The following is a 41641-nucleotide window of genomic DNA, read 5'->3' as shown; positions in this document are numbered from 1 at the left end:
CCCCTATGGAGGCCGCTGCATCCCCACGGACACCACCTTCGGCGTCCCCGGCCGGCCCCAGTCCGCGTCCAATCAAACGGCCATCCTGACGGGAGACCCGGCCCCCGCGCTGCTGGGCCGCCACGTCCTCGGCTACCCCAACGCGCCGCTGCGGGGGTTGATGGCGGACCGCTCCATCATCCGGCGGCTGGGCGCGGCGGGCCGCACCGCCACCTTCGCCAACGCCTATCCCGCCCCCTATCTGGACGCGCTGGAGGTCCCCCGCCGGCCCAGCACCTCCCCGCCGGAGCTCGTCCTGTCCCCGGAGTCGCGCCGCAAGGTGAAGCCCTCCGCCTCCAAGCTGGCCTTCGCCGCGGGGGGCATCCCCCTGCGGACGCTCGATGACGCCCGCGCCGGGGACGGGCTCACCCACGACATCACCGGCGCCAGCGCCCGTGCCTACGGACTGCCCGCGCCGGAGCGCACGCCCGAGGAAGCCGCCGCCGTGTTCTGGGACATTGCGTCAGCCGCGGACTTCACCTTCTTCGAGCACTACCTGGCGGACGAGGCCGGCCACGCCCAGGACTGGACGGCCGCCCTGGCCGCGCTGGACGCGTTCGACGCCTTCACCCGCGCGTTGGTAGCCACGCGCCCCGCCGACGCCCGGGTGCTGGTCTGCAGCGACCACGGCAACGTGGAAGACCTCTCCACGCGGGGACACACGCTTCACCCCGTGCCCGTGCTCTACTTCGGCCCACCCGTGCCCGAGGTGGAGTCCTTCTCCACCGTGGCCGATGTCGGACGCGCGGTGGTTCGCTGGTTGGGTGCGGAGTGAGTCAGGAGTCACCAGCAACAAAGGGCCGTCGCGGCAGTCCCGGCTGGGCAGCGGCGCTGCTCGGCCTGAGTCTGCTCACCGGCTGCTCCGCCTCCCAGAGCGCCCGCGTGCTCGTCGGCAAGGGCACCGGCGCCGGCATCGACGTCGAATACCAACCGCGCGACACCGAAGCGGCCGTGCAGGTGAAGCTCGCCGTCGAACGCGCCATTCCCCGTCTCCAGCGCTGGGGCACCTTCGACGACCCCGTCACCATCGTCGTGCACCCCAACCACGCGGCGCTGGAGCGCGCCGCCAACCGCCCGGGGTATGACTTCCTCCGCGCCTGGGCGCGCTACGAGCAAATCGAGCTGCAGAGCCCTCGAACCTGGACGGCCCGAGGCGCCAGCCAGGGCCAGGTGGACGAACTGCTGCTGCACGAGCTCACCCACAGCCTCATGTACCAGGTGGCCTCGGACCGGCTCGGCTGGACACGCAAGCGGATTCCCCTCTGGTTCCGTGAAGGCATGGCCTCCTACACCGCCGAACAGGGCTACCGCGTCTCCAGCCTGGACGACCTGGAGCACTACTGGCGCCAGCACCCCAACGCCGACCCCTTGTCGCAAGCCGACGCGCTCTACCAGTCCGAGAGCGGCGTCGTGTATGGCGCCGCCCACCACGCCTTCACCTTCCTGGCGCGCCGCTATGGTGAGGACACCATCCGGAACGTACTGCGCGGCATGAGCCAGGGCCCGGACTTCGACAGCGCCTTCCAGCGTGCCGTGGGTGTCACCCAGGAGAGCTTCCTCCAGGACTTCCGCCGGTACGTGCGCCTGCGCGGCTTCAAGGGCGCCAGGCAGCTCCACCCGGCGCGCCCCCGGCCTGCGAGCCCCATGCCTGTCGCGCCCTCACCTGCCCCTCAGTAAGGCGCGACTGGGGCACGGAGGCGCGCGGCTACGGCTTCGCCGCCGGGGACTCCAGCGCCGCCGGGCTGGTGAGAATCGGCGGGCGGTCCTTCCCCTCCATGGTGCGCTGGAGCTCCAGCTCCTGCAGCAGCATGGCCGGCGCCACGGTGGACACCGGGACGTTGCCACTCTCCGCGCCGCAGAAGCCGTTGAAGACGCCGGGCTTCTGCCCCGAGGCGAGGATGCGGTTCACCGCCGACAGCGGCGTGCCCACGATTTCCACGCCGCGCACCAGCGTCTCTTTCCCCGTCTTCACATCCACCCGGTACACCATGCGCGGCACGCCCTTGAAGGCCTGGTAGCCGTAGCCAGACGTGTTGGTGTTGCCCCCCGTGATGTCGCGGATGATGAGGCCAAACGGCTTGCCCTGACGCTTCGCCTCGGCAATCAGACGCTTCTTCAGCTCCGCGTCGCTCACGCCGTTCGTGCTCTCCACCATCAGGTTCGCCATGCGCGCCACCGGCTTCAGGTTGCCCTGGCTGCGGCCGTGGCCGTTCGACTGGAGGAAGCCTTCCACTGGCCGGCGCCCCTGGAGGTAGTTGCGCAGCACGCCCTTCTCCACCAGCGTCACCCGTTGGCCGCGCACGCCCTCCTCGTCGAAGAGGTAGTAGCCGTTGAGCGGCTCGTTCTGGAGCACGCGCCGCGTCGGGTCGTCGTGGATGGAGATGAACGACGGCAGCACCTGCTTGCCCACCTGGCCCTTGAACGTCTTGCCCTCGTTGTCACCTTCCTGCCGGTCTCCCTCCAGCCGGTGCCCCACCGCTTCGTGGAAGAGCACCCCGGCCGCTTCCGGCGCGAGGATGGCGGGCCCCGTGTACGGGTCGATGGCGGGCGCCGCGCGCAGGGCCAGCAGCTCCTGGATGACGTCATCCGCCGCCTTGTTCAGGCGCGCCACGTCCGGCAGCCCCGCTTCGGTGGGCACATAGAAGTTGCGCGAGTTGTCCAGCAGCTGCCCGTCCGGCGCCCGGGTGACGGCGGAGACATGCAGGCCGTACAGCGTCTCCTCGGTGATGATGCGGCTGCCTTCCGAGGACACGAACAGCCGCGTCACCTTGTCCTTGGTGACGCGCACCTCCGAGTCGAACAGCTCCGGGTGCGCGTTGAAGCGCGCCGACACGTCGCGGGCCACCTTCACCCAGCGCTCGCGGTCGAACGGAGCCTCCACCGGCGGCTCCACGTGCTTCACCGGCTTCTCGCGCGTGAAGGACGGCGGACGCTTCGGGTCCTCCACCGCGTAGACGTTCTCGCCCTTCTTCTTCAGGTACTGGAACAGCGCGGACTTGTACTTCTCATCGGTGATGAGCCACAGCGAGGTGCGCAGCGCCAACGGCGAGTCGTCCAGCGGCCCTTCCTTGCGCGACACGTAGCTGGTGCCCTTGGTCGAAAAGCTGAACTCCAGCCCCTCCGCCACCGAGCTGTCGAAGTCGTAATCACCGACGCGCACGTCCACGTACAGCTTCCGCTCACGGTAGCCGTCGTCCATGAACAGCGCCCCATAGCGCGCGGAAATCGCGTGCTGCTCGTAGTCCTTGAGCTGGTAGCTCATGAAATACGGGGGTTCGTGGTTCTGCATCTTCAGCTGCTGGTGGTTGCGCGCCAGCTCAGCGGACATCGCCTCGAGCAGCTTCACGCGCGCATCCGGCACGGGCGCCGCCGCCGTCAGCAGCGCCGAGAGTGCCAGCAGGGGAAACACGGTTCGAAGGAGGGATTGCACGGCCCCGACACTAGCCCATCCCTTCCACGATACGAGCAGCTCCACGCTCACGGATGCCGCGAAGGCGGAATCCGTGAACGAGGGGCCCCCCGCACGGAGGGTCGGTTTCCGGGCGGGCGGCGAATGACTGTCAGGCCTTCGTCACTTTCTCACGACCCTTGCTGACACCCTTGGTGGCGTTGCGCGTGTCGACGACGACCTTCGCGCGGTCCACCAACATGGCGTAGTCGATGTCCGAGTGGTCCGTGAGGATGAGGACCGCGTCGTACTGGCCCAGCGTCTCCGGCTTCAGCGGCACGGACTTCATCTCCATGTTGAAGCCGTGGCCCTTGTGCAGCTCGGGGACGTACGGGTCGTGGTACGACAGCTCCGCGCCCTTCTCCGCCAGCAGCGTCATGACGCGCAGCGACGGACTCTCACGCATGTCGTCGATGTCCTTCTTGTACGCCGCCCCCAGGCAGAGGACCTTCGCGCCGTTGAGCGTCTGCTTGTTCTTGTTCAGCGCCTCCATCGTGCGCTGCACCACGTAGTACGGCATCTGCCAGTTCACCTCGCCGGCCAGCTCGATGAACTTGGTGTGGAACTCGTACTCGCGCGCCTTCCACGTCAGGTAGAACGGGTCGATGGGGATGCAGTGCCCACCGAGGCCCGGGCCCGGGTAGAAGGGCATGAAGCCGAAGGGCTTGGTGCTCGCGGCCTGGATGGCCTCCCACACGTCCACGCCCATGCGGTCGCAGAGCATCTTCATCTCGTTGACCATGGCGATGTTGACGCAGCGGAAGATGTTCTCCAGCAGCTTGGTCAGCTCCGCCACGCGGGTGGAGGACACCGGCACCACTTCCTTCAGCGCGCTGCCGTAGAGGGCCGCGGCCATCTCGGAGCACTCGGGCGAGTAGCCACCGACAATCTTCGGAATCGTCTTGGTGTTGAAGCTCTTGTTGCCCGGGTCCTCGCGCTCGGGGCTGAAGGCCAGGTAGAAGTCCTTGCCTGCCTTGAGGCCGTTCTTCTCCAGCAGCGGCTTGAGCACCTCCTCCGTCGTCCCCGGGTACGTGGTGGACTCCAGGATGAAGAGCTGTCCAGGACGCACGTGCGGCGCGAGCGCCTCACCCGTCTGGATGATGTAGCTCATGTCCGGCTCACGCGACGCGGTGAGCGGCGTGGGCACGCAGATGATGACGCAGTCCATGTCCTTCGCCTTGGCGAAGTCCGTGGTGGCCTTCAGCTTGCCCGACTTGCTCAGCTCCGCCAGCGGAGCGCCGGGGATGTGCTTGATGTAGCTCTCCCCCTTCTCGATTTTGTCGATCTTCCGCTTGTCGACGTCGAGCCCCATGACGGGGAAGCCCGCCTCCGCGAACGCCATCCCCAGCGGAAGACCGACATAGCCAAGCCCGACCACACCCACCCTCGCGTCCCGCTTCTTGATGCGATCCAGAAGCGGGCTGCTCACCATCACCCTCATCGTCCTCACCTCTCCTGATGCGACGTGCCGTTAAGACGGTCACGCCCCGACCCGACACTCAGCGGAAAACGACCACCCACCTCAACCACGCCGGAGGCGTCACCTGCCCCCGGAACTCCACCGCCAGCGACGGCACCACCCGCCCGTACCCTGGCGAATACTTCGACGGCACCAACCGCGCCGTCAGTCCCTTCTCCAGCACCACCCAGGCGAGCGGGGCCCCTTCCGGCCCCAGCTCCACCACGAGCGGCTCGAACGACACCGGCTCCTCCATCACACGACCCGCGCGTGACAGGACCTGCACCTGAGGCGACACCACTCGCGCCTGTTCATCTGGCAGATGGAATCTGCCCACCACGTCATGCCGGCCCGTGCCCACGAAGCGGTCACGTCCGGCCAGAGCGCGCTCGCCCCGGTCCAGCCGGAACGTGCGCTCGATTCCCACCGGCGCGGGCAGCCGGCGGTAGCCGTCATGCCGCACCAACAGCCTGTCCACTGACTTCCCCGGCAGGAAGGCCACCACCCGCGCCCGAGCCTCCTCCGGCAGCGCGAACAACCGCGCCTCATCCAGGGGCGCCTGCTCCGCGCCATCCACCTGCACCGTGTTGTGCGCGGCCGTTCCGCGGAACCAGTTCCGCAACGCGGGCTCTCGCGTATAGGTGCCGGTGCCCGGATCCACGATGGCGGGACGCCCGTCGACGTGGAGTTCGAAAGAAAGTTTGTCGTTGTGGCTGTGCCCCCCGACACCGCCTTGTCCCTGCTTGCCGGCGCTGACAGTGATGACGACACCCGCGCCGCGCAAGATGTGAAAACCACCCTCCGGAAAGCTCACCGACACGGGCTCTGGCGCGGGCGCGAGCGCGGCGAAACGCGCCTGCCCGGCGCGCCCCAGCAGCCACGCGGCCTCGTCCACGAACTCGCCGCCGCCCAGGCCCGCATCGCCGAAGAGCGCCGCGCCCAGGCCCACCAGATAGCCGTGCGCGTTGTCCTCGCGATCGCGCAGCGGGAAGACGCGGCCGGAATCATTGTCGCCAATCTGTGGCGCCAGGCCCCGCTCGGAACACCACGCGCGCACGGCGTGGAACATGCGACGCAGCCGGGACTCGTACTTGGGCCCCAGTGGCACACCCGCGCCGCGCGCGGCGAGGTACGCCAGCGTGAACAGCTCCACCGACAGGCGATGATAGGGAATGGAGCCCTCGAAGGACGTGCCCTCGAGGTGCACCTGCTTCTCCATCTGTTCGCGCAGCCCCCCCACCGCCAGCGACACCTGCTGCGACGCGCCGGGCAGCTCCGGGAAGAGCAGGCCCACCACCAACAGACCCACGTAGTTGGAGACCAGGTGGTTGTTGGGCACCGCGCCGCGGTCCTCCAGGTGGGCCTCCACCCAGGCGGTGTGCTCGGCCAGCGCGCTCAGCACCGGCACCAGGAAGTCCGGCCGGGTCACCGCGGGCGCGGTGGAGAACATGGCCAGCGCCTGCGCCAGGTTCGCGGCGCGCAGCGCCACCTCCATGGGGCACGTCCAGTGCACGCCCTGCCCCACGGGGTTCGCCTGGAGGAAGTCCAACACCTGCGCCACGAAGGCATCCGCCAGCCGCGCGCGCACGTCAGCGGCCGTCTCCACCCAGTAGCCCTGGCCCAGCGCCACGACGCTGTCGAGCCGCCCCATCACCCACGGGTACTTCGGGTCGCTCCCCGCCACGGCGAGCGACAGGCGCTCCACGGGCTCCACCGGATAGCGGTGACCACTCACCGGATCCAGGGACCAGTCCACGGGACGGCCCTCGCCGAAAACCACCGGGGTGCCGAAGACGTCCCACTCCTGGCGAAGCGCGGCCTGCGCACGGGCCCGCGCGCGCTCCAGGCCGCCGGGCACCGAGGCGAGCGCCTCCAGCACCGACGCGCGCTGAGAGACTTCACACCAGATGCGTGAGCTGCGCTGGCCCAGCGCCAGCTCCACCAGCTCCACGCCATCCGTCGCGCCGTAGCACTCGAGGAGCTGCACCTCGTCCGCGCGCTCGCGCCGACGATAGAGCGCCTGCCGCGCCACACCTTGGACACGCCGCACAGCGCTGCGCGCCAGTCCGCCTGGTGCAAGTCGAGCGATCGCCGCGTAGTAATCGAGAGTCCCCATTCGCCCCTTCCGCCACCCGTGACGGATGCCGTTAGCAAGTGCCTGGCCAGGAGCTGTTTCTTAGGAGTTGAGCGGGGTTGCGCGGCGCCTCCGTACCCCCTGACGGTAAAAAGTGGGGGGCTCACACGCCCTGAAGGGAAAAGGATTTCCGATTCGCGGGCGTCCGGCGCCCTCCCTGGGCAGTGTTGCGGCGCGTGCGTGGCGTGCCCATACCTTCCCGCGTGCTGGCAGGTGCTTGGACGGGGTGGCGCATCGGCAGCGAGTCCGATGCAGGGGTGGAACAGGCGCTCGTGGAGGTTGCCGAGCGTGCCTTCCGCTGTGGTGCTCGTGCGGGATTGGAGTCCCTGGTACGCGAGGCCCAGCGGATGACGGGGGCTTCCGGAGCGGCTTTCTATGACGGACGCGTCTGTGTCGCGGCGACAGGAGTCGTCACGGCCACGCGCGCCCTGGGAAGGATGCGGCGTCGGCCGGCCCTGGTGGTGTGGCCCGAACGGCCCACCAGCCAGGATGCGCGGGTGCTCGCGCAAATGTCGGCGTTCGGCGCCGTGCTGCTCGCGGCGCATGCCCGGGAGTCGGACGCGGCGGCGCGGCACGTGCAACTGCTGAAGACGCAGCGGCGATTGGAACGGCGGGTGGTGAACCAGGAGCACCGGCGCTCCCGGGCGTCACACGACCTCAGGACACCATTGATGGTCATCAAGGGATACGTGGACATGATGCTGAAGGGAACGGCGGGCGGGCTGACAGCCCCCATCCAGCGCTACCTGGAGCGGCTGCGCCGCTCGGCGGACGACCAGAGCGCCATCATCGAGCGCCGGCTGGCGAAGGTGCAGGACGAGGGCGTGGAGGACCTGCGCCCCCTGCTGCGCACGGCCTTCATCCCCGCCGCGCGCGGCCAGCGCGCCGTGGACACGACGATGACGCTCCCGGACCGGCCCGTGGCCATTCCGGGCTCCCGCGATGACGTGGAGCTGCTGGTGCGCGCGCTGGCCCGCGCGGTGGCGGCGTCGGGCGCGCCTACGGCGGTGCGCGTGGAAGCAGTGGGGGACGCGGGCGTGTGGCAGCTGCGCGTCAACATCCGCGGCGGCAAGGCGCTGCCGGAGAAGACTGTCACGCTGCTGCGGCACCTGACGCAGCGGCTGCGCGGTGGCCTCTCGTTGCCGGAGGAGACCGGCAACGGCTGGGTGGTCCACCTGCCGGTGGATGACACCGTGCCCGTGGCGCCTCGCGACGCGTGAGGCGCGGCGCCGTCAGGACACGGGCAGCAGTTGGCGCACCAGCTCCAGCAGGCGGCCTCGCTCCACCTCGCGCTTGACGAGGTACCCGTCCGCGCCCGCCTCCAGACCGGCGGCGCGGTCCTCGGGACTGTCGAGCGACGTCACCAGGATGATGGGCGTGCGGTGCAGCTGCGGGTGCGACTTGATTCGCCGCGCCAACCCCACGCCGTCCAGCCGGGGCATCTGCCAGTCGCTGACCACCAGTTGGCAGGGCGTGCGCTCCAGGATGCCCCACGCCTCTTCACCGTCCGCCGCTGTCACCACCGGGTAGCCGGCAATCTCCAGCAGCGACTTCATGGCGAAGCGCGTGGTGAGCGCGTCGTCACACACGAGGATGCGAGGCCGCGCCGTCTCGCGAGCCACCGAGCGCGTCTCTGGCCGCGCCGCGCGCACCAGTTCCGCGGCGTTGAGCACCGGCACCACGCGGCCGTCGTCCAGCACCGCCGCGCCCGCCAGGTGCCGCACGCCCTTGAGGTGGCGTCCCAGCGAGCGGACGACAATCTCCTGCTGCCCCACCACCTCGTCGATGGCGAACAACACCTTGTCCTCGCCCACCGTCAGCAGCGCGGCGGCCTGCACGTTCCCGGAGTCCAGCGCCAGCGGCAGCCGGGGAAGGCCAATGGCCTCCGCCAGCGGCAGGAACGTGAGCTGCTCCCCATCCAGCCGCGCCACCACGCGGCCCGCCACGGTGCCCACGTCGTCCGGGTTCAGCCGGAGGATGCGATTCACGCTGTCGGAGGGAATGGCGGACACCGTGGTGCCCGTGCGCACGAGCAACCCCAGCGCCGCAGCCAGCGTCAGCGGCAGGTCCACGGTGAAGCGCGTGCCCCGGCCCGCCGTGAAGGCCACGTCCACCGAGCCCTGGAGCCGTTGCGCCGTCGCCTGCACCACATCCAGGCCCACGCCCCGCCCGGACGTCGCGGACACCTGCTCCCGCGTGGAGAAGCCTGGCTGGAAGATGAGCCTCGCCGCCTGCGCGTCCGACAGCTTCTCCGCCTCATCGGCCGGCAGCAGCCCCCGCCGCACCGCCGTGGCGCGCACCCGGCTGGGCGACAAGCCGGAGCCGTCATCCTCCACCACCACCGCGATGCGCGAGCCCCGAGGCTCCACCCGTACCGTCAGGCGCCCCGCTTCGGGCTTGCCCGCGGCCCGCCGCTCCTCGGTGGACTCCAGGCCGTGGTCGATGGCGTTGCGCACCAGGTGCAGCAGCGGGTCCTTCAGCGCGTCGAGGATGCGCCGGTCCAACCGGACCTCGCCACCCGACAGCTCCAGCGTCACCTGCTTGTCCAGCCGCGCGGACGTCTCGCGCACGGTGCGCCGCAGCGGCTCCAGCACCTGCGAGGCCGGCACCATGCGCAGGTCGCGCAAATCATCGCGCGCCACCTGGGCCACCAGCGTGAGCTGCTCACCGTCGCGGTGCGACTCCTTCGTCAGCTCCAGGAGCTGCTTCTGCAGTCCGCGCATCTGCGTCACGCCCGCGCGGAGCGGCTCCAGCGCGGGACCGCCGCCCGCCATCGCGAGCTGCGACGACGCGCGCTCCAGGTGCATCAGCACCTCGCGCATGCCGTCCATCAACACGCGGTGCGCCGCGCCACGCCGCGTCTGCTGCGCGCGTCCGGCCAGGAGCAGCTCCACCTGGAGCGCGATGGACTCCAGCGTCTTCACCGACACGCGCACCGTCTGGTCCGCCGGTCCGCGGGACTCCGTCGTGGCCGCAGCCCCCGCGGGCCCCTGCGCCGCCGCGCCATCCAAGGGCGCGGGAGACGGCGACGCGCGCAGCGAATGGACGGCGCGAGCCACCGCCCCTGCTCCACCCTCGGCCTCCAACGCCGTCCGCAGGTCCACCAGCGTGCCAGCCACGTCCGATGCGGCCAGCCCCGCGGAGTCACCGCCCGGCTCCATGCGCGTGAAGCCCAGCGCCGCGGCTTCCGCCAGCGTGGCCACCTTCTGCGCCCCGGCGGACTCGGCGGACGTCTTCAACGTGCGGGCCCGCTCCACCGCCGTGCGCACCACCGCCGCCCGGTCCGGCACATCCGGCGAGCACAGCGCGCTCAACCCCGCTTCGAGGAGGTCCAGCACCTCCAGCCCCTGCGCGGCCGCGCCCGAGGCCGCCGTCTGGGGGACGGCCTCCGCGGACTCGTGGCCCAGGGCGGCCAGCAGCGAGGACAGTCCTTCCACCACGGGCGACTGTCCGGCGTCGCCACGGGCCATGGCGCCTTCGATGGCGGAGAGGCCGCGCAGCATGGCCTCCACCGTGTCGCGGGGCAGCCGCTCCTCCTGATTGAAGGTGGCCAGCCCGTCCTCGATGGCGTGCACCACCTGCTCGATGTCGTCCAGGCCCAGGCTGGCCGCGGAGCCCTTGAGGCTGTGGACCAGCCGCTTGAGCGACGGGAGCAGGTCCGGCTCGCGCCCCTGCGCCGGGCCCTCCAGCCCCAACACCTTCGACCCGATGGCTTGAATCTGCTCGCGCGTCTCCGCGGAGAACACCGGCCAGATGCTGCGCAAGAGCTGAGGATCCATGGCGCGTGCCTACTCCCCTTCGGGCCGCGTGGCGGACGGGCCCCCGAGCTGCTCCAGGTCCAACACCGTCAGCCGGTCCGGCGTGAGGAACAAGAAGGGCCCGGGCGGAGGCTGGGACAGCTCCGCCTTCGGCAATTCCTTGCGTCCTTCGACGGACTCCGCCGCCAGCCCGAACCCCTCTTCACTGTCATCCGCCTCGACCACCACCACCTTGCTGAGGTCCGACATGCCGCCCCCCTCCAGCCCCAGGAGCTGGCGCAGGTCCAACACCGGCACCACGCGCGAGCGGCTCACCAGCGCCCCCAGCACGTGCCGGGGAGCACCGGGCAGCGAGGCGATGCCGCGCGCTTCAATCACGTGGTCCACGTGCTCGATTCGCACCGCATAGCGTTCGCCGCCCACCTGGAAGGCCAGCACGGAGAGCACCTCCTGGCGCTCCTCGTGGCGGGATTCGGCCAGGGCCCGGGCACGGGCGCTGAGCACCTCGCGACGCTTCTCAGGGCTCACCCCCTGCTTGCCGTCCAGCAGCGAGTGCGCCTCGGTGAGCTGGCGTCGCAGCCCGGTGTAATCAATCTTGGCGTCCTCCTTCGACATGCGCTCAGTACCGGGTCGCGGGGAGCTTCAGGATGTCGCGCACCTTCGAACGAAGGTCGTCCACGGACACCGGCTTGTTGAGGAAGGCGCTGGCGCCCACCAGCTTGCCCTTCTGCCGGCTCGCGTCGTCCTTCAGCGACGTGAGCATCATGAAAGGGGTGTCGTGAAGTTGCCGGTCCGCACGGATCGCCGCGCACAGCGCGAAGCCGTCCATCTCCGGCATCTGCACATCGGAGATGATGAGGTCCGGCTTGAGCTCCCGCGCCTTGGTCAGTCCAATCGCGCCATTCGGAGCGTCGAAGAACTCCAACCCCCACCCCATCAGGTACACCTGAAGAAGGTTGGTGATGGTCTTCGTGTCTTCGACGATGAGCACCTTTGCGTTCATAACTGGTACCTACCCACCAGGTCCGAGAACCGTTTCGAGAGATTGGTCAGATTGCCTGACACCTGTTCGATGCGCCGGGTGCTCTCCACCGAGTCTCCCATGGCGGATGTCAGCTCACCCATGGCCGTGGAAATCTGCTCCACGCCAATGGTCTGCTGACGCGTGTTGCCGGCAATCTGCCGTGCCGCGCCCGACGACTCGCGGATGACCTCCGACAGGCCCAGGATGGTCGTCCCCGCTTCGCGAGCCAGCTCCATGGCCGCCTGCGCCCGGCGGCTGCCTTCCTCCGTGGCGCTGACGGCCTGCCTCGTCCCCTTCTGCACTTCGTTGAGCAGGCCGCGCACCTGCTCCGCGGCGATGCGGGACTGCTCCGCCAGCGTGCGCATCTCCGTGGCCACCACCGCGAAGCCCCGGCCATGCTCCCCGGCCTTGGCCGCTTCAATGGAGGCATTGAGCGCCAGCAGGTTGGACTGCTCGGCCACGTCCTTCACCGTGCCGATGATGTCGCCAATCTGCATCGTGCGCTCACTGAGGTCGGTGATGGACAGGGCAATGGCCTTCACCTGCTCGCCCAGCTTCTCCATGCCGGCAACGCTCTCACTGACGACCTGCTGCCCCTCCGCGCTGAGGGTTTCGGACTTCTGCGTCTGGGAGATGACCGAGTCCGCGTAGGCCGTGGCCTGCTTGGACGTCTGGGCAATCTCCGCCACCGTGGTGCTCGTCTCATTGATGGCGGAGGCCTGCTGGTGGGCCATGGCCGACTGCTGCGTGGAGGTGGCCAGCACACCCGCCGCCTCGCGCTCCATCTCCGCCGCCGCGCCGCGCAGGTCCTGCAGCAGGTGGGAGAGCGCGTCCGTCATCACCGCGAAGCTGCGTGCCACGTCGCCAATCTCATCCGAGCCCTGGAGGTCCACCTGCTGGCGCAGGTCCCCCGCCGCGATACCCGCCGCCGCGCGCGCCAGCCGCTCCAGCGGTACCACGAGCATCCCGGACACCAGCCATGCCGCCACCATGCAGGCCACCAGCACGAGCAGGCTGATGATGGCCGTGAAGCGCGTGGCCTCCCGCAGCGTCTGGCTCAGCCCCTCCTCGTGGAGCGCCAGCTGGAGGGTGCCCAGGTGCGCGGTGGAGCCGGCCGCGAGCACGGGCGTCGTCGTCTCCACCAGGCCCGTTCCCTTCACGGACCTGCGGCGGAGCACCGAGGCATCGCCTTCGACGGAGGCCGGAGCCTGCGCCTCGCCGACGTAGCGCTCCGCGGCGGCCTCGCCCAGGAGGACGCCGTCCGCATCATGGACACGGACATAGGCGACCTCGGGCCCCAGGCTCAGCGCGCCCTGCACCAACTCCTGCAGTCGCTCCGGGTCGCGCTTCGTGCTCAGCATGGGCGCCAGCGTCTTCGCCAGCTCCACGCTCACCGAGTTGGCGCGGCGGGACAGGTCGTTGCGAAGCGCGTCGCCCATCTGCATCCACGTCGTGGTGATGAGGATGACGGCCACCAGCCCCCCCGTCGCCCCGGTGAGCGCGAGGATTTTCATCCGCAGACTGAGCCTGGTCCCCGGCGCGCGGCCCGGCGGTGTCAGGTGCGTCCCTTTGACGTCCACGTTGCCTCCCACCTCGTGCGGAGCGCGCGCCTCTCAGCGCACTCCAAGCCAGCCAGCCTGCTCGACTGGCGCCAGGGCCTGCCTCAGGCCGCCGGCCGTCATCGTCTCCACCCCACGCAGCGGGTGTTCATCATCCAGTCCATCCAGCGCGCGCAGGGCGTTCTGCCGCGCACGCTCCGCGTCCTCGGGCCGATCCATGCGCCCATAGAGGGCCACCAGCGTGGCGTGCCCCAGCGCCAACCGGGGCTCCAGGTACAGCGCCTTGCGAACCGCTTCCACGGCCCCATTCAGGTCGCCACGAACCTCGGCCACCATGGAGAGCAGCAGGTACGCCTCGGGAACGAGCGCCTTCGCGGCCTCGCGCGCCAGCGCCTCCGCCTCCTCGAAGTGTCCCGCGCGCGCCGCGATGATGGCGCGCTCCAGGGCAGGAACCTCTTCGGCGGCGAGCGCATCCACGGCCACGGACCGCGGCACGGCCGGAGTGGCGGCGTCCGGCGTTGGCGCGGCCCACGCGGGGCGCGACGTCCCGGGCTCGCTCAGCGCTGGAGGCGCCTCCGCCCCGCGCGACGCCCCCGTCGCGGCGAAATCCCCTGCGGCGGACGAAGCTGAACGGAAAGACGCTCCCGCAGGACCCGACGCCGCGCGGCCGGACACCGAACCGACACGGGAGTCCTCCGGGGACGTGCCGGATGTCAGAGGCCCTTCGCTTGTCGGTGGCTTTGTGCCCCAAGCCGGCGCGCGCGCGCGGCGCGCCCTTGAATCGTCCAGCGCCTGAGGCCACCCGGCTGGAGGCACCGGCGAGGCCACCTGATTGCGGCCCATCCCCAGGCGAGGAAGCGGCGTCGCCGCGCGAGGCGCGCCCGGCGCGGGGACCCGAAGCGCCACGCTGCCCTCGGCGTCCACCGTCTCCAGCCCCAGGCCGTTGGTCAGCGGCACCTCCGCCGGAGAGACGAAGAGCAGCCCACCGGGGGCCAGCGCGGAGATGAAGCGCTTCAGCACCTCCCGCGCGAGCTCCGTCGGGAAGTAGATGAGCACGTTTCGGCAGAAGATGGCGCCCAGGCCCATGAAGGGCGGCGGATCCACGGCCAGGTTGTGACGCCGGAACTCCACGGCGTGCCGGACCTGGGGGATGACGGCGTAGTCGTCGCCGTTGGCGACCAGGAAGCGCTTCTCCTGCTCCGGCTCGATGCGGCGCAGGGACCACGGGCCGTACACGCCCTCCCGCGCGCGTTGGAGCGCCCGGCCCGACACGTCCGTCGCCAGTACGCGGAAGCGACCTTCGGGCAAGCCCTCCGCAATCAAGGCCATGGCGATGCTGTAGGGCTCCTCGCCGCTGGCGCAGCCCGCGCTCCACACCTGGAAGCACGGGGCCGGGTGCGCCTGTGCCAGACGCGCCAGGGTGCGCAGGTGCTCCGGGTGACGGAAGAAGTACGTCTCGCCAATGACGGCGTGCTCGATGAAGCACTCCACCGCCGCGGCCTCGCGCACCAGCAGCCTGCGCAGGAAGGCGTCGGGCTCCAGGGCTCGCGAACGCGCGGCCCGGCTCAGCGCCGTCTCCAGCGAGCGGCGCAGGCTGCGCGCCAACGTCACCCCACAGGCCGACTGGAGGACGTCCTCGACCCGGGCCAGCGTCGCGTCGTCGAGCACGCCCTCGCTCACGGCGCCTCCGGCCCCACGAGCACCGCGGCCGTCCGAAGCAACGGGCGCACGCCTTCGGGCGTCCGGCACAGCCCCGCCATCAGCCCGCTGGCATCCCACGGCAGCGGCGACGTCCCATCCGGCGTCCCGTCCACCAGCACCGGGGACTCCACCAGGTCGCGCACGCGGTCCACCAGCACGGCCACCGTCCGCGCACCGCCGCCGCAGACGACCAGGTGCGCATCCAGGGAGGCCTCCCGCTTCACCCCCAGGAGCGCCGCCAGGTCCACGACGACAGCCGGGCTGCCCCGGTAGACGAAGGTCCCCGCCACGTGCGCGGGCGCACCGGGCAGCGGCTCCAGCTCCACCAGCCGCACCACCTCCTGCACCGTCTCCGCGTCCATCAGCGCGCTGGTCCCCGCCGCGTCCACCGCCAGGTACATCCCTGGAAGTCGCAGCTCGCCCGCCAGCGACGCCAGCTCCTGGCGCAGCTGGGCCTGCTCCTCCTCGAGCTGGCTCAGCCGCTCCTCGACAGAGAGACGGCGCGACTGCGCGACCACGGAATTGTCTGGTGTGTCTGCCATCAGGGGAACTCCCGCCTGTCACTGAAGCGCGGGATTGGAGCACGCTAGTCTGTCCGACAAAGAAGCGTCAATGCGGGCTAACCGGCATTCACTCTCACACGATCGGCGAGTGATGGCGGCAACGGAAGGCATCAGACGTGCTGGATCGGACAGCCCGCTGGTGCGTAGCGCTCGGCAGGTATGGTTTGATGAAGTGCGGCGACACTTCTGGAGAACCGATGTTGCTTGCAGTCTGGGGCTACGAATGATCAAGGGCGACTCGCCGAATCCCGAGGCACCCACTGGAACGGGCACGGATCCTCTCATCGGGCGGAATCTGAACGGCCGCTTCAGCATCCTGGAACCGTTGGGCATCGGGGGCATGGGCAAGGTCTACCGGGCCCTGCAGGCGCCGCTCGAGCGCGTGGTGGCGCTCAAGGTACTCAACCCCAGCTTCCCCAGCAGCCGGGACCCTGGCTTCCAGAAGCGCTTCCTGCGCGAGGCGTCGCTGACGTCCAAGCTGCGCCATCCCAACACCGTCACCGTCATCGACTACGGGCAGACGGACGACGGCATCTTCTACATCGCCATGGAGTACCTGGACGGCCGGACGCTGGCCCAGGTGCTGGGGCAGGTCGGCCCGCTGGCGTGGTCTCGCGCCATCGCCATCACCCAGCAGATCTGCCGCTCGCTGCGCGAGGCGCACAGCCAGGGCATCATCCACCGCGACCTGAAGCCGGCCAACATCATGCTCCTCAACGAGCAGGATCAGGACCTGGTCAAGGTGCTGGACTTCGGCCTGGTGAAGTCGGTGGCGGCGCCCCAGGAGGGGCAGCTCTCTCCTGAAATCACCCAGAACGGCACGTTCCTGGGCTCGCCGCAGTACATGGCGCCCGAGCAGGCGCGCAACGCCACCGACGCACGCAGCGACGTGTACTCGCTGGGCATCGTGCTCTTCCAGATGCTGATGGGGCGTCCGCCGTTCATCGCGCGCGACCACATCGAGCTCATCTTCGCCCACTACAAGGAAGCCCCACCCACCTTCCAGCAGGTACGGCCGGACCTCCACATCCCGCCGGAAATCGAGGCGGTGGTCCGCCGCTGCCTGGAGAAGGACCCGGCGCGGCGCTACCAGACGATGGACGAGTTGCTGGAGGGCCTGCGCGAAGCGAGCATGGCCGCGGGCGGCAACAGCGGCATCTTCAAGCGGCCCGGCGGCGCGACGACGACGGGCCCCTACCCGTCCCCCGCGCTGTTCTCCAACGTGGGCAACAACACCGAATCCGGCGACACGCTGGCGGTGGACATCAGCGTGGAGGTGCCCCGGGACGTCAAGCGCGCCCGGCAGCGCACGCTGCTCACGGGTGGCGTGGGGGGCCTCGTGTTGGCGGGCCTCATCGCGGGCGGCGCGGTGTTCTTCATGTCGAACAAGGATGCGGCACCACCGGCCTCTGCGCCCCAGGCAGAGGCCCCGGCGCCTGTCGCCGCCGCACCCGCCGCGGAGCCGGCCGCCGAACCCGCTGCCGCCGTGAACACGGGCAAGGTCCGCTTCAAGCTGATGAGCCAGCCCTCCGGCGCCCGCGTCTTCTACCGGGGCAAGGAGCGAGGCGTCACGCCGTTCACCCTGGAGATTCCGTCGGGACAGGATGGCTCCGTCACGGTGGAGCTGACCTTCGCGATGGAGGGCTACCAGATGGAGACCGTCGTCACGGGCGGTACCGGCGAGGTGGTGCTGTCGCAGAAGCTGCAGAAGCGCCGGGGCGGCGCGGGCGGCAGCCGGCACGTCGAGGTGGCCTCCGTGAGCGCGGATGAGACGGCGGAGGAAGTCGAGCCGGTGGCCACGCCGGGCGGCATGTCCGCGCCGGTGATGCTCGCCCCCACGGCCTCGCCCGCCACGGAGCTCCCTGTCGCGGCGGCCGTCGGTGGCGCCACGGCCGCGGCAGCCGACGCGGCTCCGGCCAAGGGCTCGGCGACCGGGCTCGCGCTGCCGGTCCTCCCCACCGCGGCGGTGGCCTCCGCGCGGGGCGACGTGCTCCCCTACAACGAGGACATGCCTCGCCCGGAGATGGTGGACCAGGGCAAGGACATCATCTACACGCGCGAAGCGATGGCCGCGAAGTCGAGCGGCGTGATGATTGTCCGCTGCACCATCACCCAGAAGGGCCGCGTGGAGAAGTGCCGGACCATCAAGTCCGTGGCCCACATGGAGCGCGCGGTGCTCGATGCCCTCACGTCCCGGACCTACAAGCCCATCGTCTACAAGGGCTACCCGGTGAACGTGGACTACACCTTCAGCATGCGCCTGGTGGCACCGCGCCGCTGAGGATGCATCCCTGACCGCCCCCGCCGGCCCCAGCGCGCATCAGGGTCCGGTGGAGGGCACCACGGGAGGCGCGGGAGGAACGGCCGGCACATCCCCGCCGGGCGGCACGCCCCAGTCCACCACCGGCCAGCCCCGCTTCCGGGCGTGGCGCCGCAGCCGGTGGTCCGGGTGGACGGCCACGGGCCGCCCCACCACCTCCATCACCGACAGGTCCGAATACGAATCGGTGTAGAAGGCGCATGCCGACAGTGCCACGCCCGCCTCGCGCACATAGGCCTCGGCACAGACGCGCTTGCCCTCGCCGAAGCAGATGGTGCCCAGGGCGCGTCCGGTGTGGAGGCCCGCGCCATCGACCTCGAAGCGGTTGCACAGCACCGCGTCCAGTCCCAGCTCCCGCGCCACCAGCTCCGACAGGTAGCCCGTGGACGACGTCAGCAGGACGAGCCGCTCCCCGGCACGCCGGTGCGCGTCCAGCACGGCCCAGGCCCCGGGCCGATAGAGCGGCCGCACCTGCTCCGCGTAGAACACGGCCGTGCGCTCCTGGAGCGGCTGCGCGGGCGTACCGGCGAGCTGGGCAATCGCGCGTGCGACGGCGTCCTGCATGGACACGAAGCCCAGGTGGTAACGCGCAATCCAGAGGCTGGCGCGCAGCGCCTGGAAGCGGGAGATGTGCCCCAGCTCGAGCTCGCGGCGAATCCACAGCGAGCCCGAGTTGGCGGCGATGAGCGTCTTGTCGAGGTCAAAGAATGCGACGGCCACGCCAGGACCTCTAATCCCGCCGGAGGGTCGCCGCAGCGCGGACCGCACGCCGCCGCACACGCGCCAGGACGAGCGCGGCGAGCCCCAGCCCCAGCGCCACCGGTCCCGGCGCCGCCGCGCAGCCGCTTCCCCGGCCGTCCGCCTTCAAGGCAAACCCCGCGCCCTCCCGCACGAAGCATTGAGTGGGCGGCAGGTGACGCGGGTAGATGTCACAGAACCCGGCGGCCGACCCCGAGTCGATGACGCGCTTGCGCGTTTCCCCCGGCGGCGCGGTGGCCTCCATGGTGGTGCCCGGGACGAAGACATGGTCCAGCCCCACCACGTGGCCAATCTCGTGCGTCATGGTGTTCTGGATGTCCGTGGCCACGCAGTCCACCGAGGGCTCGCCTTCACACACCGGTGAGTCCACCGTGGTGAAGAGGAAGCCGTAGCCCTGTGCCGGCTGGGACGCGTTCAGCTCGATGTCCGAGTCCAACACCCGCCCGTCCCGATAGGAGAACGTGGACGTGGTGAGGCCAATGGTCCCAGGCGGATGCTCCCAGCACTGGTAGACGTTGCCGCACGTCTCTTCGGTCCAGCACGCATCATCCGCCGGAGCAACCTCGTGGCACGACGTCTCCCGGAACGTGATGATGTTGTAGTTGTCCCGGGGACGCGTCTCGTCGTAGCCCACGGCGATGGGCGCTCGCCAGTCCTCGCCCCGGGTGAACCGGTAGTCGCTGCACCCGTCGGAGATGTTCCGCCACGAGTCGAAGGACGCCTCGATGGCCGCCACCTCGGAGTCTCCAGGCGTGCGCGCGCTGCCCGCCGCATCCAGGTGGTAGACATACTCACGCACCGGCCACACCAGGCACAGCGGGTGCCTGGGCACCACGGTGCGGCGGTAGGACGGCTCCTCCTCCATCTGCGCTTGAGCGGAGGTGGCCAGGCACGCGGCCGCGAGCGCCAGCGCCTTCCTCACTGGACCGCCTCCTCGCGACGGCGGCGGCGCGCCAGCCACAGCGACCAGACGGCCACCAGCGACAGCGCCCCACCCGGCCCCGCCGCGGAGCAGCCTCCAGCCTTGGGCCCCAGTTCGATGGACGTCACCGGGTGGAGACACGACTGGCTGGCCTGCCCCTGGGGGTAGGCGTCACAGACGAAGCCGCGCGAGCCCGAGTCCACCACGCGCTTGGACACCTCTCCCGGCGGCGCGCTGGGATTCATGGTGGAGCCGGTGGCGCGCGTGTGGTCCAGACCGATGAGGTGGCCGACCTCGTGCGTGGCGGTGTTCTGCACGTCGGTGGCCACGCACTGGGTCGTCACCGGCGGGAAGCACGTGCCGCCGTTCGCCGTCGTGAAGGAGAAGCGCGCCGCGTTGAAGGAGATGTCCGAGTCGTAGATGATGCCCGAGCGCTCGTCGTACGTGGTGAGAGTGATGGCGATGGTGTTGTCGTCGTCATCCCAGCAGTCATGCGTGTTGGCACACGTGTCGTCGGCCCAGCACGCATCGCTCGTTGGCACCACGGAGTTGCAGTCCCGGGTCCGGAACAGCACCAGGTTGGTATTGGTTCCCTGGCGCCGGTAGCCCACTTGGCGTTCATCCACGCGCGGGCCTTCCACCAACGTGAGGTTGCCGCACTCGGCGAAGATGTTCTGCCAGCTCTGGAAGGAGGCGCGAATCGCGTCGAACTCGGAGTCGCCCGCGGTGTCCGGGTTGCCGTAGGTGCTCTGGTTCCAGACGACGCGATTGGACGTCCAGTAGAGGCACTGCGTGCCCGTGTCACCCGCATCGACACGGCTGCGGACGTAGGGGTCCACCTGGCCCAGGCTCAGGGCCAGCATCAGGGGCGCGAGCGGCATCACGGCGTCTGCTCCCCAAGGGCTTCACGGATGGCGGCCTTCAGCTCCGCAAGCGTCATGGACTGGAGCGCGGACGCGGCCGGCTTTCGGGTGACGGGGTCCAACAGCTGCGACTCGGTGGGCTCCGGGACGGCCAGCGCCGTCTTTCCCTCACGCTTCACCTGGAACTTGCCCTGCGCCATGTCGGAGACGCGGAAGGCACGGGGGCCGCGCTTCTGCAGGAAGACCACCACCTCCTCGCCCGGCGTGAAGGACGCCAGGCCGTGCACCACCTGGCCAATGTCCCCCATGCGGCCCCCGGGCTGGGTGACGAGCACCGTGCTCCCAGGCTGGCCCTTGAGCGACTCCGTCACCTGGATTTCGACGTCGGTGAGGATGCGCATCTTGTCGCCGCTCCAGCGGCTCTCCACGCGCCGGACGACACCGTGGACCACGGTGTCCGCGCCTACCGCGAGCCCGGACAGGTACACGCGGAGCTGGGTGGTGGCGGTCGCGGGCACGCCCACCAGGAGGACAGCCAGGAGCAACGTGCGAACTACCTGACGAATCGACATACGAGTTCTCCCTGGCCATCCAACTTACTCCAGGAATGCCCCTCCGCGTTGACCCTCCATCCTCGCCCTGCTAATCCGCGCGCCCGTATGCCTCCTGCCCTTCGCGTCCGCTTCGCTCCCTCGCCTACCGGTTACCTTCACATTGGCGGTGCCCGTACGGCGCTGATGAATTTTCTCCAGGCGCGGCGCCAGGGCGGCACCTTCGTCCTTCGCATGGAGGACACGGACCAGGGCCGCTCCACCCCGGAGTCGGTGCAGGCCATCCTGGACGGACTGAACTGGCTGGGCATCGACTGGGATGAGGGCCCCGGTAAGGAAGGCCCCTACGCCCCCTACTTCCAGATGCAGCGGCTGGACACCTACCGCAAGCACGCCGACCAGCTCATCGCCGAGGGCAAGGCCTACCGGTGCTACTGCACGAAGGAGGAGCTCGACGCGCAGCGGCAGGTGGCGGAGAAGGCGGGCGGCGCGTTCAAGTACCCGGGCACCTGCCGCGAGCGGACCGAGCCCCCCGCCGGCCGCAACGCCGCGGACGCCGTCATCCGCTTCAAGATGCCCGCGGGCGACGGTTCCGTGTCCTTCACCGACAAGGCGCTGGGCACCATCACCAAGACGCACAGCGACCTGGATGACTGGGTCATGATGCGGGCGGACGGCATCCCCGTGTACAACTTCGGGTGTGTCATTGATGACCACCTGATGGACATCACCCTGGTCGCGCGCGGCCAGGAGCACGTCAACTCCACCTTCCCGCAGCTCATGCTGTACCAGGCGCTGGGGTGGACGCCGCCCGACTTCGCCCACCTGCCGCTCATCCTGGGCCCGGACCGCGAGAAGCTGTCCAAGCGCAAGCACCCGGAAGCGGACGTGATGGTGCACAAGCGCAACGGCGTCATGCCGGAGGCGCTGCTCAACTTCATCATCCGCCTGGGCTGGAGCCACGGCAACGACGAGGTCATCAGCCGCGAGCAGATGCTCGAGTGGTTCGACTTCAGCGACGTGGGCACCACCTCCGGCGTGTGGAACCCGGAGAAGCTGCTGTGGCTCAACCAGCAGTGGATGAAGCAGCTGCCGGTGGAGACCGTGGTGGAGCGGCTGCTCCCCTTCCTGGAGGCGAAGGGCATCCAGGCAAAGGGCGACCCGCGGCTGGAGACGCTGGTGCGCACGCTGCGCGAGCGCTCCAACACCCTGGAAGACATCGCCACCACCGCGGCCAACGTCTACTTCCGCTCCGGCATCACCCTGGACGAGAAGGCCGCCACCAAGCACCTCTCCGGAGAGTCCCTCAACCTGCTGCGCAAGGTGCGCGAGACGCTCGCCGCGCTGCCGGAGTGGTCGGTGGAGGCGCTGGACGGCGTGGTGAAGCAGGTGAGCGAGGCCTCCAGCGTCGGCATGGGCAAGGTGGCGCAGCCCATCCGCGTGGCACTCACCGGCAACACCACCAGCCCGGGCATCGGCGAGACGCTGGTGCTGGTAGGCCGCGACGAATCCCTGCTGCGCATCGACGCGGCGCTGACGCGCGGTTGAGCCATCAGGCGCAGGTAGCGGTGGACGTCAGCAGCGCAGGCCCCTATCTTTCGGACCCATGATGCGTGCCCTTGACAGCCTGAAACGTGGTTTCTATAAGGCGCGCCCGCTCGGAGCGGCGCTGGTGGCGCTCTGGGCGGTTTCAGCGGGCGCCGAAGTCGTCAATGGCGCTCAGTTGCCGGATGGGTCCAAGCGGGTCGGTGAGAATCGCTACCGGTCGCCCAGGGATTTCGATGGCACGCTGGAGTACTACCGCGCGGTCTACTCGACGAGCGGTTACCCTCGCCGGCAGATCGTGAACCAGCCGGGCGTCAAGGCGGTTCACATCAGCAACCCCTCGGGGAAGAACTTCGCGGGGCTGAACATTTACGAGGCGAACGACGAAGTTCGCATCTACATCGTCCCGACCCAGCAGGCAGCCAGGCCCGCCAAGAAGCCGGAGACGACGAAGAGCAGGAAGAAGTAAACGTCGCACCGAAGTTGTTGCAGTCCCGAAGTGGTATTGGTAGAGAAGCGCCGCGGTCGAGCAGGTCCTTGGGGAATCGTCTAACGGCAGGACAGCAGACTCTGACTCTGCTTATCTAGGTTCGAATCCTAGTTCCCCAGCTCGTAGTCCCGCAGTTGCAGTGCTCGTTGGTCCGAAGCAACCTGAGCAGGACGAAACAAAAGGGTTGACGAGGGCAGACGAAAAAAGGTAGAAATCGCGGGCAGTTAGCAGCGGTTGAAGCAAGTATCGGCCCTGTCGTCTAGCGGTTAGGACGGAGCCCTCTCACGGCTCAAACTCGGGTTCGAATCCCGGCAGGGTCACACTGAGACGCCCACCTTCTGAAAAGAAGGTGGGCGTTTCGCTTTGCGGGCCAGTTGCTGGCGGCGCGAGATGGCGCTCCGCGGGGCCCGGCGCCTCTTTCGAGGCGCGGCCCGCGCGTTCCTGCTCACGATTCTGCGGGGTACTTCAGGGCAACGGCGCGGCGATGCTCTGCCGGAAGGCGGCGAGCGCCGCGGCGAGCCGATCTTGCGCCCGCTGCACGCCCCGGCGCAGCAGCAACATGCGCACCTTCTCCGGCAGCGCGACAGCGCCCTGGCTGGTGCCGAAGCCCACCAGGTCCATGCGCAGCGTAATCGCCTCCAGCAAATCCCCCAGGTCTGCCTGGGGACTGGCGAGCAGCAGCACGTCGGGCGGCCTGCGCTGGAGGCGCTCGGCCAGCGTGCGCCACTGAGGGTCGCCCGTCTCCACGATGACGACGTCCACGCGCTCCAGTTCGGGGGCGTAGGGCGGCAGCTCCACCGCCTCGAAGCCAGCGTCCTGAAGAACGGTGACGGTATTCGCGCTGCCCACGACAGCCACGCGGCCATTGAGGCCCAGGCGGACCGCTTCCTCGTAGGCTCGCAGCTCCGCCTCCAGGGCTTCGTAGGCGAGCTCCGGCGCGTCCTGTCCGGAGGCCAGGAGGGCCGCGGCCTCGCGGGCCACTTCCCGGGCCTGCTCCCGCACGAGCAGGCCCGCCGTCCGGCGCTCCAGTGCCGCGCGCACCTTGGCGCGCAGCACCCGCAGGTCGTCAAAAGGCTTGAGGATGTAGTCACTGGCGCCCGCGGCGAAGGCGGCGACGACGCTTTCGGAGCTGGCGTAGCCGGTAATCATCACCGCTTCCAGGGACGGCTGGAGACGGCGCGCCTCGGCGATGAGCTCCACGCCGCCCATGCCGGGCAGGTTCTTGTCCGTCACCAGGACGTCGAAGCGCTGCTCGGCCAGCAGCGGGAGGGCTTCCTCCGCGCTCGCGGCCAGCGTCACCACCAGGTCGGCATCTCGCTCCAGAAGGCGGGCGCAGATATCCAGCACGACGGGCTCGTCATCCACCACCAGCACCGTCGAGGCGAGCGTCCCCCCTTCCCCTCCTTCACCCTCACCGGTTTCGAACGGGAACTCCATGGCCGCGGAGATTCGCACAGCTCACTTCCAACTACGAAGCCCGCATTTGAGGCCCGCTATGCTGAAGGTGTGGCGAGCTTTCAAGACGCATTGCAGGACAACCGGGTCCCCGGGCGGCTGGGCGACGTGCGCCTGCGTTATGACGGCGGCCGGCTGGTGGGCGAATCCCTACCGCCGCCCTGGGAGCGGCGTGCCCTGCCTGGACTGCTCATCGGCGTAGGACTGGGGTGCGCGGTGGGCGCCGCCGTCCTGGTGGGCGTCCGGGACGGAACGACGGCGGCCTTCGCCCTGGGCCTGCTCGCGGCGGCCCTGGTGGGTCTGTCCCTCAAGTTGGAGTCCCGGCTGGGCCGCAGGCGCTTCGTCCTGCACTTCCGCACCGAGTCCTTGCGGTTGGAGCAACTGGCCTGGTCACCGGGGGCGACTCGCGCGGCGGTGGTGCCCTTCGACGCGGTGCGGGCCGTCCACATGGTGGAGCGCCCCGGTCCCCGTTACGCGCTGGTGGTGGAGTACGCGCCAGAGAATGCGGAGGGCCCGCTGCGCCGCGCGGTGTTGGTGGAGGCCATCCGCGCCTCCGAGACGCAGACGCTGCACCGCGTGTGGCGCATGCTCAGCAACGCCTTCGGGCTCAGGGGAGCGGGGCTCGCCGGAGGGTGATTTCGATTTCGGTGCCCTCCCCTGGCGTGGAGGACAACCGGAGGCTGCCGCCGAACTGCGTGACGAGCTCCCGGCAGATGGACAGGCCCAGTCCGGTTCCCACGCCCACGGGCTTGGTGGTGAACATGGGCTGGAAGACGCGCTCCTGCAGCTCCATGGAAATGCCGCAGCCGTTGTCCGCCACCGTGAGCACCACGTCCTCGGGAGTCGTCGTCCACCGGACCTCGATGCGCCCGGGACGACCCGTGGTGCCCATGGCCTGCGCCGCGTTGACGATGAGGTTGAGCAGCACCTGGCACAGCTTCACCGGGCCGAAGGTGACGCGCACGGGCTCGCCGTTGCTCGTCAGCCGCGCCCGCTCCCGCACCTCGGCGCGCGCCAGCTTCACTGCGAAGGACACCACTTCCGCGACGTCCGCCGTGGCCTCCAGGTCCTCACCGCGGGCCTGGGCTCGCAGCCCCAGCGCCACCTGCCGCAGGTGCTCGGCGCCGTCCGCCAGGTCCTTGATGAGGGCGGGCAGGTCCTCCACCGTCTCCGCCACGGCGGCGTCGGGGTCCGTCTGCAGGTGCCGCGACACGTACTGGATGACGCTGCCCAGGTCGCGCTGCAGCGACGCCACGTTCTGCGACAGGTAGCCCACCGGCCCCATCAGCTCGTGCGCGATGCCCGCCGTCACCTGTCCCAGGGTGGCCAGACGCTCGGACTTCATCATGCGCCCTTCCACCTCGCGGATGCGCAGCTCCAGCCGGGCAATCTTGAGCGCGTCATCGAGTGCGGCCTGGAGCTCCGTCCGGTCCCACGGCTTGACGAAGTAGCGCGTCACCTGGCCGCGGTTGACGGCGTCGATGACGGCCTGCATGTCCGCGTAGGCCGTGACGAGCATGCGCTTGGCGTCCGGAGCAATCGTGCGCGCCCGCTCCAGCAGTTCCACGCCCGTCATGCCCGGCATCCGCTGGTCGGAGAGGATGACGCCAATCTCGCCCCTGCGCTGCTCCAGGAGCGCCAACGCCTCGCTGGGCGAGGAGCTGCGGAAGATGCGAAAGCGCTGCCCGAAGTTCGCGTCGAAGACCCGGAGGTTCAGCGCGTCATCGTCGACGTAGAGGACCGCGGGGAGTTCAGACGGGTTCATGACGCTCCTCCTGGCCAGCGTCCCATGAAGGGGGCCAGGCTGGTAGGGCCTAGGATAGCGCCTCACCCCCTTCGCGATCTGCTGGGTACCGCGCGCACCACCAGGATAGGGCAAACGCCTGACGCGTCGCGCCTGCCGGAGACGCCCTCTCCGTCCAGGGGTCGTGTCAGCGCGAAGAAGCCGACTGTTGCGGAACCGTGGCCTCCAGGTCGCCTTCCAGCGCCCGGGCCACCGCGTCCACGGAGCCGAAGCTGGCCCGGGGAAGCGAACCCAGGAGCGAGAGCACCAGGGCCGGGGCCTCGTTCTCACGGGCCACCCAGGTCAACTGCTGCGCGGACAGCGGAAAGACGGCGCCGTCGAGCGCCTTGTGCAGTGATTCCGCCAGCGGCAGCGGCGGGCCTACGCGCGACTCCAACTCCGACACACCCTGGGCAAGCCGTTCGCGTGTCATGTCGTCGTTCATTGGAAGCAAGTTAAGCAGCGAACGCCCACGGCCGCCGACCTTTTTTCGCGCTCGTGGAGCAGGCAGGGGGACGGGCTGTGCAAGCCGCTTGTGGGTGGTCAGCGCGCGGCACACGTCCCACCGTTACCGCCACGAAGTGTGCCGGATGGCACCTGATGGGGAGGACACACCATGGCGGACAACAAGGGTAAATCCGAGGAGACGAAGCACAACGCAGCCGGAGACAACGGCTATGCGGAGCGCATCGAGCATGTGGAGGGCACGCACCCAGAGCCCTGGCCCGGCATCCGCGGTCGCTCGGACGATGAGGAGAATGAGCTGCCGACCGGAACGTCACGCGAGCGCCAGGCAAGCGTGACGCAGACTCAGCGCAAGCTGGAGCAGGAGGCGCACGGCCGCAAGGAGCCGACGCGCGAGTAACAAGGGTCCATCCGGGCCCTGCCCCGCCCTCGCGCGCCCCAGGACGGGCACGCGGAGCGGGGCAACCGGACGGCCTAGAACAGCAGCCGCGTGGGGTGCTCGAGCAGCCCGCGCAGCTCGCGCAGGAACTCGGCGCCAATGGCACCGTCGATGACGCGGTGATCGCACGACAGCGTCGCCGTCATCATCTTCCGGACCGCCAGCTGACCATCGCGCACCACCGCCTTCTCGGAGACGGCACCCACCGCGAGGATGGAGGCCTGCGGCGGGTTGATGACGGCGACGAACTGGTCGATGCCGTACATGCCCAGGTTGCTGACGGTGATGGAGCCGCCGGTGTACTCCTCCGGCTTGAGGGCACGCTTGCGAGCGCGCTCGGCCAGCTCACGCACGCCCGACGCGATGGCCTGCAGGCCCTTCTGGTCCGCATCCCGGAGGATGGGCGTGATGAGGCCTTCCTCCAGCGCCACCGCGATGCCCACGTCCACACTGTGGAACTGGACGACCTTGTCGCCCTGCAGCGAGACGTTGATCTTCGGGTAGCGGCGCACCGCCATGGCCACGGCCTTCACGATGAGGTCGTTGACGGAGACCTTGAGGTCCATCGCCTTCGCCTCTTCGCGCACCTTCGACGCCGCCTCCATGTCCACCTCGATGGTGAGGTAGAAGTGAGGCACGCCGGGCTTCACCTCCGTCATCCGCTGCGCGATGACCTTGCGCATGGACGTGAGGGGGAGCACGGTCGGCTCGGGACGCACGCCCAGAGCAGGCTGCGCGGCCGGGGCCTTCTTCGCGGCAGGAACCGCCGCCGGTCCACGCGCGAGCGCCTCCTCGATGTCGCGCTTCACCACGCGGCCAGACGGACCGGAGCCACTCACCTGGGTGAGGTCCAGACCCTTCTCGCGCGCGATTCTCTTCGCCACGGGGCTGGCGCGGAGACGCCGGCCACCCACCTGGACCGGAGCCGCCGCGGGCTTCGCCGCCGCCGGCTTCTCCGGAGCCGGAGCAGGCGCCTGGGGCTTCGCCGCTGGAGCAGCCGGGGCCGCCTTGGCGCCCTTCACGGTGAGGTACGCGATGGGCGCACCCACCTTCGCCATCTGGTTCTCTCCGACGACGATCTCCGCCAGGGTGCCGTTGTCGTAGGCCTCGATTTCGAGGTTGGACTTGTCCGTCTCCACCTCGGCCACGGCATCGCCAGAGGACACCTTGTCCCCCTGCTTCTTGAGCCACTTGACGATCTTCCCCTCCGTCATCGTCGGGGACAGGCTCGGCATCTGGATGGCGATGCGGTTGTCGCCGCCGCCCGACGGTGCGGGCTTCGCGGCGGCCTGCGGCGCGGGGGCCGCGGGCGCCGGCTGGGGCTTCTGCTCAGGAGGCGCGGCGGCGGGCGCGGCCTGCTTGCCGGCCCACACCTTCTCACCCTTCGCACCGATATAGGCGATGGGCGCGCCCACCTTGGCCATCTCGCCCTCGCCGACGAGCACCTGCAGCAGGTACCCGTCGTCGTAGGCCTCGATTTCGAGGTTGGACTTGTCCGTCTCCACCTCGGCCACGGCATCGCCGGAGGACACCTTGTCCCCTTGCTTCTTGAGCCACTTGACGATCTTCCCCTCCGTCATCGTCGGGGACAGGCTCGGCATCTGGATGGGAATGGCCATACGCGTTCAAGCTCCCTCGCGGTACAGCACCTTCTTCACCGCGGCGATGATCTTCGGTGCGTCCGGCTGGGTCGCGTTCTCCAGGTTCGCTGCATAGGACATGTTGACGTCCAGGCCCGTGACGCGCTCCACCGGCGCGTCCAGGTCGTCGAACGCCTTCGACTGGATGATATCCACCACGGACGCGCCCACGCCGGCGAGCGCCCAGCCCTCCTCCACGATGACGGCGCGGTTCGTCTTGCGCACGCTCGCCAGGATGGCCTCCTCATCCAGGGGCCGCAGCGTGCGCAGGTCCAGGACCTCCGCGCTGATGCCCTCCTTCGCCAACTCCTCGGCCGCCTGCATGCAGAAGTAATACATGCGGCTCCAGGTGATGATGGTGACGTCGGAGCCCTCGCGCTTCACGTCCGCCTTGCCGAGCGGCACGACGTGCTCGCCTTCCGGCACCTCACCCTTGATGGCGTAGAGCCGCTCGCCCTCGAACATGAGCACCGGGTTCTCGTCCCGGATGGCAGCCTTGAGCATGCCCTTGGCATCCGCGGGCGTGGCGGGCGCAATCACCTTCAGGCCCGGGAAGTGCGCGTAGTTGGCCTCCAGCGCCTGGCTGTGCTGGCTGGACAACCGGCCGCCAGCGCCGCCCGGACCGCGGAACACGATGGGGCAGCGCAGCTGGCCACCGGACATGTGCCGCAGCTTGGCCGCGTTGTTGACGATCTGGTCCATCGCGAGAATCGCGAAGTTCCAGGTCATCATCTCCACCACGGGGCGCAAGCCGACCATGGCCGCGCCCACGCTCAGGCCGGTGAAGCCCAGCTCGGCGATGGGCGCGTCGATGATGCGCGCGCTCCCGAACTTGTCCAGCAGTCCCTGCGACACCTTGAAGGCGCCGTTGTAACGGCCCACTTCCTCGCCAATCAGATAGACGTTGGCGTCGCGTTCCATTTCCTCGGCGAGCGCTTGGTTCAGCGCCTCGCGGTACATCAACTCGGGCATCGTCGGCTCCGACTCGAACTCGAAAAAGGGTTGGTAGACAGGTCAGCGCGCGCCTAGCGGATGAGGCCCGCCTTCTTGTCGGCCGCCTCGGCCTGCTCGCGCGGCTCCAGGTCCCACGTCACCTTCAGCTCCTGGCCACTGGGGTACGTCGGCCAGTTCACCTTCTTCCCCAGCACGCGCTCGCGGGGGCGCACGTCCTCCTCGCCCTCCTCCACGATGGTGTCGCGCCACAGTTCGTCCAGGCTGGGCTCGGGCGACTCGTCGGCGAACTTCACCGCCTGGTCCACCTGCGCATTGACCTCCGCTTCGATGGACTCGAAGACGTCGTCCTGGGCCAGCCCCTTCTTCAGGATGTAGGCGCGCAGCTTCGGAATCGGGTCGCCCTTGCGCTCGTCCTCCACCTCCTGCTTGGTGCGGTAGGTGGCGGGGTCGGCCATCGAGTGGCCGCGGAAGCGGTACGTGTTGGCCTCCAGCAGCACGGGGCCCTTGCCGGCGCGGCAGTACTCGGCGGCGTCCTTGACGGCCTCGTACATGGCCAGCACGTCCATGCCATCCACCGGCTCGCCGCGCATGTCGTAGGCGCTGGCGCGCTTGTAGATCTCCGGCACCGCCGCGATGCGGGAAATGGCCGTGCCCATCCCGTAACGGTTGTTCTCGCAGATGTAGATGACAGGGAGCTTCCACTTGGACGCCATGTTGAACGTCTCGTGGAGGGCGCCCTGGCTGGCCGCCGCGTCGCCGAAGTAGCAGACGGTGACGCGGTCCTCGTTGCGATAACGGCTCGCGAAGGCCATGCCCGCCGCCAGGGGAATCTGGCCGCCGACGATGCCGTAGCCGCCGTAGAAGTGATGCTCGATGTCAAAGATGTGCATCGAGCCGCCCTTGCCCTTGCTGTAGCCGGTGTCCCGGCCCATCAGCTCGGCCATGACCATGCCCGCGTCGCTGCCACGGGCCAGCGGCTGGCCGTGGTCACGATACGCACTGAGCATGTAGTCATCCGGTCGCAGGGCCTCCACCGGTCCCACCGCCACGGCCTCCTGGCCGATGTAGAGGTGGCAGAAACCGGCAATCTTCCCCAGCGTGTACTGCTGACCCGCGCGCTCCTCGAAGCGACGGATGAGGTACATCTTCCGGTACATGTCCAACAGCAGTTCTTTTGAGTACGGGCTGGCCACTGCGGAATGCCTCCATGCTGGCCGCCCACGGAACTCCCGGGGCGGCAAACGCCGAGCGACTCAATAGCCGCGCGGCAGTGGGACTTCAAAGCCTTTCAAGCCCCGTCCACGCCAGGTCTATTTCAGGCGCGGTGCGTCAGGAACCCAGCGCGAAGTGCGGGACGGAAATGACGCCATCCAGCAACTCCACCGGCCGGCCCGAATGGTCGGTGGCCAGGTGAATGACGGTGGCCTCTGGAAACTTCCGCCGGTAGTCGTTCGCGTGCGTGGGCTCATTGTCAAACGCAGCCACCACGCTCCCCAGGCGGCCCAGCCGCGCGTGCGCCTCCCGCTTGAAGGCGTCGTCGTCCTCGGCCAGCGTGGGCTTCATCACGAGGAGCACCCGGTCGTCATCCGGCAGCACCAGGCCGTGACGGCGCATGCAGGAGACGGAGCCTTCCCGCATGGCCTCATGGCGGCCCGTGACGTAGACGAGCCTCGCGCCGGTGGCCACCACCTCGTGGGTGAAGCTGGCCGCGCCGTCGATGGCCTCGTCGTCCACGCAGTAGTCGCTGGTGAAGAAGCGCTCGGCCCAGAAGCGGCGGGCTTCGGCGAAGTGAGATTCCACCAGGGCTTCCTCAAGACCGCAGGCGCGCATGGCCTCCTTCATGTCCCAGCCCGTCACCCAGTGGCGCGGCTCGCAAGCGGCCAGCACGGCCAGCGAGCGGGCGACGCCATACTCCCGGAGGATGCGGGCCTGCCGGGGCCGGTTGTCGAACAGGGTGGAGTCCAGGTCGAACGCCAGCACGGCGGAAGAGCCCAGGGAGCGGGCGCGCTCCAGGATGGAACGCAGGGTGTCACGCCAGTCGTCGCGAATACGCTTCTTGAAGTCGTCGTAAGCCATGTGCGCCGGGGAGATTACCCCCGCGCGCGCCAGGGCGCCGCCGAAACATCCACCAGGGGCGTCATGCGCCCCCTCCCTGCCTGGAGCGTCGGGCCTGCCTCAGGCCGCGGACTTCCACCCCGAACGGCTGGGCGGCATTCCAGGGCCGGGGTCCGTGAAGCGCTGCATGCGCTGGATGCCGTTGCGGTCCAGCACCAGCCTCACGAACTGGACGGAGTCCTGGCTGCGGTCCTTCTCCTCCTCCACCACCGTGAAGCGGAACACCATGTCCACCGGGTAGCGCTTGGTACCGCGGATGTGGCCCACGGACAGGTCCGCCAGGTCCACGTACTCCAGCGCCAGCTCCGGCTCGTCCATGTCGCGCAGGAAGCGCTCCACGTTGAGGCGGAGGATGTCCGTCACGCCTGTCAGGCCGCGCTGGGTGCGCGGCAGGTGCCGGGCATCCAGGACAATCTGCTTCTGGTAGCGGATGACCGTCTCCGACAGCTCGCCCTGCGTCGCGGTGAGGAAGTCATCTCGCTGGCGCAGCGCCGCCACCGTGTCCGGAACCTTCAGCGAGGGCCCGTAGTCCACCCGCTCCTCACACGCGCCAATGACGCGCCCGGTGACGGGGTCCACCAGGTCCGTGGTCCGGTCCGCCAGGTGCATGGCCGCCACCCGGCTGAGCATCCGGCGCAGGCCCTCCTTGATGCGGTCCTTCACCATGTACCCCACCACGAGGATGAGGAAGAAGTTGAGGCTGGCCTGCGCGTAGCGCTCTTGCGCCCAGAAGGCCACCGCGGTGGCGACCGTCATCGCGATGCCCGCGGCCAGCGCGAAGAGCATCTCCTCCCAACCCTGCCGCTTCTGCCGCCGCTTCGACGACAGGAACAGCACGTTCATGCAGAACTTCTTCAGGAAGCCCAGCCGAAGGATGTACTCCTCGTTGTCCCCCGTGGGACTGAGCACGCTGCGCAGCCGGTGCTCCTTGCGGTACGCCTCCTCCCGCAGCACCGCCTCCATCAGCCCCTTGCGCAGCCCATGCCACGGCTCGCCGCGGGGCAGCGACTTCATGTCCGCCACCGAGCGCCGGAAGCCGCCCTCCACCAGCAAGCTGACGTATTCGTCCACCAGCCGCAGCGACGCCCGCGAGCGCTCCTGCAGATGCAGCTCCCCCACCGCGCGCAGCCACACGCGGAAGCGCGCCAGCACCTGCGTCACACCCGCCTGCATGGCCAGGATCTCGGACTCCAGCACCGCGCACGCGTCCGTGTTCAGCGCCGCGGGGCCCTCGCACCGCGACTCCACCCCGGTGGCGAAGCGGCGCAGCGCACCGCGCAGCACGCAGGACAGGAGCTTGGCCTGGTAGACGACGTCCTTCTCGGACCCCATCCCCGTGCGCAGCCACGCCTCCAGGCGCACCAGCGGCGAGGTGTCCGAGCTCAGCAGCTCGTTCACCGCCATCACTGGCGTCTTGAAGCGCACGTAGTTGTGGATGTTCGCGTAGAAGTCCGCCCGCGGGTACGTCTCCGCGTCGATGTTCAGGCTCCCCGGCAGGAAGAGATACGCCTCGACGAGGTAGCGCGTCTCATCCGCCCCGGAGGGCTGATACTCGAGCTTGATCTCAAACTGCTTCCGGTCGTGGACCTCGAAGCGGCTCTGCAGGGGTGCGGGTGACTGGGACACGTGTGGAGTCTACGCTACATCCCTGTCACGCGGGAGTGACCCCAACGTCACACATCGTTGGGGCCACACGGATATTACCCGCCAGTACCGGTCCGATTCGCTGGCGCCGCCGGGGGCACCGGCAGCGTGGCCGGCACGGGCGTGGACTTCGGCTGGGGCCGGGCGTTCCACACCTGGGTGGCCAGCAGCAGTCCGAGGAAGGACAGCGGCAGCATGGCGTAGGGCCAGTTGCCCCAGTTGGCGGCGGTCTTCGCTTCGTCACCCATCGGCAGGATGGAACCCAGCAGGATGGACTGCAGCGCGGTGCCCGCGTACACGGCGCCGTCGATGATGCCAACCGCGAGGCCGGCGTTCTTCTTCCCGCCGAAGTCCATGCTGGCCGTGCCGGACAGCATGCCGTGCACGCCGATGACACACAGGGACATGAAGATGACCGTCCAGCCCAGGGCCACGCTCTCCAGGACGAACACGGAGATGACGGCGCCCACCGACATGCCGGCGTAGAGCACGGCGGACACGGGGCCGCGGCGCGAGTCGAAGACGCGGTCGCTGATGACGCCGGCGAACATGCCGCCGGTGATGCCCGCCACGCAAAGCAGCATGCCCCAGTTGGCGGCGACGAACGTTTCGCCAAGGCCCGTCGCCTTCGCGAACTTGGGGTACCACTGCATGATGGCGTTGCGCATGAAGCCGCTGCAGAACTCGATGCAGAGGATGATGATGATGGCGCGGTTGGTCAGCATGCGCTTCAGCACACCCGCCACCCCCAACTGAGGCCCGGTCTCTCCGGAGGACGCGTCCGCGGTGTCGAAGTCCGGATGGCCCGCGTGGCTGGGCGTGTCGCGGATGACGAAGTAGTCCACCACCAGGAACACGGCGAGGATGGCCGCGGGCACGAAGAACGCCCAGTACGTGGGCGCCGCCTTCACGATGAGCCGGCTCCAGTCGTAGGCGAAGTAGATGCCCAGCGAGATGAGGATGCCGAACACGCCGCCCAGCAGGCCGCGCTCGCGCACGTGGAACCAGGCCGCGTTCACCTTGACGATGGAGACCGCGCCGAAGCTCTGGAAGTACATGTTGACGGCGTAGAGGAACGACAGCGTCGCCACCAGGCCGCCCGGCGGCGCCCAGTTGTGCGTCAGCACCGCGTACACCACGCCGCCCATGGCCACGTTCGCCACCGCCGAACCCGCGGCCGACATCAGGATGGTCTTCCGGCCGCCCAGCCTGTCCGTCAGCGGGCCGTTGAGGAGGAAGGCCACGCCGTAGACGGCGGTGCCCCACGCGAAGATGGTGCCGAAGTCCGCGTTGGAGGTGCGGTCCCCCATGGCGCTGGTGGCCACGTTGAGGTTGTAGCGCCCCATGTAGAGGAACGCGTACGTCATGCCCAACGGGAACCAGTTGAAGAACCGGCGGCGCTTGAATGCCTCCGAGTGCCCCAGCTCCACCTTGGGCAGGCGCGCGAGGACGAGGCCGATGGCCCCCAGGAGGATGAGGATGGGCAGGAACTGGGCCAGCCAGGGGGGCAGCGACGACATGCAGCGACCTCTGCGGTGGATTGCGGAACGCCGCGCACCCTACCCCGGCACACGCCCGTGCGAAAACAATGCGCGCCCTTCAGGCCTGCAGGGCGAGCAGCCGCGTCAACGCGACTTCCGTCTTCGCATCCGGGATGTCACCGCGCCGGCACGCGTCCAACACGTCCTGGATGGGACGCCAGTGCAGTTGCGTGCCCTCCTCTAGAGGCGAACCATCCCCTTCGGGCTCCTCGGGTGACAGGTCGGTGACGTCCACCGCGGCGGGAAACACCTTTTCGGACAGGATGCCCGGCGCCAGGAAGAAGGCGCCGCCCAACAGCCGGATGTCCTCTGGCTTCACGTTGAACCCGGCCTCCTCATGCACCTCTGCCGCGGCGCGGCGACGCAGGCCTTCCTCGCCCTTGTCCTCCGGTTCCAGCAGTCCCGCGACGATTTCTTCCACGCGCAAGTAGCCAGACGCAGGGTCTGGGACGGTCATCGCGTCCCGGCTGTCCTTCCGGAAATACGCCGCGGGCCGGAGGTTCATCCGCGTCAGGACCTCCATGCCTGACGCACCGCGGCGATAGACGAGCACCGCCACCGCGTCCAACCGGGGCCGGTCCACCACGTCCACGCGGTATACGGGAGAGGAAGAACCGTCCGCGCGCCGGTTGCGGCAGCGCAGCCGCCGAACCCTGAGAAAGCCCTCGTCGCATCTCGCGGTAGACGAGAAATCCTCGATGATCTCGATGTCAGTCACACTGGAATGACGCTGCCGCATGTCCGCCTGCTCTCCTGTGGAGTAGGAACGCCGATGGCAGGAACCTGGCCCACCATGGTGGCGTTGCTTGCCCGACAAAGCTTGATCCCGTACCTTGCGCCCGCTTTACCGCTGTCTCCCTCCCGAAACACGGAATTCTCTTGATGCGTCGCCTCCTGCTCGGCCTCTGCTGCGCCCTGGCATCTGCTTCGTGCATGCCGGTGCTGGAAGGCCAGGACTACAACCTCGAGGGGCAGGAGGTGCGTCTGACGCTCCTTCATACCTCGGACATCCATTCGCGCCTCATCCCCTATGACTTCACGCCGTTGAAGACGGACGTGGACCTGGGGACCATCCCGGAAGCGGGTCCCTTCGGCGGCGCCACGCGCATGGGGGCGTTGCTCAAGCGCGAGCGCTCCCAGGGCGAGCGTGTGCTGCACGTGGACTCGGGCGACTGCTTCCAGGGCGCGCCCATCTTCAACCTCAACACCGGCGAGGTGGAGTTCAAGTTCCTCTCCGAAGCGCGGCTCGACGCGGCGGTCGTGGGCAACCACGAGTTCGACGCGGGCCTCCTCAACTTCACCCAGATGGCGCAGCAGCACGCGACGTTCCCGCTGCTGGCGGCCAACTACTTCTGGGACGACTGGCGGGCGAACGGCAACCACCAGACGGCCCTGGAAGTGGAGCCGTACACCATCCGCAACGTGAAGGGCCTCCGGGTGGCCATCATCGGCATGGCCAACATCTCCTCGCTCAACTCCATCGTCGAAGGTGGCAACAGCCTCCAGGTGACGCCGCTGGAGCAGAACGAGGTGGCGCGCGCCTACGTGGACCTGCTGCGCCCCGTCACCGACCTCATCGTGCTGGTCAGCCACCTGGGCCTCCATGAGGACCAGGACGTCATCCAGGGCTACGAGGCCTATTACGAGTACTCCCGCGCCAAGGCCTACGTGCAGCGCCAGAAGGAGCCCTGGCAGGTGCTGGAGTGGTTCGGCCCCGAAGGGGACGACAAGTCCGTGGTGCGCGTGCGCATCCCCGGCGTGGTGGGCGTGGACGCGGTGATGGGTGGCCACCTGCACGTCGTGCTCAACCCGCCGCAGCTGCTCACCGACCCCGCGGGCCGCAAGGTGGTGCTCGCGCACTCTGGTGCGTTCGCCAAGTACGTGGGCCGGCTGGAGCTGGTGGTGAAGATGCCCGAGGTGCTCGGCACCGGTGAGGGCGGCGAAATCATCAGCCAGGACTACCGCGTGTTCCCCATGGACGCCCTGTGGTGCGACGACGCCATGCGCCGCTTCCGCCACGACAGCAGCGTGTTCTGGGAGGAGGGCCAGTTCCTCGGCGACGAGCGCGTCCGTCAGGCCATCCAGGCGTGCAAGAACCAGGAGGACCGGATGACCACGCATCTGCTCCAGCCGTACATCCTGGGCATGGACTTCAACTTCCAGCTGACGTCCATCTTCTCCTACGCGCCGCGCGACGTGCAGCGCCGCAACAACTCCACGGGTGGTGACTCGCCGCTGGGCAACATCGCCGCGGACTCCATGCGCAAGCGCCGCCGCGTCGAGGCGGAGATGGCGCTCACCAACTCGCTGGGCATCCGCGACAACCTCTACGCGGGCGTGGTGAGCCAGGAGTCGATGTTCAACGTGTTCCCGTTCGAGAACACCATCAACATCATGTACCTCTCCGGCAAGGAGATGCAGGAGATGTTCGACTTCGTCACCGAGCGCTCCGCGGAGCGCGGCTGCGTCAGCCAGGCGCAGATCTCCGGCGCCCGCTTCACCATGGACTGCGCCCAGGTGCAGGTGAACGACCTGCAGACCCCCTGCAACCCGGAGCTCAACGGCACGGACTGCCCCAACCAGGACCGTCAGGGTCATGCGCCGTGGCAGTGCCTGGTGGACCAGAGCAGCGACGCCAGCGTGGGCCGCTGCTACGCGCACCCGGGCACCAACATCCAGATCAACGGCAAGCCGCTGGACATCACCGGCACGTACAAGATCGCCGTCAACGACTACATCGCCAAGGGTGGCTCGGGCTTCAACGTCCTCAAGCGCAACACCACCCGCATCGAGACGGGCATCTCGCTGCGCGACTCGCTCATCGGCTACATGCAGGGCTTCTGCACCTGCGAGGACATCCTCGCCGGCCGCGAGACGTCCAAGTCGGGCCACTACTGCGGCAACCTCGTCAACGGCCGCTGGACGGTGAACGAACAGGTGGTGGGCTCCTGCCGCGCCGCCGCCGACTTCAAGGCCGCGCTGGACAAGCAGGTGGGTAGCTGCGCCTGCAAGGATCTGCTGTCGCTCCCCTCGGACGCCGCGGAGCGCTGCGGCGTGCCGGGCCTGACGGCCGAGGACATCCAGAGCCAGTGCAACGTGCCGGAGGGTCCGTACACAGGCCGCTGCAGCTGCCGGGATGTGCTGGCGGGCAACAACCCCATCTGCGGCACGGTGACGAACCAGCTGCGGAACTTCTGTGAGAACCCCACCTCCGTGTCCATCGCGGACGCGGTTGAGGATTCCCGTATCGGCCGGAGGGTGAAGTAAATGAAGCGCCTGCTCTTCCTGTCGGCCCTGGCGGCGGCCGGCTGTTACACCCAGGACACGCCTCAGCCTGATGGCGTCGCCTCGTTCCGCGTCAACCTCACGGGCATCTACACCGGCGGCACGCGTACCCCGCTGCCGGTGGTGAATGAGTGCGCCACCGCGCACGGCGGCCAGGACAAGGTGCCGCTGGAGGTTCGCGGCACGGCGGACTGCCGGCTGACCATGCCCCGGACGCCGGTGGACTTCGACGTGGAGATCCTCGCCCTGGACGCGAAGGGCCAGCCCATGGAGTCGTTCAACGGGCCGGTGTCCTTCCGCACGGTGCCGGGCAACCTGATGGGCGAGTACCGCTACCGCTGGACCCAGCTCACCAACGGCCGGGGCACCGGCACGGTGCGCTCCGGCCAGCTCTACGGCGACGCCCACGTCTGGGTGCAGGACGAGCCGCCCCAGGTGGATTACGCCGACGGGCAGGTCATCCCCGGCGAGCTGCCCCAGGAGCCGGCGACGCGCACGAACGCCACCGGCCTGTCGCGGATGATGAAGTTCGAGGAGCCGACCATCTCCACGGTCCAGGTTCCGCAGAACAGCGATCAGCTCACCGCGTACGCCGGGACGTACATGCGCATCGGGCGCAACCCGGAGGCCGGCCCACCGCTGCTGCAGAACTGCGCCGAGGGCGACCCGAACGACAAGCAGCCGGTGACGCTGCTGGTGACGGGCACGGACCCGGGCGGCTTCTTCGTCACGGACATGACGGCCTGCCGCGTGGGCGAGAACAGCGTCCCGGGCGCCAACATCCAGACGGGTGAGCCGGACGGCTACTATCCCGGCCGCTTCAACTCGCTCTACGTCTACAACTACTCCTTCCCCGAAGGGCTGGACCCGGGCGACCTGCTGTGGTCGGTGTCCGGCTCCGTGCAGGAGTTCACCGCCACCACGCAGCTCACCTTCCCCGCGTGGACGGTGCGCGAGCGCGTCCGGCTGCTGCCCCAGACGGAGTGGGACAAGTATCTGAAGTTGTCGCCGCCGGTGGAGATCAACGGCCGACTGTGCGGCTACAGCGGCTCGCTCTACATGACGGACCCGCTGTGTGGTTACAGCTACGGCAACTACAAGATGGAGAGCCTGGAGTCGTCACTGGTGAAGCTCAGCCGGGTGAAGTTCCCGCGCGTCTTCCACAACTGTGACGCCAACGGCAACGGCACCGTCCCCTTCTTCTGCCCCAACACCCGCGCGGGAACGTGGGGAAGCTGCGGCACGGACAACCCGAACGATCCGGACATCGCCGAGCGGCAGTGCAACATCGACTGCACCATGGGCATTGGCCAGTTCGCGGGTGTCCACTGCGCCGAGCGCAACACGTACAACGGCTTCGGCCAGTTCGTCGTGGAGATGAACCCCACCGGCGCCGCCTCGGCGGGCCTGGACGAATCCGTCCCCGGGCGCATCCAGACGTTCACCGCCTCCGTCAACGCGGACCCCACCATCGTCAACTGGGCCCAGTCGGACACGTTCAGCAGGGATCAGCGCGTCAACGTGTCGTGCGACAAGGCGGCCAACGTGCGCTTTGGCGCCAACGGCACGCCGGTGGCGCTGGCAGCCCAGACTCCGCTGCAGCACACCATGGCCGCGGGTGAGGGCGTCGTGTACGCCTCCGTCCAGAACCGCGAGGACGGCACCCTCACCTGCAAGGTGGCGGCGGACGCGCGCACGCGCATCAACCTGGTCACCAAGGACGCGGTGCCGGACCTGGTCCCCGACTGCCGCGAGGATGACCCGAACGCGGAGGCGGCCCAGCAGTGCCGCAATCTGCATGCGGCCACCTTCGACGTCGTGGGCCACCTGCGGCAGGTGAGCGCCGCCCGCCCCCGGTGGAACGTGCTGCCTCGCGACGTGGACGACATCTGCTGCTACCCCGGCCCGGGCATGGAGTGCCCGCGACCGATCCGGCCTTGCGTCAATCCGTAGTCTTCTGATGATTCTCGCGACCCGGTGACGGGAAGCAGGGAGGAGCGGTCCCTTGGGCCGCTCCGTGGAGAGGGACATTGAAAACGCTGCAGAAGCTGGCCCTGACCGGCCTGATTTCCCTGAGTGCGCCCGCGTGGGCCAGTGACTTCGTGGACACCCGTCTGTCGTTCGTCTTCGCGGACGACAACGTGCTCGCGGGCTCTGGTGAGACGACGCCGAACAGCCCCGATGCACGGTTCGGCGCCGGCAACCAGAACACGCAGTTCTACGACAACTTCAACACCCGGTTCTCCGGCTTCGAGTCCCTGTCGAACGTGGTGCTCTACAAGCGGGCACCGGCCTTCTTCGAGGGTTTGACGACCGAAGCGGCGCTGACGCTGCTGGTGCTCGAGCGGCCCTCGGGCGGCGTCGACATCCGCGACAACTCCAGCTACATCCGCCTCAACTACCAGCCGCCGGGCTGGAGCGAGAAGGAAGGCATCTCGCTCGTCGGCTTCCCGGTGTCCGCGGACCGTTTCCGTCTGGGCTATGCGTACCGCATCTCCTGGGGTGGCAGCGGCGTGTTCACCACCCGCGCCGCCACCAACGGCGTGCCCGGTGGCAAGCTGCAGATCACCCGTGACAACTGGTACGCGTACGTCGGCGGCAAGACGGCGCTCATGCAGAACGAGCTCATCCGCGAGGAAGAGACCAAGTACGGCCTCATGGCCGGCGCGGGCTGGGACATCCTGGAGACGCTGCGCGTCGAGGCGGGCGGCGGCTACTTCCAGAAGGGCCTGGTGCCCGGCCTGGCGACGCTCGGCGTGGAAGCGCCGGTGAACGCCGCGGGCGTGTCCGGACAAATCGTCTACCACGTGGGTGTGCCCGTCGGCACCAGCGTGGACTTCCGGCTCTACAAGAACGACCCGGACATCTATCAGCGCTTCTTCGCGCCGGAGCAGTACCCGGGCGGCCTGTCGTACACCGTGTCGCTGGAAGGCAGCTACCTGTCGCAGACGCTCGAGAAGCCCAACGACTTCGGCGCCACCAAGCCGCAGGGCGCCACCGCCGTGGCCCTGCAGGCGCGCGCGAAGTACGACCTGCTCCGCGTCAGCCTCCTCGGCCTGTACCGCAGCCTGTCCTTCATCCAGTTCGAGGTGCCGGGCTTCCCGCCGTTCCAGGACTTCCCGGAGGGCACGGAGCTGAAGCCGGAGATGTTCCTCGCGGTGGGCGCTGACTACCACCTGCCGAAG

General features: G+C 69.0%; 34 protein-coding genes and 2 tRNA genes (1 of these 36 cut by a window edge). 13 read left to right on the top strand and 23 right to left on the bottom strand.

Annotation, left to right across the window (positions count from 1 at the left end):
* Together FL344_RS11690 and FL344_RS11685 are read left to right on the top strand one after the other, a co-directional pair.
* A partial coding sequence (locus tag FL344_RS11690) for a metalloenzyme (protein WP_141618566.1) occupies positions 1-814 on the top strand: 814 nt, incomplete at its 5' end.
* Positions 811-1716: a hypothetical protein gene (locus tag FL344_RS11685; RefSeq protein WP_141618565.1), complete on the top strand. Its 906-nt coding sequence runs from the start codon at positions 811-813 to the stop codon at positions 1714-1716. The genes FL344_RS11690 and FL344_RS11685, both read left to right, overlap by 4 nt.
* A 28-nt stretch (positions 1717-1744) precedes the next feature.
* Here the strand turns inward: FL344_RS11685 and FL344_RS11680 are convergent, their stop codons facing one another.
* The 3 genes from FL344_RS11680 to FL344_RS11670 all read right to left on the bottom strand — a co-directional run bounded on the left by FL344_RS11680 (position 1745) and on the right by FL344_RS11670 (position 6978).
* Positions 1745-3520: a TldD/PmbA family protein gene (locus FL344_RS11680; protein WP_141618564.1), complete on the bottom strand. Its 1776-nt coding sequence runs from the start codon at positions 3518-3520 to the stop codon at positions 1745-1747.
* A gap of 79 nt (positions 3521-3599) precedes the next feature.
* On the bottom strand, positions 3600-4919 hold the full coding sequence (locus FL344_RS11675; RefSeq protein WP_141618570.1) for a nucleotide sugar dehydrogenase: 1320 nt from the start codon (positions 4917-4919) through the stop codon (positions 3600-3602).
* A gap of 67 nt (positions 4920-4986) precedes the next feature.
* Positions 4987-6978 carry an alginate lyase family protein gene (locus FL344_RS11670; RefSeq protein ID WP_141618569.1) on the bottom strand — a complete coding sequence of 664 codons (1992 nt, stop codon included), beginning with the start codon at positions 6976-6978 and terminating at the stop codon, positions 4987-4989.
* A 305-nt stretch (positions 6979-7283) separates the two neighbouring features.
* Here FL344_RS11670 and FL344_RS11665 point away from each other — a divergent pair, with 305 nt between their 5' ends.
* A complete protein-coding gene (locus FL344_RS11665) occupies positions 7284-8300 on the top strand; it encodes a HAMP domain-containing sensor histidine kinase (protein WP_228564957.1) in 1017 nt (338 codons plus the stop codon).
* Positions 8301-8312: 12 nt separating this feature from the next.
* Here the strand turns inward: FL344_RS11665 and FL344_RS11660 are convergent, their stop codons facing one another.
* From FL344_RS11660 to FL344_RS11635, 6 genes are read right to left on the bottom strand one after another with little or no spacing between them, the layout of a single operon-like run.
* The gene (locus FL344_RS11660) at positions 8313-10859 is read right to left on the bottom strand and encodes a response regulator (protein ID WP_141618563.1); all 2547 of its coding nucleotides are present in this window, start codon (positions 10857-10859) and stop codon (positions 8313-8315) included.
* 9 nt (positions 10860-10868) lie between these two features.
* Positions 10869-11453, bottom strand: a complete 585-nt coding sequence (locus tag FL344_RS11655; RefSeq protein ID WP_141618562.1) for a chemotaxis protein CheW — start codon at positions 11451-11453, stop codon at positions 10869-10871.
* A 4-nt stretch (positions 11454-11457) separates the two neighbouring features.
* Positions 11458-11841, bottom strand: a complete 384-nt coding sequence (locus tag FL344_RS11650) for a PleD family two-component system response regulator (protein ID WP_011552752.1) — start codon at positions 11839-11841, stop codon at positions 11458-11460.
* Positions 11838-13454, bottom strand: a complete 1617-nt coding sequence (locus FL344_RS11645) for a methyl-accepting chemotaxis protein (protein WP_141618561.1) — start codon at positions 13452-13454, stop codon at positions 11838-11840. Before FL344_RS11645 ends, FL344_RS11650 begins: the two co-directional genes overlap by 4 nt.
* Positions 13455-13475: 21 nt before the next feature.
* A complete protein-coding gene (locus FL344_RS11640; RefSeq protein ID WP_141618560.1) occupies positions 13476-15101 on the bottom strand; it encodes a protein-glutamate O-methyltransferase CheR in 1626 nt (541 codons plus the stop codon).
* On the bottom strand, positions 15098-15664 hold the full coding sequence (locus FL344_RS11635; protein ID WP_141589062.1) for a chemotaxis protein CheW: 567 nt from the start codon (positions 15662-15664) through the stop codon (positions 15098-15100). The genes FL344_RS11640 and FL344_RS11635 overlap by 4 nt, the downstream gene beginning before the upstream one ends.
* A gap of 244 nt (positions 15665-15908) precedes the next feature.
* On the opposite strand from FL344_RS11635, the gene FL344_RS11630 reads away from it, so the two are divergent.
* Positions 15909-17966 (top strand): TonB family protein, encoded by a 2058-nt coding sequence (locus tag FL344_RS11630; protein ID WP_141618559.1) that lies wholly within the window; start codon positions 15909-15911, stop codon positions 17964-17966.
* Positions 17967-18005: 39 nt separating this feature from the next.
* Here FL344_RS11630 and FL344_RS11625 read toward each other — a convergent pair whose 3' ends face one another.
* From FL344_RS11625 to FL344_RS11610, 4 genes are read right to left on the bottom strand one after another with little or no spacing between them, the layout of a single operon-like run.
* On the bottom strand, positions 18006-18725 hold the full coding sequence (locus FL344_RS11625; RefSeq protein ID WP_141618558.1) for an HAD family phosphatase: 720 nt from the start codon (positions 18723-18725) through the stop codon (positions 18006-18008).
* A 10-nt stretch (positions 18726-18735) separates the two neighbouring features.
* Positions 18736-19725: a myxosortase-dependent metalloprotease, MXAN_2677/MXAN_2678 family gene (locus FL344_RS11620; RefSeq protein ID WP_141618557.1), complete on the bottom strand. Its 990-nt coding sequence runs from the start codon at positions 19723-19725 to the stop codon at positions 18736-18738.
* Positions 19683-20570 carry a myxosortase-dependent metalloprotease, MXAN_2677/MXAN_2678 family gene (locus FL344_RS11615; RefSeq protein ID WP_141618556.1) on the bottom strand — a complete coding sequence of 296 codons (888 nt, stop codon included), beginning with the start codon at positions 20568-20570 and terminating at the stop codon, positions 19683-19685. The genes FL344_RS11620 and FL344_RS11615 overlap by 43 nt, the downstream gene beginning before the upstream one ends.
* Positions 20567-21121 carry a hypothetical protein gene (locus FL344_RS11610; protein ID WP_141618555.1) on the bottom strand — a complete coding sequence of 185 codons (555 nt, stop codon included), beginning with the start codon at positions 21119-21121 and terminating at the stop codon, positions 20567-20569. Before FL344_RS11610 ends, FL344_RS11615 begins: the two co-directional genes overlap by 4 nt.
* Positions 21122-21208: 87 nt before the next feature.
* On the opposite strand from FL344_RS11610, the gene gltX reads away from it, so the two are divergent.
* The 4 genes from gltX (at position 21209) to FL344_RS11590 (ending at position 23455) form a co-directional block, all read left to right on the top strand.
* Positions 21209-22648 (top strand): glutamate--tRNA ligase, encoded by a 1440-nt coding sequence (gltX, locus tag FL344_RS11605; RefSeq protein WP_141589068.1) that lies wholly within the window; start codon positions 21209-21211, stop codon positions 22646-22648.
* 58 nt (positions 22649-22706) lie between these two features.
* On the top strand, positions 22707-23114 hold the full coding sequence (locus tag FL344_RS11600; protein ID WP_141589069.1) for a hypothetical protein: 408 nt from the start codon (positions 22707-22709) through the stop codon (positions 23112-23114).
* A gap of 69 nt (positions 23115-23183) precedes the next feature.
* Positions 23184-23254 (top strand) — tRNA-Gln (locus FL344_RS11595).
* Positions 23255-23383: 129 nt separating this feature from the next.
* Positions 23384-23455, top strand: a tRNA-Glu gene (locus tag FL344_RS11590).
* Between the two features lie 145 nt (positions 23456-23600).
* Here the strand turns inward: FL344_RS11590 and FL344_RS11585 are convergent.
* On the bottom strand, positions 23601-24590 hold the full coding sequence (locus FL344_RS11585) for a response regulator (RefSeq protein WP_141589070.1): 990 nt from the start codon (positions 24588-24590) through the stop codon (positions 23601-23603).
* A gap of 51 nt (positions 24591-24641) precedes the next feature.
* Here FL344_RS11585 and FL344_RS11580 point away from each other — a divergent pair, with 51 nt between their 5' ends.
* Positions 24642-25226 (top strand): hypothetical protein, encoded by a 585-nt coding sequence (locus FL344_RS11580; RefSeq protein ID WP_141618554.1) that lies wholly within the window; start codon positions 24642-24644, stop codon positions 25224-25226.
* On the opposite strand, the gene FL344_RS11575 is transcribed toward FL344_RS11580, so the two are convergent.
* Entirely contained in the window at positions 25198-26355 is a 1158-nt protein-coding gene (locus FL344_RS11575) for a sensor histidine kinase (RefSeq protein ID WP_141589072.1), read from the bottom strand. The genes FL344_RS11580 and FL344_RS11575 overlap by 29 nt on opposite strands.
* Before the next feature lie 166 nt (positions 26356-26521).
* Positions 26522-26806: a DUF2795 domain-containing protein gene (locus tag FL344_RS11570; protein WP_141618553.1), complete on the bottom strand. Its 285-nt coding sequence runs from the start codon at positions 26804-26806 to the stop codon at positions 26522-26524.
* A gap of 183 nt (positions 26807-26989) precedes the next feature.
* Here FL344_RS11570 and FL344_RS11565 point away from each other — a divergent pair, with 183 nt between their 5' ends.
* The gene (locus FL344_RS11565; RefSeq protein WP_141618552.1) at positions 26990-27238 is read left to right on the top strand and encodes a hypothetical protein; all 249 of its coding nucleotides are present in this window, start codon (positions 26990-26992) and stop codon (positions 27236-27238) included.
* Between the two features lie 74 nt (positions 27239-27312).
* Here FL344_RS11565 and FL344_RS11560 read toward each other — a convergent pair whose 3' ends face one another.
* From FL344_RS11560 to FL344_RS11530, 7 genes are all read right to left on the bottom strand, one after another.
* On the bottom strand, positions 27313-28896 hold the full coding sequence (locus tag FL344_RS11560; RefSeq protein WP_141618551.1) for a pyruvate dehydrogenase complex dihydrolipoamide acetyltransferase: 1584 nt from the start codon (positions 28894-28896) through the stop codon (positions 27313-27315).
* Positions 28897-28902: 6 nt separating this feature from the next.
* Positions 28903-29889, bottom strand: a complete 987-nt coding sequence (locus FL344_RS11555) for a pyruvate dehydrogenase complex E1 component subunit beta (RefSeq protein WP_141589074.1) — start codon at positions 29887-29889, stop codon at positions 28903-28905.
* Positions 29890-29942: 53 nt separating this feature from the next.
* Positions 29943-31064 carry a pyruvate dehydrogenase (acetyl-transferring) E1 component subunit alpha gene (gene pdhA, locus FL344_RS11550; RefSeq protein ID WP_194863081.1) on the bottom strand — a complete coding sequence of 374 codons (1122 nt, stop codon included), beginning with the start codon at positions 31062-31064 and terminating at the stop codon, positions 29943-29945.
* A 136-nt stretch (positions 31065-31200) separates the two neighbouring features.
* A complete protein-coding gene (locus tag FL344_RS11545; RefSeq protein ID WP_141589075.1) occupies positions 31201-31947 on the bottom strand; it encodes a hypothetical protein in 747 nt (248 codons plus the stop codon).
* 99 nt (positions 31948-32046) lie between these two features.
* Entirely contained in the window at positions 32047-33612 is a 1566-nt protein-coding gene (locus FL344_RS11540; RefSeq protein ID WP_141618549.1) for a hypothetical protein, read from the bottom strand.
* Positions 33613-33686: 74 nt separating this feature from the next.
* Positions 33687-35150: an MFS transporter gene (locus FL344_RS11535; protein ID WP_141618548.1), complete on the bottom strand. Its 1464-nt coding sequence runs from the start codon at positions 35148-35150 to the stop codon at positions 33687-33689.
* 79 nt (positions 35151-35229) lie between these two features.
* Positions 35230-35910, bottom strand: coding sequence for an NUDIX hydrolase (locus FL344_RS11530; RefSeq protein ID WP_141618547.1), 681 nt, complete (start codon positions 35908-35910; stop codon positions 35230-35232).
* A 143-nt stretch (positions 35911-36053) separates the two neighbouring features.
* Here FL344_RS11530 and FL344_RS11525 point away from each other — a divergent pair, with 143 nt between their 5' ends.
* The 3 genes from FL344_RS11525 to FL344_RS11515 form a co-directional block, all read left to right on the top strand.
* Entirely contained in the window at positions 36054-38438 is a 2385-nt protein-coding gene (locus FL344_RS11525; protein ID WP_141618546.1) for a bifunctional UDP-sugar hydrolase/5'-nucleotidase, read from the top strand.
* Positions 38439-40409 (top strand): hypothetical protein, encoded by a 1971-nt coding sequence (locus FL344_RS11520; RefSeq protein WP_141618545.1) that lies wholly within the window; start codon positions 38439-38441, stop codon positions 40407-40409.
* A 77-nt stretch (positions 40410-40486) separates the two neighbouring features.
* On the top strand, positions 40487-41641 hold the 5' portion of the coding sequence (locus FL344_RS11515) for a hypothetical protein (protein ID WP_011552729.1). The gene runs 381 nt beyond the window's last position; the window shows 1155 of its 1536 coding nt (coding positions 1-1155); the start codon lies at positions 40487-40489; its stop codon lies off the right edge, out of view.

It is taken from the genome of Myxococcus sp. AB036A, from assembly GCF_006547355.1.
Classification (GTDB): Bacteria; Myxococcota; Myxococcia; order Myxococcales; family Myxococcaceae; genus Myxococcus; species Myxococcus virescens.
Note: the sequence above shows the minus strand (reverse complement) of the source record. Positions and strands in the feature narration are given on the sequence as shown.

Bases quoted from the DNA above. Each gene is read 5' to 3' on its own strand.
- FL344_RS11675 (WP_141618570.1), bottom strand. From the start codon at position 4,919: ATGGTGAGCAGCCCGCTTCTGGATCGCATCAAGAAGCGGGACGCGAGG.
- FL344_RS11660 (WP_141618563.1), bottom strand. From the start codon at position 10,859: ATGGATCCTCAGCTCTTGCGCAGCATCTGGCCGGTGTTCTCCGCGGAG.
- FL344_RS11655 (WP_141618562.1), bottom strand. From the start codon at position 11,453: ATGTCGAAGGAGGACGCCAAGATTGATTACACCGGGCTGCGACGCCAG.
- FL344_RS11650 (WP_011552752.1), bottom strand. From the start codon at position 11,841: ATGAACGCAAAGGTGCTCATCGTCGAAGACACGAAGACCATCACCAAC.
- FL344_RS11635 (WP_141589062.1), bottom strand. From the start codon at position 15,664: ATGGCAGACACACCAGACAATTCCGTGGTCGCGCAGTCGCGCCGTCTC.
- FL344_RS11630 (WP_141618559.1), top strand. From the start codon at position 15,909: ATGATCAAGGGCGACTCGCCGAATCCCGAGGCACCCACTGGAACGGGC.
- FL344_RS11610 (WP_141618555.1), bottom strand. From the start codon at position 21,121: ATGTCGATTCGTCAGGTAGTTCGCACGTTGCTCCTGGCTGTCCTCCTG.
- gltX (WP_141589068.1), top strand. From the start codon at position 21,209: ATGCCTCCTGCCCTTCGCGTCCGCTTCGCTCCCTCGCCTACCGGTTAC.
- FL344_RS11600 (WP_141589069.1), top strand. From the start codon at position 22,707: ATGATGCGTGCCCTTGACAGCCTGAAACGTGGTTTCTATAAGGCGCGC.
- FL344_RS11575 (WP_141589072.1), bottom strand. From the start codon at position 26,355: ATGAACCCGTCTGAACTCCCCGCGGTCCTCTACGTCGACGATGACGCG.
- FL344_RS11570 (WP_141618553.1), bottom strand. From the start codon at position 26,806: ATGACACGCGAACGGCTTGCCCAGGGTGTGTCGGAGTTGGAGTCGCGC.
- FL344_RS11565 (WP_141618552.1), top strand. From the start codon at position 26,990: ATGGCGGACAACAAGGGTAAATCCGAGGAGACGAAGCACAACGCAGCC.
- FL344_RS11560 (WP_141618551.1), bottom strand. From the start codon at position 28,896: ATGGCCATTCCCATCCAGATGCCGAGCCTGTCCCCGACGATGACGGAG.
- FL344_RS11555 (WP_141589074.1), bottom strand. From the start codon at position 29,889: ATGCCCGAGTTGATGTACCGCGAGGCGCTGAACCAAGCGCTCGCCGAG.
- FL344_RS11545 (WP_141589075.1), bottom strand. From the start codon at position 31,947: ATGGCTTACGACGACTTCAAGAAGCGTATTCGCGACGACTGGCGTGAC.
- FL344_RS11535 (WP_141618548.1), bottom strand. From the start codon at position 35,150: ATGTCGTCGCTGCCCCCCTGGCTGGCCCAGTTCCTGCCCATCCTCATC.
- FL344_RS11530 (WP_141618547.1), bottom strand. From the start codon at position 35,910: ATGCGGCAGCGTCATTCCAGTGTGACTGACATCGAGATCATCGAGGAT.
- FL344_RS11525 (WP_141618546.1), top strand. From the start codon at position 36,054: ATGCGTCGCCTCCTGCTCGGCCTCTGCTGCGCCCTGGCATCTGCTTCG.
- FL344_RS11520 (WP_141618545.1), top strand. From the start codon at position 38,439: ATGAAGCGCCTGCTCTTCCTGTCGGCCCTGGCGGCGGCCGGCTGTTAC.